Source organism: Hydrogenophaga bisanensis (genome assembly GCF_042665135.1).
In the GTDB taxonomy this organism is placed as follows: Bacteria; Pseudomonadota; Gammaproteobacteria; order Burkholderiales; family Burkholderiaceae_C; genus Hydrogenophaga; species Hydrogenophaga bisanensis.
The window spans coordinates 1-53,229 of record NZ_JBHTBX010000009.1 but is presented as its reverse complement, the minus strand read 5'-3'; the positions used below and the strand labels follow the sequence as shown (position 1 = coordinate 53,229).

The 53,229-nt window shown below is 66.1% G+C and carries 57 protein-coding genes (1 of these 57 only partly in view); 29 read left to right on the top strand and 28 right to left on the bottom strand.

What is annotated here, in order from left to right; genetic code table 11:
* Positions 1-843, top strand: partial view of a tripartite tricarboxylate transporter substrate binding protein gene (locus ACFQNJ_RS13850; RefSeq protein ID WP_374639301.1) — the 3' portion only. The gene continues 153 nt to the left of window position 1, outside the view; the window shows 843 of its 996 coding nt (coding positions 154-996); its start codon lies beyond the left edge, outside the window; the stop codon is at positions 841-843.
* Between the two features lie 69 nt (positions 844-912).
* On the top strand, positions 913-1,782 hold the full coding sequence (locus ACFQNJ_RS13845; protein ID WP_382258533.1) for an HDOD domain-containing protein: 870 nt from the start codon (positions 913-915) through the stop codon (positions 1,780-1,782).
* 6 nt (positions 1,783-1,788) lie between these two features.
* Here the strand turns inward: ACFQNJ_RS13845 and ACFQNJ_RS13840 are convergent, their stop codons facing one another.
* The 3 genes from ACFQNJ_RS13840 to ACFQNJ_RS13830 form a co-directional block, all read right to left on the bottom strand.
* Positions 1,789-2,688: a DMT family transporter gene (locus ACFQNJ_RS13840; protein WP_382258530.1), complete on the bottom strand. Its 900-nt coding sequence runs from the start codon at positions 2,686-2,688 to the stop codon at positions 1,789-1,791.
* A 4-nt stretch (positions 2,689-2,692) separates the two neighbouring features.
* The gene (locus ACFQNJ_RS13835) at positions 2,693-3,127 is read right to left on the bottom strand and encodes a MarR family winged helix-turn-helix transcriptional regulator (protein WP_382258527.1); all 435 of its coding nucleotides are present in this window, start codon (positions 3,125-3,127) and stop codon (positions 2,693-2,695) included.
* A 178-nt stretch (positions 3,128-3,305) separates the two neighbouring features.
* Positions 3,306-3,827, bottom strand: coding sequence for a flavin reductase family protein (locus tag ACFQNJ_RS13830; RefSeq protein WP_382258524.1), 522 nt, complete (start codon positions 3,825-3,827; stop codon positions 3,306-3,308).
* A gap of 76 nt (positions 3,828-3,903) precedes the next feature.
* Between ACFQNJ_RS13830 and ACFQNJ_RS13825 the strand changes: the two genes are divergently transcribed.
* The 4 genes from ACFQNJ_RS13825 to ACFQNJ_RS13810 all read left to right on the top strand — a co-directional run bounded on the left by ACFQNJ_RS13825 (position 3,904) and on the right by ACFQNJ_RS13810 (position 7,991).
* Positions 3,904-4,953 carry a 2,5-dihydroxypyridine 5,6-dioxygenase NicX family protein gene (locus tag ACFQNJ_RS13825; RefSeq protein WP_382258522.1) on the top strand — a complete coding sequence of 350 codons (1,050 nt, stop codon included), beginning with the start codon at positions 3,904-3,906 and terminating at the stop codon, positions 4,951-4,953.
* Entirely contained in the window at positions 4,950-5,765 is an 816-nt protein-coding gene (locus tag ACFQNJ_RS13820) for an alpha/beta fold hydrolase (RefSeq protein WP_382258519.1), read from the top strand. The genes ACFQNJ_RS13825 and ACFQNJ_RS13820 overlap by 4 nt, the downstream gene beginning before the upstream one ends.
* Before the next feature lie 35 nt (positions 5,766-5,800).
* Positions 5,801-7,072, top strand: a complete 1,272-nt coding sequence (locus ACFQNJ_RS13815; protein ID WP_382258516.1) for an acyl-CoA dehydrogenase family protein — start codon at positions 5,801-5,803, stop codon at positions 7,070-7,072.
* A gap of 76 nt (positions 7,073-7,148) precedes the next feature.
* Positions 7,149-7,991, top strand: coding sequence for a DUF2817 domain-containing protein (locus ACFQNJ_RS13810; protein ID WP_382258513.1), 843 nt, complete (start codon positions 7,149-7,151; stop codon positions 7,989-7,991).
* A 25-nt stretch (positions 7,992-8,016) separates the two neighbouring features.
* Here ACFQNJ_RS13810 and ACFQNJ_RS13805 read toward each other — a convergent pair whose 3' ends face one another.
* Positions 8,017-9,363 (bottom strand): D-amino acid dehydrogenase, encoded by a 1,347-nt coding sequence (locus ACFQNJ_RS13805; RefSeq protein WP_382258510.1) that lies wholly within the window; start codon positions 9,361-9,363, stop codon positions 8,017-8,019.
* Positions 9,364-9,483: 120 nt separating this feature from the next.
* Here ACFQNJ_RS13805 and ACFQNJ_RS13800 point away from each other — a divergent pair, with 120 nt between their 5' ends.
* Positions 9,484-10,404: a LysR family transcriptional regulator ArgP gene (locus ACFQNJ_RS13800; protein WP_382258507.1), complete on the top strand. Its 921-nt coding sequence runs from the start codon at positions 9,484-9,486 to the stop codon at positions 10,402-10,404.
* 48 nt (positions 10,405-10,452) lie between these two features.
* Here ACFQNJ_RS13800 and ACFQNJ_RS13795 read toward each other — a convergent pair whose 3' ends face one another.
* Together ACFQNJ_RS13795 and ACFQNJ_RS13790 are read right to left on the bottom strand one after the other, a co-directional pair.
* Complete coding sequence (locus ACFQNJ_RS13795; RefSeq protein ID WP_374639315.1) at positions 10,453-10,908, bottom strand: fasciclin domain-containing protein; 456 nt, start codon at positions 10,906-10,908, stop codon at positions 10,453-10,455.
* A 62-nt stretch (positions 10,909-10,970) separates the two neighbouring features.
* Positions 10,971-11,495 (bottom strand): fasciclin domain-containing protein, encoded by a 525-nt coding sequence (locus ACFQNJ_RS13790; protein WP_382258504.1) that lies wholly within the window; start codon positions 11,493-11,495, stop codon positions 10,971-10,973.
* 235 nt (positions 11,496-11,730) lie between these two features.
* On the opposite strand from ACFQNJ_RS13790, the gene ACFQNJ_RS13785 reads away from it, so the two are divergent.
* On the top strand, positions 11,731-12,372 hold the full coding sequence (locus tag ACFQNJ_RS13785) for a TetR/AcrR family transcriptional regulator (protein ID WP_382258501.1): 642 nt from the start codon (positions 11,731-11,733) through the stop codon (positions 12,370-12,372).
* Between the two features lie 82 nt (positions 12,373-12,454).
* Here ACFQNJ_RS13785 and ACFQNJ_RS13780 read toward each other — a convergent pair whose 3' ends face one another.
* The 4 genes from ACFQNJ_RS13780 to ACFQNJ_RS13765 are packed head-to-tail and all read right to left on the bottom strand — an operon-like array spanning position 12,455 to position 15,153.
* The gene (locus ACFQNJ_RS13780) at positions 12,455-12,877 is read right to left on the bottom strand and encodes a universal stress protein (RefSeq protein ID WP_374639318.1); all 423 of its coding nucleotides are present in this window, start codon (positions 12,875-12,877) and stop codon (positions 12,455-12,457) included.
* Positions 12,874-13,782: a metallophosphoesterase gene (locus ACFQNJ_RS13775; RefSeq protein ID WP_382258499.1), complete on the bottom strand. Its 909-nt coding sequence runs from the start codon at positions 13,780-13,782 to the stop codon at positions 12,874-12,876. Before ACFQNJ_RS13775 ends, ACFQNJ_RS13780 begins: the two co-directional genes overlap by 4 nt.
* A gap of 22 nt (positions 13,783-13,804) precedes the next feature.
* Positions 13,805-14,197 carry a universal stress protein gene (locus tag ACFQNJ_RS13770; protein ID WP_382258496.1) on the bottom strand — a complete coding sequence of 131 codons (393 nt, stop codon included), beginning with the start codon at positions 14,195-14,197 and terminating at the stop codon, positions 13,805-13,807.
* A complete protein-coding gene (locus ACFQNJ_RS13765) occupies positions 14,194-15,153 on the bottom strand; it encodes a LysR family transcriptional regulator (RefSeq protein ID WP_382258493.1) in 960 nt (319 codons plus the stop codon). The genes ACFQNJ_RS13770 and ACFQNJ_RS13765 overlap by 4 nt, the downstream gene beginning before the upstream one ends.
* A gap of 105 nt (positions 15,154-15,258) precedes the next feature.
* Between ACFQNJ_RS13765 and ACFQNJ_RS13760 the strand changes: the two genes are divergently transcribed.
* Entirely contained in the window at positions 15,259-15,798 is a 540-nt protein-coding gene (locus ACFQNJ_RS13760) for a hypothetical protein (protein ID WP_382258490.1), read from the top strand.
* Positions 15,799-15,924: 126 nt separating this feature from the next.
* Here the strand turns inward: ACFQNJ_RS13760 and ACFQNJ_RS13755 are convergent, their stop codons facing one another.
* The 3 genes from ACFQNJ_RS13755 to ACFQNJ_RS13745 all read right to left on the bottom strand — a co-directional run bounded on the left by ACFQNJ_RS13755 (position 15,925) and on the right by ACFQNJ_RS13745 (position 18,817).
* Positions 15,925-17,799 (bottom strand): phosphoenolpyruvate carboxykinase (GTP), encoded by a 1,875-nt coding sequence (locus ACFQNJ_RS13755; RefSeq protein ID WP_382258487.1) that lies wholly within the window; start codon positions 17,797-17,799, stop codon positions 15,925-15,927.
* Positions 17,800-18,163: 364 nt separating this feature from the next.
* On the bottom strand, positions 18,164-18,307 hold the full coding sequence (locus tag ACFQNJ_RS13750; RefSeq protein WP_374639324.1) for a hypothetical protein: 144 nt from the start codon (positions 18,305-18,307) through the stop codon (positions 18,164-18,166).
* Positions 18,308-18,391: 84 nt separating this feature from the next.
* A complete protein-coding gene (locus ACFQNJ_RS13745) occupies positions 18,392-18,817 on the bottom strand; it encodes a PaaI family thioesterase (RefSeq protein ID WP_374639325.1) in 426 nt (141 codons plus the stop codon).
* A 177-nt stretch (positions 18,818-18,994) separates the two neighbouring features.
* Between ACFQNJ_RS13745 and ACFQNJ_RS13740 the strand changes: the two genes are divergently transcribed.
* The gene (locus ACFQNJ_RS13740; protein ID WP_382258483.1) at positions 18,995-21,409 is read left to right on the top strand and encodes an ATP-binding protein; all 2,415 of its coding nucleotides are present in this window, start codon (positions 18,995-18,997) and stop codon (positions 21,407-21,409) included.
* Between the two features lie 32 nt (positions 21,410-21,441).
* Here the strand turns inward: ACFQNJ_RS13740 and ACFQNJ_RS13735 are convergent, their stop codons facing one another.
* From ACFQNJ_RS13735 to ACFQNJ_RS13720, 4 genes are all read right to left on the bottom strand, one after another.
* Positions 21,442-22,167, bottom strand: a complete 726-nt coding sequence (locus tag ACFQNJ_RS13735; RefSeq protein ID WP_374639327.1) for a glutamine amidotransferase — start codon at positions 22,165-22,167, stop codon at positions 21,442-21,444.
* A gap of 109 nt (positions 22,168-22,276) precedes the next feature.
* Complete coding sequence (locus ACFQNJ_RS13730; protein ID WP_374639328.1) at positions 22,277-22,621, bottom strand: hypothetical protein; 345 nt, start codon at positions 22,619-22,621, stop codon at positions 22,277-22,279.
* 183 nt (positions 22,622-22,804) lie between these two features.
* A complete protein-coding gene (gene recQ / locus ACFQNJ_RS13725) occupies positions 22,805-24,697 on the bottom strand; it encodes a DNA helicase RecQ (RefSeq protein ID WP_382258479.1) in 1,893 nt (630 codons plus the stop codon).
* A 9-nt stretch (positions 24,698-24,706) separates the two neighbouring features.
* Positions 24,707-25,126 (bottom strand): rhodanese-like domain-containing protein, encoded by a 420-nt coding sequence (locus tag ACFQNJ_RS13720; protein WP_374639330.1) that lies wholly within the window; start codon positions 25,124-25,126, stop codon positions 24,707-24,709.
* A gap of 81 nt (positions 25,127-25,207) precedes the next feature.
* On the opposite strand from ACFQNJ_RS13720, the gene ACFQNJ_RS13715 reads away from it, so the two are divergent.
* From ACFQNJ_RS13715 to ACFQNJ_RS13680, 8 genes are all read left to right on the top strand, one after another.
* Positions 25,208-26,269, top strand: a complete 1,062-nt coding sequence (locus tag ACFQNJ_RS13715) for a homocysteine S-methyltransferase family protein (protein ID WP_382258476.1) — start codon at positions 25,208-25,210, stop codon at positions 26,267-26,269.
* A gap of 827 nt (positions 26,270-27,096) precedes the next feature.
* Entirely contained in the window at positions 27,097-27,576 is a 480-nt protein-coding gene (locus ACFQNJ_RS13710) for a pyridoxamine 5'-phosphate oxidase family protein (RefSeq protein WP_382258473.1), read from the top strand.
* Between the two features lie 116 nt (positions 27,577-27,692).
* Positions 27,693-28,097, top strand: coding sequence for a nuclear transport factor 2 family protein (locus ACFQNJ_RS13705; protein ID WP_382258470.1), 405 nt, complete (start codon positions 27,693-27,695; stop codon positions 28,095-28,097).
* Positions 28,098-28,219: 122 nt separating this feature from the next.
* The gene (locus tag ACFQNJ_RS13700; protein ID WP_382258466.1) at positions 28,220-28,639 is read left to right on the top strand and encodes a DUF1330 domain-containing protein; all 420 of its coding nucleotides are present in this window, start codon (positions 28,220-28,222) and stop codon (positions 28,637-28,639) included.
* Between the two features lie 18 nt (positions 28,640-28,657).
* On the top strand, positions 28,658-29,284 hold the full coding sequence (locus ACFQNJ_RS13695; protein WP_382258463.1) for an HD domain-containing protein: 627 nt from the start codon (positions 28,658-28,660) through the stop codon (positions 29,282-29,284).
* A 56-nt stretch (positions 29,285-29,340) separates the two neighbouring features.
* A complete protein-coding gene (locus ACFQNJ_RS13690) occupies positions 29,341-30,138 on the top strand; it encodes an alpha/beta fold hydrolase (protein ID WP_382258460.1) in 798 nt (265 codons plus the stop codon).
* A gap of 1 nt (position 30,139) precedes the next feature.
* On the top strand, positions 30,140-31,279 hold the full coding sequence (locus ACFQNJ_RS13685) for an esterase-like activity of phytase family protein (protein ID WP_382258457.1): 1,140 nt from the start codon (positions 30,140-30,142) through the stop codon (positions 31,277-31,279).
* A gap of 259 nt (positions 31,280-31,538) precedes the next feature.
* Complete coding sequence (locus tag ACFQNJ_RS13680) at positions 31,539-32,489, top strand: TerC family protein (protein WP_374639342.1); 951 nt, start codon at positions 31,539-31,541, stop codon at positions 32,487-32,489.
* 14 nt (positions 32,490-32,503) lie between these two features.
* Here the strand turns inward: ACFQNJ_RS13680 and ACFQNJ_RS13675 are convergent, their stop codons facing one another.
* Both ACFQNJ_RS13675 and ACFQNJ_RS13670 read right to left on the bottom strand, forming a co-directional pair.
* On the bottom strand, positions 32,504-33,493 hold the full coding sequence (locus tag ACFQNJ_RS13675; RefSeq protein WP_382258454.1) for a 2-dehydropantoate 2-reductase: 990 nt from the start codon (positions 33,491-33,493) through the stop codon (positions 32,504-32,506).
* Positions 33,490-34,023 carry an Mpo1 family 2-hydroxy fatty acid dioxygenase gene (locus ACFQNJ_RS13670; RefSeq protein WP_382258451.1) on the bottom strand — a complete coding sequence of 178 codons (534 nt, stop codon included), beginning with the start codon at positions 34,021-34,023 and terminating at the stop codon, positions 33,490-33,492. The genes ACFQNJ_RS13675 and ACFQNJ_RS13670 overlap by 4 nt, the downstream gene beginning before the upstream one ends.
* A gap of 88 nt (positions 34,024-34,111) precedes the next feature.
* On the opposite strand from ACFQNJ_RS13670, the gene ACFQNJ_RS13665 reads away from it, so the two are divergent.
* On the top strand, positions 34,112-34,810 hold the full coding sequence (locus tag ACFQNJ_RS13665; protein ID WP_382258448.1) for a Crp/Fnr family transcriptional regulator: 699 nt from the start codon (positions 34,112-34,114) through the stop codon (positions 34,808-34,810).
* Here the strand turns inward: ACFQNJ_RS13665 and ACFQNJ_RS13660 are convergent, their stop codons facing one another.
* Entirely contained in the window at positions 34,811-35,428 is a 618-nt protein-coding gene (locus ACFQNJ_RS13660; protein ID WP_382258445.1) for a cyclic nucleotide-binding domain-containing protein, read from the bottom strand.
* Positions 35,429-35,526: 98 nt separating this feature from the next.
* Between ACFQNJ_RS13660 and ACFQNJ_RS13655 the strand changes: the two genes are divergently transcribed.
* The 6 genes from ACFQNJ_RS13655 to cynS all read left to right on the top strand — a co-directional run bounded on the left by ACFQNJ_RS13655 (position 35,527) and on the right by cynS (position 41,170).
* Positions 35,527-36,747, top strand: a complete 1,221-nt coding sequence (locus ACFQNJ_RS13655; protein ID WP_382258442.1) for a sensor histidine kinase — start codon at positions 35,527-35,529, stop codon at positions 36,745-36,747.
* A complete protein-coding gene (locus ACFQNJ_RS13650) occupies positions 36,744-37,400 on the top strand; it encodes a response regulator (RefSeq protein WP_382258439.1) in 657 nt (218 codons plus the stop codon). Before ACFQNJ_RS13655 ends, ACFQNJ_RS13650 begins: the two co-directional genes overlap by 4 nt.
* 129 nt (positions 37,401-37,529) lie before the next feature.
* On the top strand, positions 37,530-38,936 hold the full coding sequence (locus tag ACFQNJ_RS13645; RefSeq protein ID WP_382258436.1) for a CmpA/NrtA family ABC transporter substrate-binding protein: 1,407 nt from the start codon (positions 37,530-37,532) through the stop codon (positions 38,934-38,936).
* 4 nt (positions 38,937-38,940) lie between these two features.
* On the top strand, positions 38,941-39,807 hold the full coding sequence (gene ntrB, locus ACFQNJ_RS13640; RefSeq protein ID WP_382258433.1) for a nitrate ABC transporter permease: 867 nt from the start codon (positions 38,941-38,943) through the stop codon (positions 39,805-39,807).
* On the top strand, positions 39,797-40,675 hold the full coding sequence (locus tag ACFQNJ_RS13635) for an ABC transporter ATP-binding protein (protein ID WP_382258430.1): 879 nt from the start codon (positions 39,797-39,799) through the stop codon (positions 40,673-40,675). The genes ntrB and ACFQNJ_RS13635 overlap by 11 nt, the downstream gene beginning before the upstream one ends.
* A 51-nt stretch (positions 40,676-40,726) precedes the next feature.
* The gene (gene cynS / locus ACFQNJ_RS13630) at positions 40,727-41,170 is read left to right on the top strand and encodes a cyanase (RefSeq protein WP_374639355.1); all 444 of its coding nucleotides are present in this window, start codon (positions 40,727-40,729) and stop codon (positions 41,168-41,170) included.
* Positions 41,171-41,286: 116 nt separating this feature from the next.
* On the opposite strand, the gene ACFQNJ_RS13625 is transcribed toward cynS, so the two are convergent.
* Both ACFQNJ_RS13625 and ACFQNJ_RS13620 read right to left on the bottom strand, forming a co-directional pair.
* Positions 41,287-41,682, bottom strand: coding sequence for a type II toxin-antitoxin system VapC family toxin (locus ACFQNJ_RS13625; protein WP_382258427.1), 396 nt, complete (start codon positions 41,680-41,682; stop codon positions 41,287-41,289).
* Complete coding sequence (locus ACFQNJ_RS13620) at positions 41,682-41,894, bottom strand: AbrB/MazE/SpoVT family DNA-binding domain-containing protein (protein WP_374639357.1); 213 nt, start codon at positions 41,892-41,894, stop codon at positions 41,682-41,684. Before ACFQNJ_RS13620 ends, ACFQNJ_RS13625 begins: the two co-directional genes overlap by 1 nt.
* Before the next feature lie 90 nt (positions 41,895-41,984).
* Here ACFQNJ_RS13620 and ACFQNJ_RS13615 point away from each other — a divergent pair, with 90 nt between their 5' ends.
* Both ACFQNJ_RS13615 and ACFQNJ_RS13610 read left to right on the top strand, forming a co-directional pair.
* A complete protein-coding gene (locus ACFQNJ_RS13615; protein WP_382258424.1) occupies positions 41,985-43,025 on the top strand; it encodes an RNA methyltransferase in 1,041 nt (346 codons plus the stop codon).
* 126 nt (positions 43,026-43,151) lie between these two features.
* Positions 43,152-44,300, top strand: a complete 1,149-nt coding sequence (locus tag ACFQNJ_RS13610; protein ID WP_382258421.1) for a Fic family protein — start codon at positions 43,152-43,154, stop codon at positions 44,298-44,300.
* A gap of 25 nt (positions 44,301-44,325) precedes the next feature.
* On the opposite strand, the gene ACFQNJ_RS13605 is transcribed toward ACFQNJ_RS13610, so the two are convergent.
* The 5 genes from ACFQNJ_RS13605 to ACFQNJ_RS13585 form a co-directional block, all read right to left on the bottom strand.
* Positions 44,326-45,270, bottom strand: a complete 945-nt coding sequence (locus ACFQNJ_RS13605; protein WP_382258418.1) for an MBL fold metallo-hydrolase — start codon at positions 45,268-45,270, stop codon at positions 44,326-44,328.
* A 65-nt stretch (positions 45,271-45,335) separates the two neighbouring features.
* Complete coding sequence (locus ACFQNJ_RS13600) at positions 45,336-46,646, bottom strand: FAD-dependent oxidoreductase (RefSeq protein WP_382258415.1); 1,311 nt, start codon at positions 46,644-46,646, stop codon at positions 45,336-45,338.
* Positions 46,647-46,673: 27 nt separating this feature from the next.
* Entirely contained in the window at positions 46,674-47,810 is a 1,137-nt protein-coding gene (locus ACFQNJ_RS13595) for an acyl-CoA dehydrogenase family protein (protein ID WP_382258412.1), read from the bottom strand.
* Between the two features lie 23 nt (positions 47,811-47,833).
* Positions 47,834-48,391, bottom strand: coding sequence for an OsmC family protein (locus tag ACFQNJ_RS13590; RefSeq protein WP_382258409.1), 558 nt, complete (start codon positions 48,389-48,391; stop codon positions 47,834-47,836).
* Positions 48,392-48,429: 38 nt separating this feature from the next.
* Complete coding sequence (locus ACFQNJ_RS13585; protein ID WP_382258406.1) at positions 48,430-49,314, bottom strand: sulfurtransferase; 885 nt, start codon at positions 49,312-49,314, stop codon at positions 48,430-48,432.
* 561 nt (positions 49,315-49,875) lie between these two features.
* On the opposite strand from ACFQNJ_RS13585, the gene rsgA reads away from it, so the two are divergent.
* Together rsgA and ACFQNJ_RS13575 are read left to right on the top strand one after the other, a co-directional pair.
* On the top strand, positions 49,876-50,964 hold the full coding sequence (rsgA, locus tag ACFQNJ_RS13580) for a ribosome small subunit-dependent GTPase A (protein ID WP_382258403.1): 1,089 nt from the start codon (positions 49,876-49,878) through the stop codon (positions 50,962-50,964).
* Between the two features lie 311 nt (positions 50,965-51,275).
* Positions 51,276-52,226 (top strand): DNA adenine methylase, encoded by a 951-nt coding sequence (locus ACFQNJ_RS13575; RefSeq protein WP_382258400.1) that lies wholly within the window; start codon positions 51,276-51,278, stop codon positions 52,224-52,226.
* Between the two features lie 620 nt (positions 52,227-52,846).
* On the opposite strand, the gene ACFQNJ_RS13570 is transcribed toward ACFQNJ_RS13575, so the two are convergent.
* On the bottom strand, positions 52,847-53,229 hold a 383-nt coding region (locus tag ACFQNJ_RS13570), incomplete at its 5' end, for an integrase core domain-containing protein (protein WP_382258397.1).

The following is a 53,229-nucleotide window of genomic DNA, read 5'->3' as shown; positions in this document are numbered from 1 at the left end:
GGCAGCAGCGATGGCGTCATGCGCGCCTTTGCCGAGAGCGCCGGCAAGGTGCTGGGGACCACGGTGGTCGTGGAGAACAAGCCCGGTGCCGGGGGCACCATGGGCGCGGCGGCCATGGTCAACGCCCGGCCCGACGGCTACCTGCTGACCCAGCTGCCACTGGGCATCTACCGTCTGCCCCACATGCAGAAGATGAGTTTCGACCCGGTCGCCGACCTGACGCACATCGTCTGCCTGACGGGCTACACCTTCGGCATCGCGTGCACCGCCGACGCGCCATTCAAGACCATCCAGGAAATGGTGGCCTTCGCCAAAGCCAACCCGGGCAAGCTGGAGTACGGCCACACCGGCACCGGTACCACCCCGCACCTGGCCATTGAAGAGTTCAGCGGCAAGGCAGGCATCCAGCTCAATCCGATTCCCTTCAAGGGCTCGGCCGAAATCATGCAGGCCATCCTGGGCGGCCACATCCGCGTCATGAGCGGCACCACCGAGTTTGCGCCCCATGTCCAGAGCGGCAAGCTGCGCCTGCTGGCCACGCTGGGTAGCCAGCGCAACAAGGCCTTCCCGAATGTGCCCACCCTCAAGGAAAGCGGCTGGGACACGATCGTCGAGTCACCGTTTGGCATCGGGGGGCCCAAGGGTATGGACCCGGCCGTGGTCAAGGTGCTGCACGACGCCTTCCGCAAGACCCTCGAAGACCCGAAGGTGCAGGAGACGCTGGACAAGTTCTACATGCCCAGCATCTACATGAGCACGGCGGACTACACCGCCTATGCCGAGCGCACCTTCAAGGCCGAGAAAGCCACGATCGAACGGCTGGGGCTGGCCAAAAAATCCTGATTGACCGGACAAACGCACAGGTTCCCCCCCGTCTGCCCGGCTACGATGCGGGGATCAGGAACCTGTGCCGTGAACACCACCCCATTTGACGACGAGCTTCGCGTCGCTCGTCGCAGCCCCGCGCTGCGCGACATCATCATCCCGCCATGCCCGGACCTGCTGGTGCAGTTGCAGGCGGCCACCGAACAGGGCGACCCGGATCCGGGTGTGCTGGACCGCATCGCTTCGGCCGACGTGGCGATGTCGGCCGCGCTGATCCGGCTGGCCAACAGTCCCCTGCATGGCCTGCACGCGCCAGTCTCCACCGTGGGGCAGGCCCTGACGGTGCTTGGCCTGGATCCGTCGGTGCAGCTGCTGACGGGCTTTCTCACGCGCAACGCCTTGCGCACGCATTCGCCGCTGCTGGCGCATTTCTGGGACACCTCCACCCGTCGAGCGCTGGCCTGCGAGCACATCGCCCGTCAGCTCTACACCATGGATCCTGGCCTGGGCTACAGCTTCGGCCTGTTCTGCCACGTGGGCATCCCGGTGATGATGCAGGGTGTGCGCGGCTACGCCAGCACCCTGACCGAGGCCCTGGCGCGCAAGGATCGCAGTTTCGTGGCCACCGAGAACGCCAACCACCGCACCGACCATGCGGTGGTGGGCGCGATCGTGGCGCGTACCTGGCACCTGCCCCTGGCGGTGGCGCAGGCCACCCGCCTGCACCACGATTTCAGCTGTCTGGACGATGCCCGCATCGATCCCACCGTGCGCCATCTGGTGGCCATGGCCCTGGTGGCCGACCACCTGCTGCACCAGCATGAAGAGCCGTCGGCGCTCAAGGAGTGGGAGCGGCATGGCCAGCAATGTCTGGCCCACCTGCAGGTGGGGGAGGCCGAGGTCGACCACTGGGTGGACCAGCTGCACCCGGTGTTCGAGGCGCACGCGCTGGGTTGAGCGCGTTCAGGTGCGGCGGCTGACCAGCACAATCCCCGCCGCCACCCCCACCAGCGCCAGCACCAGCTGCAGTGTCAGTGGCTCGCCCAGCAGCAGCACGCCGAAGACCAGCGCGAACAGCGGGGTCAGGAAGGTGAAGGTGGACATCTGCGTGGCCGGATAGTGGCGCAGCATCCACATCCAGGTCAGGTAGCTGGCGAAAGCGCCCACCGCCGTCTGCAGAAAGACCGATCCCCAGGCCATGGCCGAATAGTCGAACGACCAGGTCTCGCCCAGCGCCAGCGACAGCAGCGGCGTCACCACGGCCGTGACGCCCAGCTGGTAGAACAGCGACTTCTCGGCGCTGACACTGGCCACCTTGGTGGTGCGGATGGCCAGGGTCGTCAGACCCCAGAGCAGGCCGGCCGCCAGCCCCATGGCGTCGCCCTTCCACTGGCCCGGCATGGAACTGTGCAGAAAGGCTTCACTGAAGGCCACCGCCACGGCTGTGAAGGCCATGCCCAGGCCGATCCACTGGATGCGCCGCAGCTTCTCGGCCGTGATGAAACGCGGCAGCAGCAAGGCCACCCAGAACGGGCTGGTGTAGAGGAATACGGTCAGACGCGAAGCGCTGGTGTGTTGCAGCCCCAGGTAGATCAGGCAGAACTCGCCCGCGAACAGCAGCCCCACCAGCAGCCCGCCGCGCAGGGTCCCGTCACGTCCGAACAGCGGGACACCACGCACCTGGCACCACAGCCACAGCAGCAGCGTGGCGCCCGCCATCCGCACAGAGGCCTGCCACAGCGGCGGGATCTCGCGGCTGGCGAACTTGATCAGGATCTGCTGGAAGCCCCAGAAGGCGCAGCAGGCCACCAGCAGGGTGATGGCCAAGGTGTCGAGATGATCTTTGCGTTGGACAGGGGACATGGGGTCAGGAAGAAGCGGCCAGTCGCCGCAGCTGTTCTTTGAGGCGGCGGATGGCCGAGGCATCGAGCCCCGCCAGCATGCGGGTCTCGTGGGCGCGCGCCTGTTCGATGAGTGGGTGGATTTTGCGCTGTCCGGCGGCCGTGATGCTGACCAGTGTGCGACGCTGGTCTTGCGGATCATCGACCAGGCGGACCCAGCCGTCGGCGGCCAGACGCTGCAGCAATTTGGTGACGGTCGGTTGCTGGCTCAGCACCTCGCGCGCCAGGGCGCCCACGGCCATGGGGGGTTGATCGCTCAAGGTGGCGAGCACCCGCCATTCCAGAGAACCGAGACCGGCGGCCTTCACGGTGGCCTCGAAGTCCTTGAACAGGGCGTGGTTGGCCTGACCCAGCAGGTAGCCCAGGTAATCGTCGACGAACCGTTCTTTGCGCGGGCTCATGGTTTTGCCGCCGGGCCGCCCCAAGGCAAAACGCACCCCCTCGGGGGGCAGCGACCCGCGCCAGCGGCGGAGCGCAGGGGCAGAGATGTTGCCGCCGGGCCGCCCCAAGGCAAAACGCACCCCCTCGGGGGGCAGCGACCCGCGCAGCGGCGGAGCGTGGGGGTCCTGCTCTTCATGGTCAGAGCGGGTGCTCGGTGTAGAACCGGCCGCCGTGGAAGAGCAGCGGCGAGCCGTCGTCGCGGTGGCGGCAGCGCTCGACCTCACCCACGAAGATCACATGGTCGCCCTCGGCGTACTGGCTGCGGTTGAAGCACTCGAAGGTCGCGACGCACCCATCCAGCAAGGGCGCACCACTGACCCCGTCGGTGAACGTCACGCCCGCCCAGCGATCGATGTCGCGGGCGGCAAAGCGCTCGGCCAGGGCCTGCTGGTCGGCCGCCAGCACATTGATGGCGTAGTGCAGGCCGTTGGCAAACGCGCTCATCGAGCCGGCGAGACGGGAAAGGCTCCAGAGCACCAGCGGCGGATCGAGCGAGACCGAGTTGAACGAGTTGGCCGTCAGACCCACCAGCTCGCCCTGTGCCGTGCGCGCCGTCACGATGGTCACGCCGGTGGCGAACATGCCCAGCGACGCGCGGAACTCGCGCGGCGAGAAGTCGGGGGGGCGGGCCGAGTGTCCGGCCGAACGGGCGGGTGACATGTGCGCTAATTTATATGAAAATTCATGAATGTGGCATGACCGGGGTGGTCGGCCGTCAGACTCTCGAGGAGACCACATGCTGCAGGAGCGGATCGAACCCGCGTGGATCGACGCCTTTGAGACCGTACTGCGCCGCTGCGCCCTTCAGCCGGGCGATCAGGTGGCCATTCTCGGCGAAACGCAAAGCCGGCCCGTGCTCATGGAGATGGCTCGTCTGGTCGCCACCCGGCTGGGCGGGCGCTGCTTCACGCTGACGCTGCCCTCGGTGCTCGGCCGTGGCGAGCCGCTGACGCGATCCACCGGGGCCTGTCCGGCCATCCAGAACAGCGCGCCCGTGATCGCCGCCCTGGCGGCCTCAGCGCTGATCATCGACTGCACCGTCGAGGGGTTGATGCACGCGCCCGAGCTACCGGCCATCATCCAGGGCAACGGCTTGACCCAGCCGCGCATCCTGTACGTCAGCAATGAGCACCCGGAGGCCCTGTGTCGCCTGCTGCCGGACGAGCAGACCGAGCAGCAGGTCAAAGTCCACCTCAAGCGCCTGCGTGCGGCCCGGACCATGCGCGTATCGTCGGTGGCCGGTACCGACTTGCGCATCGACCTTCAGGGCGCGGTGGGTGGTGGCAACTGGGGCTACACCAGCCGCCCGGGCACGCTCACCCACTGGCCCGGCGGTCTGGTGCTGGCCTTTCCCGCCGCAGGCAGCGTCAATGGCACCCTGGTGCTGGCCGAGGGCGACGTGAACCTGACCTTCAAGCGCTACATCGACAAGGCCGTGACGCTGACGATCGAGAACGACTATGTCACCCGCATCGACGGCACGGGCGTGGACGCTGACCTGCTGCGCTCGCACTTCGAGGCCTGGGGCGAGCGAGAGGCCTATGCGGTCAGCCACGTGGGCTGGGGGCTCAATGCCGCAGCCCGCTGGGACAGCATGGCGTTCTACGACAAGCGCGACTTCAACGGGACCGAGTTGCGCGCCTTTGCCGGCAACTTCCTCTACAGCACCGGCGCCAACGAGACGGCCGGGCGATATACCCGCGGTCACTTCGACTGGCCGATGCGCCACTGCACCGTTGCGCTCGACGATGCGGTCGTCGTCGACGCGGGAAAGGTGGTCGTTTGAACAGCCTGCCTACCTTCACCACCCTGGGCAACGGTCCCACCGTGCTGATGCTGCATGGCATCGGCGGCGGTCACCTGGCCTTTGCCCCCCAGGTGGAAACGCTGGCCGAGGTGGGCTACCGCGCCGTGGCCTGGGACATGCCGGGCTACGGACGCAGTGCGCCCATCGAGCCCTACACCTTCAAAGGACTCGCGCAGGCGTGCGTGAACCTGATCGATGCCCTGCAGTGCGACAGCGTCGTGCTGCTGGGACACAGCATGGGGGGCATGGTGGCGCAGGAGGTCGTGGCCCGTCGTCCCGACAAGGTCAGCCGCCTGATTCTGTGCGGCACCTCGGCGGCCTTTGGCAAGCGCACTGACGGGGCCAGCGCCGAGGCCTGGGCACGCCAGTTCATCGGGCAGCGCACCGCGCCGCTGGATGCGGGCCAGACCATGGCCGATATGGCGGCGCAGCTGGTGCCGCAGATGGTCGGCCCGGGTTCGCTGCCCGAGGGGGTGCGTCTGGCCGAGCACTGCATGGGCGGCGTGCCTGCCGCCACCTACCGGCGTGCCCTGGAGTGCCTGGTCAGCTTCGATCGGCAGGCCGATCTGGCCCACATCCGCGTGCCCACGCTGCTGGTCGGTGGCGAGTTCGACCGCGTGGCGGCACCGTCGGTCATGAAGCGCATGGCGGCCGAGATCCCGCTGGGCCGTTACGTGGAAATGCCGGGCATCGGTCACCTCATGAACCTGGAGGCTCCCGATGAATTCGACCGGCTGCTGCTGGACTTCCTGCGGGAGCCGCCACCAAGGCCAGCCATCGACCTTCACTGACCCCGAACACCAAATAACACCCGAGGAGACACCGCATGACCACCCGTCCCGTCAACCCGCTCACCGGCCTGGACTTCACCCCCGCCGTCGGTGACATGGCGTTCACGCCGCTGCAGCGGCAGCTGCTGGCCAAGGCCCATGCGCTGGGCCGCGACCGGTTCGCGCCGCGCGCGGCCCAATGGGACCGTGAGGCCAGCTTTCCGTTCGCCAACTACGACGACCTGCGCGAGGCCGGCTTCCTCAAACTGTGTGTGCCCGCCGGACACGGCGGCCTCGGCGCCGACTTCCCCACCTACATGATGGTGGCGGCCGAGATCGGCCGTTTCTGTGGCGCCACCGCGCTGACCTGGAACATGCACATCTGCAGCACCATGTGGACCGGCGTACTGGCCGACGGCATTCCCATGGACGAGACCCAGCGCGCCGAGCACGCCGCGCGCCGGCAGCTGCATTTCCGTCGCATCGTGCAGGACGGTGCGCTGTATGCGCAGCCCTTCTCCGAAGGCACGGCGGCGGCGGCTGGTCGCGCGCCCTTCGGCACCACGGCCCGCAAGGTCGACGGGGGCTGGCTGATCAATGGCCGCAAGATCTGGGCGAGCCTGTCGGGCGCGGCCGACTACTACGGGGTGCTCTGCACCGAGGAGGTGGAAGGCAAGGACCCCGATCCACGCGACACCCTGTACATCAGCGTGCCGGCCACGTCCGAGGGATTTTCGATCAGCGGTGAATGGGATCCGCTGGGCATGCGCGGTACCGTTAGCCGGAACCTGGCCTTCAAGGATGTGTTCGTCAGCGATGACGAACAGCTCATGCCGCGCGGCATCTACTTCAAGGGTGCGCAGACCTGGCCAGCCATGTTTTTCACGCTCTCGCCCACCTACCTGGGCGTAGCCAATGCCGCCTACGACTTCACCGTGCAATACCTGCGTGGCGAGGTGCCGGGCGAACCGCCGGTCAAGCGCCGCCAGTTCGCCACCAAGCAGATCGCGGTGGCCCAGATGCGCATCCAGCTCGAAGCGATGAAGAGCCTGTTCACCCGTGCCATCGCCGAAGCCCGGCCCAACCCGTCCAAGGACGAGCGCATGCGCCTGTACGCGGCCCACTACAGCATCATGGAAGGCGCCAACGACATCGCGCGTCTGGCCATCCGCACCTGTGGCGGCCAGAGCATGCTCAGGCACCTGCCGCTGGAGCGCCTGTACCGCGACAGCCGCTGCGGGGCGCTGATGCTGCCCTGGACGGCCGAGCTGGTAATGGACCGCATGGGGCGTGAAACCCTTTACGAAACTGGCGAGAAAGACATCTGACCGGGACGGGTCTTCCTACAATGGCGGAATGAAGTTTCCGTCCGCCTTTGCGAGGCTGGCTGTGGCGTGCCTTGTGATGAGCCCGTCAGCGCACGCCAACATCCCGGCGTCCACCCCGCAGACCGATCCCTGTGTGGAGTTCGTCGCCCGCCTGCCCAATGTGCGCGCGCCTCTGTGCGCCCAGGCCGAGCTGGTGCCGACGGCAGGCCGCAGTGTGCAGGGCCGCACCATTTACGCGCGCGACGTGGTGGCGGCCGAGCCCCGGGTGCGTGTGCTCGTGGTGGCGGGCATGCACGGAGATGAACTCTCCTCGTCCGCGGTGGCCCTGCACTGGATCCAGCGGGCGCTGGAGATCCCGGCCGATGCGCACTGGCGCTTCATTCCGGCGCTCAACCCGGACGGCCTGATGATGCGTCCGGCCAAACGGGTGAATGCGAGGGGGGTGGACCTCAACCGCAACTTCCCCACACCCAACTGGGCGCGCGACGCCAAGGTCTACTGGGAAAAGCGCACCCGCAAGGATCCGCGCCGCTGGCCCGGGCCGCACCCGCTGTCCGAGCCCGAGTCGAAGTACTTCCACGACGAGATGGAGCGCTTCCAGCCCGACCTCATCGTCAGCATCCACGCTCCCTACGGCGTGCTGGATTTCGACGGCCCGGTCACACCCCCGGAGCGCCTGGGCCGGCTGTACCTGGATCAGGTGGGTATTTTTCCGGGCAGCCTGGGCAACTACGGCGGCGTGCACAAGGGCATGCCGGTGGTGACCATCGAACTGCCCAGCGCCATCCGCACGCCGCTGGACGCCGAGATGCGCCAGATGTGGCTGGACCTGCTGCGCTGGATGGGCGAGCGCGTGGTGCCGCCCAGCCAGGCCGAGCCCGTGATGCCTGTTCGGACCGGGCCGCGCAAGACCAGTTAGTGGACCTGGTGGTCCGGCCCCGTGCTCAGGCGCGGGCCGGTGTGCGCAGTCCTGTGCCCGCGTTGCCCTTGGCCGATCGGGGATCGATCCCGCAGAAGCCGAAGTTCATCGCCGGCACTTCGCCGTTGATCAGCTCGGCCATGGCCTTGCCCGATCCGGCGCCGTGGGTCCAGCCCAGTGTGCCGTGTCCGGCGTTGATCCACAGCTTGCCGACCTTGGTGCGGCCGATCAGCGGGATGTTGGTGGGCGTGGCCGGGCGCAGGCCGCACCAGAACTGCGGGTCACCGCCCTGTTCGGGGGTGCGGGTGTCGCAGACGCCCGGGAACACCTGCTCGATGCGCTTGACCAGCATCTGTGCCCGGGTGCGGGCCAGCGGCGTGTCCAGGGACAGGTCAAAGCCGCCGAGCTCGATGGTGCCGGCCACGCGCAACTGGTCGCCCAGGCGCGAGATGGCGACCTTGAGCTGGTCGTCGAGCATGCTCACCTGGGGGGCCAGCTCGGGCTTGAGGATCTTCAGTGTGGCGCTGTAACCCTTGCCCGGGTAGATGGGCACCGACACACCGACCTGGCGCATGAGCGCCGTCGTGTACGAGCCGGCCGCCACCACATAGGCGTCGGCCTGCAGGCGCCGCTGCTGGCCGGTCTGGCGGTCGCGCACCAGCACACCGCTGATGTCGGCGCCGCTGCGCTCCAGTCGCTCGATGTCATGACCCATCAGGGACTGCATGCCCCGGGCCTCGCAACGGCGTGCCAGCTCCTGGGTGAACACGCGGCAGTCGCCCGATTCGTCGCTTTCGGTGTAGGTGCCACCCACGATGCGGTCACCGAACTGGCGCAGGGCCGGCTCGATGCGCAGCAGCTCTTCGCGATCCACCACGCGGCGGTTGACGCCGTGGCGGCGCATCAGCTCGGCCGCCGCGCCCGCATCCGCGAACGACTTCTCGTCGGTGTAGTAGTGGGCGATGCCCTTGGTCAGGCGGTGGTACTGCAGGCCGGTCTCGGCCACCACCTCCTTGAGGGCCGCGTGGCTGTAGCTGCCCAGGGCCACCAGCTGCGCCACGTTGCGCTCGAAGGCGGCGTCGTTGCACTGCGCCAGAAACTGCAGACCCCAGGCCCACTGGGCCGGGTCGAGCTGCGGGCGGAATTTGAGCGGGCCCTCGGGGTCGAACAGCCATTTGAGCGCCTTCAGTGGCGCCTCGCGGTTGGCCCAGGGTTCGCAATAGCTCACCGAAATCTGCGCTGCGTTGCCGAAGCTGGTTTCCAGCGCCGCATCGTCCTGGCGGTCGACCAGCGTCACCTCATGACCACGCTGCAGCAGTTGCCAGGCCGTGTTCACGCCAATCACACCCGCACCCAAGATCACCACACGCATGTTCCGCTCCTGCGACGACAGACAAGAAAAATCCAGTGGAGCGGAGTATGGAAAAAACCCGGTAATCAGTGAAGTGAAATTAAACTAAAATCAGATTCATCAGAATCACTAATAAAAGACATGAGCACCTTTGACCCTGATGCCCTCGAATGCCTGGCCGCCATCATCGAAGAAGGCGGCTTCGAGCGCGCGGCCCAGCGCCTGTCGATCACGCAGTCGGCGGTGTCACAGCGCCTGCGGGCGCTGGAGGCGCAGGTGGGTACGGTGCTGATCGTGCGCAGCCGTCCCCTCAAGCCCACGCAGGCCGGGCAGCTCATGCTCAAGCACGCCAAGATGATGCGCCTGCTGCGGGCCGACCTGGAGCGTGACCTGCGGGAGCTGGCGCCCAGTTCCACCGGCGGGGGGCGAGAAGAAGAGCGCATTTCGGTGGCCATCAATGCCGACAGCATTGCCACCTGGGCACTGCCGGCGCTCAATCCCCTGGCGCAGGGGGGGTTGCCCATCGAGATCATTGCCGACGACCAGGAGTTCACCCACGAGTGGCTGCGCGAAGGGCAGGTGCTCGGCTGCGTGACCTCGCTCGGCCAGGCGCTGCGGGGCTGCCGCATGGAGCCGCTGGGCACCATGGACTATGTGGCGGTGGCCTCGGCCGCCTATGCCGCCGAGCATTGTCCCAAAGGCCTCAATGCCCACAACTTCCACCGGATGCCTTTCGTGGCCTTCAACCGCAAGGACCATCTGCAGCACGAGTTCGTGGCCCGCGCCTTCGGGCTATCGCGCGTCATGCTCAAGCAGCTCTTCGTGCCGTCCAGCGAGGGCCAGATCCGTGCCGTGCGCGCCGGCTGGGGTGCCAGCGTGGTGCCCGAGCTGGGCGTGCGCGAACTGATCGCCAGCGGGGAGCTGGTCAACCTGGCCCCGCGCCACCGCCTGGGGGTCGCGCTCTACTGGCACTGCTGGAACCTGAGTTCCGATGTGCTGGAAGCCCTGACCACGGCGCTGCGCGAGGCGGCTGGTCACAGTTTGCAGCCGGTCAGGGCGTGAAAAAGCCCCCGGGCGGGGGCTTCGAAACTTGAAGAAGTTCGCGAGGGTTTACTTGGGGATCACCACGCTGTCGATCACGTGGATCACGCCGTTGTCGGCCACGATGTCGGTCTTGACCACGTTGGCGGCATCCACCTTGACGCCCCCGGTGGTGCTCACGGTCAGTTCGCTGCCCTGCACGGTCTTGACCTTGCCGGCCTTGACGTCGGCGGCCATCACCTTGCCCGGGACCACGTGGTAGGTCAGCACGGCGGTCAGCTTCGCCTTGTCGGCCAGCAGGGCGTCCAGGTCGGCCTTGGGTACCTTGGCAAAGGCGGCGTCGGTGGGCGCGAACACCGTGAAGGGGCCCTTGCCCTTGAGGGTGTCGACCAGGCCGGCGGCCTGCAGCGCGGTGGCCAGGGTCTTGAAGTCGCCGGCGGCGACCGCGGTGTCGACGATGTCCTTGGCGTGGGCGGCGCCCAGGGCGCCGAAAGCGATGAGGGAGGCGATGAGGGTCTTTTTCATGATGGTTCCTGTGCTTGGTTGGGGTTGGAAGGAAAACAGAGAAAACAATGGCCGCCGCGTGCTCAGGCCGGCGGCAGGATGACCTTGTCGATGGCGTGGATCACGCCATTGCTGGCCATCACGTCGGTGACCAGAAGGCGGGCGGTGCGACCGCGCGCATCGGTGATGCCCAGGTCGGCGCCGACGGTGAAGCTGGCGCCCTGCACCGTGGTCACGGTCGCGGGCTTGGGCAGCGCCACCACGTCGGCGGCCAGCACCTTGCCGCCCAGCACGTGGTAGGTCAGGACGGCCGTCAGCAAGGCCTTGTTGGCCAGCAGGGCTTCCTTGGTCGTACCCAGTTCGGCCAGCAGCGCTGCGAAAGCGTCGTTGGTGGGCGCAAACACGGTGAACGGGCCCGCGCCGTTGAGGGTGTCGACCAGGCCTGCCGCGGCCACGGCCTCGACCAGGATGCTGAAGCGGGAATCGTCGGAGGCGACCTGCACGATCGTGCCGGGTCCGTGATCCTCGTCGTCGTCGCTGCAACCGGCCATGGCCAGAGCGGCCAGTCCTGCCGAGCCCAGCAACAGGCTGCGTCTTGCAATCTTCATGGGAAGTCCTTTGCGAAAAGTGAAAAGGAGAAAACATCCAGATCGGAAGACAGCCGTCCTGCGAGTCGACCGGGTGGGGCAGGGCCCTCTGGTCAGTCACAAGCATTCTGTCTGGTTAAATATTATTCTTAAAAGGCCAAATTGCGACTGATCAGTATGTAACACGACCTTTCAGTGGGGTTATCAACCTGATCGTTGGTTTCCGGCACAATGCGAGTCTGGAGAATCACAAGCCATGGTCAGTACCACCACCGCCGCCCCTGTTCCTGCCGTGCCGCCCAAGCGCAGCTTCCGCGAGAAGATGCACTTGGCCCGGGAAGACGCGATCATTTCGGCCGTCAACCGGCTCCTGGCCGAGAAGGGCTTTGAATCGATGACGGTGGACGAGGTGGCCGCCGAAGTGGGCATCGCCAAGGCCAGCCTCTACAAACACTTTCCCAGCAAGGAAGACCTGGCGGCGGCGGCCATGGTGCGGGTCATGGACCGGGCCCGTGCCTTTCTGGACAGCCTGGACGTCACCCGTGCCCCGCTGGACCTGCTGCGCGAAGTGGCCCGATGGACCATGTCGGTGCAGCTGGCGGGCGAAATGCCCTCGTTGCCCAGCGAGAACTCCACCTTGCGTGCGGTCCTGACCACCAACAAGGCCTATGTGGACGGTCTCATGGACGTGAGTGACCGGCTGGGCGAGTGGATCACCCAGGCCCAGGCGCAGGGCGGCATCAACCCGGCCTTGCCGCCGATCGCGGTGCTGTACACGCTCTATGCCCGAGCCTGTGACCCGGTGCTGGGCTTCCTCAAGGGAACCGGACAGTTCAATGACGAGCAGATCATCGACATGGTGCTGAGCACCTGCTTCGACGGCCTGTGCACCCGCTGACCTTGTCTGCCAAGATCCAAAGACAAAGGGCCGCGGATGCGGCCCTTTGTCTTTGGCGGGGAATGCCGGGAAGGTGGCGGAATCAGCGCACCAGCAGCACCGGCACCTTGCAATGGGCCAGCACCTGGGTGGCCACCGAGCCCATCACCAGATTGCCCAGGGCGCTGTGTCCGTGGGAGCCCATCATCACCAGGTCGTAGCCACCGGCATTGGCCTGCTTGGCGATCAGCTCGCCGGGGCCACCGGTCTTGTGAACCACCTTGGCCTCGATGCCATGGCGCTTGAGGAACTTGACCACCGGTGCGGTCACCTTCTCGGCTTCCTCGGCGTAGTAGGCATTGGCCACGTCAGCGCCCACGGCCGCACGGGCCCGCGGAGGCAGCGGCGTCTGCACGGTGAACAGGGTGAACTCGTTGTCGGCGTGAAAGACCTCCAGGTGGGTGGTCAGGTAGGCCAGCATCTTCTTGGTGTACGAGCTGCCGTCCACTGCGAGCAGAATCTTCATGGTGTATCTCCTGAGGGGTGGTCCAACCTTGCAGTGTACGCCCTGTCCGCGGCTGCCTGGCTGCGGTTTTCCACATCGATCGTCAGCGTGGGCCTGAAGGTGGCCTGCTCGCCCTTGTCCGCGTAGCCCAGCGGATTGGCCACGATGCGGCAGCGACCGACCTGCAGATCCAGCGGGCAGTGCAGGTGCCCGTGCAGCCAGAGGTCGGCGTGGGCCAGCAACCCGTCCAGCGCATTGCAGAAGCCGGCCGTGCCCGGTGTGAGTCCATAGCGGGGGTCGGCGCTGAGCAGGGTGGGCGCAAAGTGCGTGATCACCACCGTGGGTCCGTCGAAAGGCTGCTGCAGCGCCCCGCGCAGCCAGTCCTGACACGCCAGCCCCAGATCCCGCATCGCCTCGGCATCGAACAACCGGCCCAGCCGTCGACCGTCCATCTTGCGCAGGTAGAAGTTGGCGGCACGGTAGGCCTTCTCGCGCTGGCGCAGGCGGTGGGTCAGGGGATCGGTGCCGCGTGCATTGGCATGGTCCACCAGCGCGTCGTAGTCGCTCCACAAGGTGGTCCCGACAAAGCGGATGCCGTCGATCACGGCGCTCTCCCGCTCCAGCCATTGAATGCCCAGGCGCTCGCAGGTCTGGCGCAGGGCGGCGTGCCCCGCGTCCAGATCGATGGCGTCGTATTCGTGGTTGCCCGGCACATAGAGCACGGGCACCGGCCAGGCGCCGTAGGCCGCCAGGGGCGAGAAGCGCCGCAATCCCCAGTCGGGCTCGGGCATGACCGAGCCATCGCGCCGCCGCTGGTAGGAGCCAATGTCGCCCGCCAGCACCAGCAGGTCCGCGTCCGGCGCGGGCTCGGGGCGGAAGTCCGGGTTGGCCTCAAGATGCAGGTCGCTGAGCAGCTGGATGCGCATGGGGCAATTGTCGATGCCTGGGTCAGCGGATCACCAGCACCGGCACATGGGAACGTGCCAGCACTTCCCGGGTCACCGACCCGAGCACCATGGAAGTCAGGGGTGAGTGGCCCCGGCAGCCCATGACGATCAGGTTGGCCTGCAGGTCCACCGCGGCGTCGATCAGCGTGACGGCGGGGGGGCCGCGCCGCATCAGCGTGCGGCAAGCGAAACCCTGGTTGAGCAGAAAGGCTGCTGGCGCGTCCAGCACATCGTCTTCGGGCGCCACCGGTGAACCGAACCCGGTGTCCGGCCGGGCGTGCAACAGCACGTAGTCGTGCTCGGGGCGGAACAGCAGCTCGTTGGACGCGATGTAGGTGACCATCCGGTGGCTGTAGTGGCTGCCGTCGATGGCCAGAAGCAGGGTCATGGTCATGGCGAGTCGAACCCCTGAGCCGATGCCCGGACGACGGCTTCCCTCAGCCAGCGGTGGGCGGGGTTGTGCATGGCCTGCCGGTGCCACAGCGCGTCGACATGCACCGCCGGTACAGGCATCGGAAACTCCGAGATGGCCAGTTCGTGCTCCATGCCGGTGGCGCCCACGAAGTGCCGGGGCAGCACGGTCAGCAGGTCGGTGGTCGACACCACCCGCCCGGCCGTGAAGAACTGGTTGACGGTCAGCACCACCCGCCGCTGGCGGGAGAGGGCCGCCAGCGCCTCGTCGACAAAGCCGAAGGGTCGCCCCGAAAAGCTCACCAGCATGTGCCGCGCGGCACAGTAGCTGTCGAGGTCCAGCGGCTTGCCGACCAGCGGGTGGCCGCGCCGCATCACCACCACGTACTCGCCGTCGTACAGGCGCTGGAAGTGGAAGCGCGGGCTGGTCTCCTGCAGGTGCACAGCCGTCAGTTCGGCCACCACCCCCGGAAAATGGCCGATGGCCAGATCGGCGCTCCCCGATTCCAGCAGGTCGCGCGGGTCCCGTGTGGTCAGGGGCAGCACGCGCAGGTTCACGCCCGGCGCCTCGTGCTCGAAGATGTGGACCAGCCCCGGCACGATCTTGGCAGCGGTGGCGTCGGCCATGGCGACGATGAAGGCGTTGTGGGCCTGTGCCGGGTCGAAACCACCGGGCGCCAGGGTCTCGCGCAGTTGCTGCAGGGCATCGCGCACCTTGGGCCAGATGGCCAGGGCCAGCGGGGTGGGCTCCACCCCATAGCCGCTGCGGCGCACCAGGTCGTCGCCCAGCGCCTCGCGCAGGCGACGCAACGCATTGCTGACGGCCGGCTGCGTCATGGCCAGGTTGTTGGCCGCCCGCGTGAGGTTGCGCTCGGCCATGACCTCGTCGAACACGCGAAGCAGGTTCAGGTCCAGGGTGGAGAAGTTGCGGAGATTCATCTTTTTCGTGAATGAATTCCATCATAAAAATAAATTGGCGTGACATCAGGGCTTACCCTAATATCCCGCTGTCCACAAGACTTTTCCTTTCCGAAGGAGTCCGCCATGAGCACCATCTTCACACCTTCTCCCCGTTCCCTCGGTCTGGGCAGCGCCGCTGCCGAGGCCGGCACCTACCGTCCCCGCCGCAGCCTGGACGGCGCACGCAGCCTGGCCACCATGCTGCTGGCCGCTGTCGTGGCGGCACTGGTCGTGATCGCTGACCGCCTGATCAGCACCTGGGCCGATGGCCACCTGCTGCTGGCCTGGGTCATCCTCTGGGCGGTGGTGTTTGCCGGCACCGCGCTGTTCGCCGGGACCGCACGTCAGCTGGCCAGCCGCGCCGTGATGGCGCTGGACGGCTGGTCCAAGTCCGTGGCCGACAAGCGCGCCGAGGCTCGTCTCTGGGAGATTGCCAAGGCAGATCCGCGCATGATGGCCGAGCTGGCAAGCGCCCGTCAGCGCGACGAGGGCAACTTCGATGACGCCCTGGCACCCATGGGCCTCCAGGTGAAGGCCGCCGAGCCGGTGGCCAAAGGCTGGGACGCCTACATCGAGCAGATGGCTCGCAGCCGCACCCGCAACATGCACCTGTACTACATCTGAGTGCCAGGCGCCCACGCGCCTGCCCAGCAAAAAAGCCACCGGGTTCCGGTGGCTTTTTTTTCACCCGGGATCGATCACCCGGGGGCAGTCAGGGGCTGGCAGGTCGTGCCGTGCCCCTTCATTTCATCAGGCCAGCTCGGCCAGGCGCTTTTCCAGCGATGCCTTGGTCTGCAGCAGCTGCGGCGGCAGGTGGTAGGCCAGCTGCTCGAAGTGCGTGCCGTGCAGCTTGAGCTCTTCCTGCCACGCGGCCTTGTCGATGCTGGTGACCGTGTTGAACTGCTCGGCGCTGAACTCCAGTCCGGTCCAGTTGATCTCGCCGTAGGTGGGTGCCACGCCGAACAGGGTTTCCTGGCCCTGGGTCTGACCTTCGATGCGGTCGATCATCCACTTGAGCACGCGCATGTTCTCGCCAAAGCCGGGCCAGACGAACTTGCCTTCGGCGTTCTTGCGGAACCAGTTGACGCAGAAGATCGGGGGCAGGGTGTGGCCCATCTCTTCGAGCTTGTGCTCCATGTCCAGCCAGTGCTGGAAGTAGTCGCTCATGTTGTAGCCGCAGAAGGGCAGCATGGCGAACGGGTCGCGGCGCACGACGCCCTGAGCGCCAAAGGCGGCAGCGGTGGTTTCCGAACCCATGGTGGCGGCCATGTAGACGCCTTCGGTCCAGTCGCGGGCCTGGGTCACCAGCGGCACGGTGGTGCTGCGGCGGCCGCCGAAGATGAACGCGTCGATGGCCACGCCGTTGGCGTCGTCCCACTGGGCGTCCAGCGCCGGGTTGTTGGTGGCGGCCACGGTGAAGCGGGCGTTCGGGTGGGCGGCCTTGGCACCGGTCTCCTTGGCGATCTCGGGCGTCCAGTCCTTGCCCTGCCAGTCGATCAGGTGGGCCGGCTTGCTGCCGCTGTCCTGCTCCATGCCTTCCCACCACACGTCGCCGTCGTCGGTCAGGGCCACGTTGGTGAAGATCACGTTCTTGTCCAGGCTGGCCATGCAATTGGGGTTGGACAGCGTGTTGGTGCCCGGGGCCACACCAAAGTAGCCCGCTTCGGGGTTAATGGCGTAGAGCTTGCCGTCGGCGTGGGGTTTGATCCAGGCGATGTCGTCACCGATGGTGGTGACCTTCCAGCCCTCGAAGCCCTTGGGCGGCACCAGCATGGAGAAGTTGGTCTTGCCGCAGGCGCTGGGGAAGGCGGCGGCGACGTGGTACTTCTTGCCCTGGGGGTTGGTCACGCCCAGGATCAGCATGTGCTCGGCCAGCCAGCCCTGATCGCGGCCCATGGTGGAGGCGATGCGCAGCGCGAAGCACTTCTTGCCCAGCAGGGCGTTGCCGCCGTAACCCGAGCCGTAGGACCAGATCTCGCGCGTCTCGGGGAAATGCACGATGTACTTGGTCGTCGGGTTGCAGGGCCAGGAGGTCTTGTCTTTCTCGCCGGCGGCCAGGGGGGCGCCCACGGTGTGCATGCAGGGAACGAAATCGCCTTCGGTGCCCAGCACGTCATACACGGCCTTGCCCATGCGGGTCATGAGCTTCTGGTTGACGGCCACATAGGCGCTGTCGGTCAGCTCGATACCGATGTGGGCGATGTGCGAGCCCAGCGGGCCCATGCTGAAGGGCACCACGTACATGGTGCGGCCCTTCATGCAGCCGTCGAACAGCGGGTTGAGGGTGGCGCGCATCTCGGCCGGGGCCATCCAGTTGTTGGTCGGGCCGGCGTCTTCCTTCTTCTCGGAGCAGATGAAGGTGCGGTCTTCCACGCGGGCCACGTCGGACGGATCGGTCCAGGCCAGGTAGCTGCCCGGGCGTTTGGCGGGGTTGAGCTTGCGGAAGGTGCCGGCGTCGACCAGCTCCTGGCAGAGGCGGTCGTACTCTTCCTGGCTGCCATCGCACCAGTAGACGTTGTCGGGCTTGCACAGCGCGACCATGTCGGCCACCCAGGCCACCAGCTTGGCGTGTTTCACATAGGCGGGGACGTTGAGGTTCAGGCCCTGCATCACGGGAGAGTTCATCGGAAAGACTCCAGAGGTTTGAAAACGGCGGGCACAGAAGACACCGAAAGCCGCCTCCACGGTGCGGTGGGAAGGCGGCTTCTTGGGGTCCCCTGGCTGAATCGGGGCGGTCGGCGCTCGGGGCTGCCACGCGTTTGGCGGATGCAGCGCGACAGGTCAAAGACGGGCGGGTACTGCCCGGCTGTCGATCCTCGTGTCGGCCATACCGCAATTTTAAGAAAGCACCGGGTCAGTTACCGGCAAGTTACATGCAAAACCCGCATAACCTGATGCGGTATGTGACTGTCTGGACAAACAGTGCGCGTCAAAACAAAAGGGCCGGTTGCGTGCGCAACCGGCCCTTTGAGGCGACGTTGTCCGCGAATCAGGCCATGAAGACGGCGATGAAGGCCAGCAGGAAGATCAGCACACCACCGGCGATGGGCAGCACGATGGGCATCAGCGGTGTGATGGACTCCACCACGTCCTGCGGCTGGTCGCTGTGGCTGTCGTTGGGCGTGTGGGCCATGGAATGTCTCTCCGTGAATTTGACAAATATCAACGGGATTTTAGGCCAGAAGCGCCAGGGACGGCCAGTCGGGTCATCCCGGCCTCAGAGGAGGGCGTAGGTGGTGCTGGCGCGACAGACACTTTTGCCGTCGTTGGCACCGCGGATGTCGATCTCGCCAAAGACCAGGCTCTTGCCCGCCCGCAGCACCGTGGCGGTCACCAGGGCATCCTGCCCGGACAGCGGCTTGAGAAAGCTGGTGTTGAGCTGCACCGTGGTCATGGGCCGGCGGTTGCCCAGCTGGGTGACGATGGCCATCACCATGGCGGTGTCGGCCGCGGCCATCAGCGCCTGGCCGCAGACCATGCCGCCCACGCGGGAGAGCGATGCGTTGACCGGCAGCCGCAGCGTGGCCTCTCCGTTCCCCATGGACTCGACTTGCAGGCCCAGGTCCTGGACCCAGGGGGCGAACCAGTCGCGCAGGGCCTCACGCAGGGTGTCCAGGGTTACGGGGGTGGCGGCGTCGGTCATGGCGGCATTGTCCGGGATGCACAAGGCCCGATCTGTCGTGGAAAACCCCCGCACATCGCTCGGCTCCTCTGGTCGACGCTCTTCCATGATTCACCAAGCTGGGGTATGGTCCGCGAACGAAGTGCTTTCGCGGTGGCCGTACCCCGGTCGTCGCTCTGTCTCTTCAGGAGGTCCCGCATGGGCAAACGCTTGCTGTCGACCGATGAGGCTCCGGCCAGGGCCGGGGTTGCCTCGCGCCTGGCGCCAGAGTCGCGGGATGCTCGGGGGCCACAGTCGGCCGACCTTCGCGTCTTCGTGCCGCCAGGGCTGCGCCAGTCGCCCGTGCTGGACCTGATGTGCTCGCACTTCGTCCTCACGCTGGCGTCCCGCCAGGGGCCACGCTTCAATGTGAGGCGAGACCTCAACACCCTGCTGGCCCTGGCCGGACGGCATCTGGTCTGGCCGCTGACCGTGCTTTCGCGTCTGCGCGAATTCCTGGGCCGCCGCTGCAAGGACAATGAGCTGTGGGCGGGTCATGAGCGCCTGTCCACCGCCGCCTTCATGGAGCGCTACGGCATCTGGCGCGGCCCCTATGAGGAAGGCACGCTGTTCTTCTATCTGGACGAGTACGCCAAGGAGTCCCCGCGCGACCTGCTGTCGGTGCTGGCGGCCACCGGTGACTGGCTCGGCCATGCCCTCAAGAAACAGTCCACCCTGGTGGAGAAGAACATCGATGCACTGGCCGGTCTGCTGCAGCTCAACCGGGCCGAGCGTGCCCTGCTGCTGTACGGCACCCTGGCCCGCTACCAGCGTGACCTGCGATCCATCCTGGTCGAGTTCAAGGTGAACAACGCGCCGGAAGCCTATGCGGCGATTGCCGAGGTGGCCGGCGTCAAGGCCAGCGAGGTGGGCGAGGCGCTGCGGGCTGGCTCCCGGCTGGAGCGCATCGGCATGGTGGAGAACCTGATCTCCGAGCACAACATCACCGATCTGGCCGACCTGATGAAGGTCAGCGAACGGCTGCCCCCGGTGCTCATGCGCGAGTACCGCAGCCAGAGCGAGCTGATGGCGGTGTTCACCCGGCCGGCGGCGCGTTCGCGCCTGGGTGCGGCCGATTTCGAGTATGTGGGCGACGAGGTGCGCCTGCTTTGCGGTCTGCTGCGCGAGGCGGTGGCGCGCAAGGAGCCGGGCGTGAACGTGCTGCTGTACGGCCCGCCGGGCACGGGCAAGACCGAGCTGGCGCGCGTGGTGGCGGCAGCCGCAGGCCTGGAGCTGTTTGAGGTGGAATACGCCGACCGCGACGGCAACGCCCTGTCCGGTCGCGACCGCTACCGGTCGCTGCAGATTGCCCAGGTGTTCCTCAAGGGCACGGCGCATTCGGCCCTGCTCTTCGACGAGGTGGAGGATGTGTTTCCGCCCATCAGCAGCGAGGCGGCCCAGCTCATGGCGCGGGCCGAACAGGTGGCGGCGCCGCACAGCCACAGCGTCAGCGGCAAGGCCTGGGTCAACCAGATCCTGGAGTCCAACGCGGTGCCCACCATCTGGGTGACCAACCGCATCGAGCAGATCGACCCCGCTTTCCGGCGCCGCTTCGCCTACCACCTGGAACTCAAGAGCCCGCCACCCGGTGCGCGCGAGCAGCTGGTGCGCAAGGCACTGGAGGGCGTGCCGGTGACCGATGCGCTGATCGGCCGCCTGACGGCGCGCAAGGGGCTGACACCCGCGCAGATCCGCACCGCGGTGCGCTTTGCGCAGCTGGCGGGTGTGCCCGCCCGGGCCACTGGCAAACGGGGGCCGAAGACCGCGGCGCCACTGGACGACCTGATCGACCGGCAGCTGCGCCACGCTGACCAGGCCCTGGGCCGCGCGGCCGATGCGCCGGCGCGGGTGTCCCCGACCCAGTACAGCCTGGACATGCTCAACGTGAGTTCGCGCTATGAGGTCTCGCGCATCATCGCGGCGCTGCGCGCGCGCGGTCACGGCACGCTGTGCTTCCATGGTCCGCCCGGCACCGGCAAGACGGCGCTGGCCGAGCACATCGCCAGCGCGCTGGACCGCCCGCTGATGATCCGCCGCGCCAGCGATCTGGTCAGCAAGTTCGTCGGCGAGACCGAGCAGCACATGGCCGCCATGTTCCGGGAGGCCGAGACCGAGAAGGCGGTGCTGCTGCTGGACGAAGCCGACAGTTTCCTGCAGGACCGCCGACACGCCCAGCGTACCTACGAGGTGACCGAGGTCAACGAGATGCTGCAGGGCATGGAGCGCTATGCGGGCATCTTCATCTGCACCACCAACCTGATGGACAGCATCGACCAGGCGGCGCTGCGGCGCTTCACCTTCAAGATCCAGTTCCGGCCCTTGATGCGGGAGCAGCGTGAACGCATGTTCGTGGTCGAGGCGCTGGGTGGCCGTTCAGAGGCGCTGACGACGGATATGGTCCAGCGCCTGGCGCGGCTGGAACAGCTGTGCCCCGGTGACTTTGCCGCGGTCAAGCGCCAGGTCGACATCCTGGGTGAAACGCTGGATCCAGCGGACTTTCTGGCCCAGCTGGAGGCCGAGCACCGGATCAAGCCCGAGGTGCGCGAGGCCCGGGGCATCGGCTTCACCCACTGAGGTGTGGTCCCGCGATCGCGGGACGGGAGACTTCAGGACAGCGCCAGTTGCGCGAAACGAGGCAGCACCGAGGCCGCTTCGGGCGTGGGCTGCAGGCTGGCGCTGATGTGTGCCGCATCAACGCCCTCGCGGGCCAAGGTGGGGCCGAGCCCATCGAGGTAGGCGCGCAGGGCCTCGTGCGAGAACTCCGGGTGGAACTGCACGCCCCAGGCGCGGTCACCGACGCGGTAGGCGTGATGCGGTTCGTGCGCGTTGCCGGCCAGCAGCACGGCCCCTGGCGGCAGGGTGTGAACCGATTGCCAGTGCACCGCCTGGGCGGCAAAGCGCGAGGGCAGATGGCCCAGCAGCGGATCGTCGTGGGCGCTCGCATGCAGGGCGACGTCCACCGTGCCGATTTCGACCCCATCGGGGTGATGACCGACCTGGGCACCCAGGGCATGGGCCAGCAGCTGGTGCCCATAGCAGATGCCCAGCACGGGCGTGCCGGCTTCCACCGCCTGGCGCAGCCAGGGCACCAGGGCCTCGCTCCAGGCCTCGCGGTCGCTGACCATGCTGTGCGAGCCGGTGATCACCACCCCGGCCAGCGTGTCCGGTGGCGCGGGAAGATGGCCCTCCCGCGCGTGGTGGGTAATCACCTCGGTGGCGCCGCCCTGGCGCAAACCGGCGCCAATCCAGTCTTCGAAATCGCCCAGCCGGGCGCGGATGTGGTCGTGGGTGGAACCCGTCTTGAGAATCAGCAGGGGACGCGCAGCAGTCATGCTTCGATTTTAGGAACGAACGCCAGCCCGGTGGGCGGCCCCAAGAAAAAGGCCCGTCGCCAGGACGGGCCCAAACAGGAGACTACCTGAGGAGGAACCAACCAAACAATCAGTGCAGCAGGGCCATCGGGCCGGTGGGCAACTCTTCCGCGTCGTAGTCCGGGTGGTTGTCGACGAAGAAGCGCAGCTTCTGGTCCAGACGGGCCACCCGCTCATGGGCCACGCGTTCGCAGTGGTGGCGCGAGATCAGGTTGAACACCTTGCCGCGCAGGAACCACAGATCCTTGGGGCTCATGCAACCGGCCAGCGCAGCCTGGATGCGGCCGCGCACCGGATCGTCGATGTCCGCGATCGCGTCATCGAACTCTTCCACCAGAAAGTCCAGCTCCAGGACCTGGGTGTCCTCGAAACTGGCTTTGCGGGATTTGCCGAACCAGGGGAACTTGAACAACATGACCGAATGACTCCCTAATGACGTCTGCACGAAGGGCGGGAATGCATGCCCGCTTGACTTCGACCATCGTCAGGATGCCCGAATGCCTTAAGTAGGAAAGCGGCGAAAAAAGGGGGAAACCGATGGACGGTTGACTTGCGATAGGGCTTGTCAAACGAAGGTCGGCAGGTGACCGGTGGTGCCTCAGGAAAAAGCACTCACGATGCGCAGCACCTCGGCGCCGTAGGCGTCGCGCTTCTTCTGGCCGATGCCGGCGATGCCCTCCAGATCGGCCAGGCTGGCGGGCATCGCGGCGGCGATGCCGCGCAGGGTCGCGTCATGGAAGATCACGAAGGCAGGCAGGTTGTGTTCGCGCGCGATCTCGGCGCGCCAGGCCTTGAGCGCGTCCAGGCACTCGCGACCGGCCAGGGTCAGCGGCGCGCCGTCGGGCGCGGTGGCCTCACGCGGGGCGCGCCGGCTGCGGGTGGTGCTGCCCTTGGCGGTGGCCTCGCGCAGCCAGACCTGACTCTCGCCCCGCAGGATGGGGCGGGCCGCCTCGGCCAGGTGCAGCGTGTTGTAGGGCGCGTCGTCCACCCGGATGGCCTCGCGTGCGATCAGGTGGCGCAGCAGCGCCCGCCACTGCGATTCGTTGAGGTCCGCGCCGATACCGAAGGTGCTGAGCTGGTCATGCCCGTACTGCGCCACCTTGTCGGTGCGCTTGCCGCGCAGGATGTCCATGATGTGCCCGGCCCCGAAGGCGCTGCCGCTGGACTGCTGCACGCGGTAGATGCAGGACAGCAGCTTGCGGGCGGATTCGGTGGCGTCCTGCAGCGCGGGCGGGTTCAGGCAGTTGTCGCAATTGCCGCAGGGCTCGCTGTGTTCACCGAAGTAGGAGAGCAGCCGCACCCGCCGGCAGTCGCTCGCCTCGGCCAGGCCGAGCAGGGCGTCGAGCTTGCCGCGCAGCACCTGCTTGAACTCGTCGCCGGCCGGGCTTTCGTCGATCATCCGGCGCTGGTTGACCACGTCCTGCAGGCCATAGGCCATCCAGGCGTTGGCGGCCTCACCATCGCGGCCGGCGCGGCCGGTTTCCTGGTAATAGCCCTCGATGTTCTTGGGCATGTCCAGGTGGGCCACAAAGCGCACGTCGGGCTTGTCGATGCCCATGCCGAAGGCAATGGTGGCCACCATGATCAGCCCGTCCTCGCGCAGAAAGCGGTCCTGATGGTGCTGGCGCACGGCCGACTCCAACCCCGCGTGGTAGGGCAGAGCGTTCAGGCCATGGGCCACCAGCTGAGCGGCAATGTCCTCCACCCGCTTGCGTGACTGGCAGTAGACGATGCCGGCGTCGTGGCCATGGGCGTGCGTGTGCTCGTCGCGGATGAAGCGCAGCAGCTGCTCGGTGCCGTCCTTGCGCTCGACGATGGTGTAGCGGATGTTGGGTCGGTCGAAGCTGCTGACAAAGCGCTGCGCGTCCTGCAGCTGCAGGTGGTTGACGATGTCCTCCCGCGTCAGGCCATCGGCGGTGGCGGTCAGCGCGATGCGGGGCACACCGGGGTAGCGCCCGGCCAGCTGCGCCAGCTCGCGGTACTCGGGCCGGAAATCGTGTCCCCACTGGCTCACGCAGTGCGCCTCGTCGATGGCAAACAGCGCCAGCTGCCCGCGCTCGTGCAGCGCGTCCAGCTGGGCCAGGAAGCGCGGCGTGTTCAGCCGCTCGGGCGCCACGTACAGCAGGGTCAGGCTGCCCTGGCGCAGGCGGCGCTCCACGTCCTGCGCCTCGTCGGACGACAGGCTGGAGTTCAGGAAGGCCGCGTCGACACCGGCCTCCAGCAGCGCGCCGACCTGGTCGTGCATGAGGGCGATCAGGGGCGAGACCACGATGGTCACACCCATGCCTTCGCGCTGGCGCACGATGGCGGGAATCTGGTAGCACAGGCTCTTGCCGCCACCCGTGGGCATCAGCACCAGGGCGTCGCCGCCTTCGCTGACGTGGATGACGATGGCCGCCTGCGGCCCGCGGAAGGCGTCGTAGCCGAAGACCTCCTGCAGCACGCCGGCGCAGGCTTCCAGCACCTCGCCTTCGGCCGAGATGTCAATCATGGCCGGCGGTCACATCTGTTCCCAGGGCAGCCCGTCGTGGCGCCAGCCGTTGAGCGTGCTGCGCTTGAACTGATCGTTCAGGTCACCCTCGAAGCCGTGCAGCACATGGGCCACCTCGGCGAACCCTGCCTGCTCGAGTGCCTGGCCGGCGTCCAGCGTGCGCTTGCCGCTGCGGCAGATCAGCAGCACCGGCCGGTCCTTGCCACCGGCTTCCTTTTCCACGGCCGCGGCAAAGCGCGCCGGGTCGGGCGTGAGGTCAGGGTATTCGTACCAGGGAATGTTCTCGACCCCGGGCGGGCGGCCCACATACAGCGACTCGATCTCCATGCGCACGTCCACGAACAGGGGCGGTTCCTGCCCGGCGGCGGTGCGTCGTTCGGTCTCGGCCTGCAGCCAGGCCCAGGCTTCTTGGGGAGACAGGTGCTTCATGGCCCCTATTGTCGGTGATCGGGGCCGGGGCTTGCGCGGGGGCTGCCACCCTGGGGCAGGGCGCTTTCCTACAATCACGGGATGAACACGCCCGCCTACACCCGCGCCCAGTCGCTGCCCGAGATCCTCCAGCACCGCATCGCCATCCTGGACGGTGCCATGGGCACCATGATCCAGCGCTTCAAGCTGGACGAGGCGCAGTACCGCGGCGAGCGCTTCAAGGACTTCCACAAGGACGTCAAGGGCAACAACGAACTGCTGAGCCTGACGCGCCCGGACGTGATTCGCGACATCCACGAAGGCTACCTGGCCGCTGGGGCCGACATCATCGAGACCAACACCTTCGGCGCGACGACCATTGCGCAGGAAGACTACGACATGGCCGACCTGGCCTACGAGATGAACGTGGCCTCGGCCCGCATCGCCCGCCAGGCCTGCGACAAGTACAGCACGCCCGACAAGCCCCGCTTCGTGGCCGGCGCCCTGGGTCCCACGCCCAAGACCGCCAGCATCAGCCCCGATGTGAACGACGCCGGCGCACGCAACGTGACCTTCGAGCAGTTGCGCGCGGCCTACCTGGAGCAGATCAGGGGCCTCGTCGAAGGCGGTGCCGACCTGCTGCTGGTGGAAACCATCTTCGACACCCTCAATGCCAAGGCGGCGCTGTTCGCCATTGACGAGTTCTTCGAGGAAAGCGGCGAGCGCCTGCCGGTGATCATCAGCGGCACCGTGACCGACGCGTCCGGCCGCATCCTCAGCGGCCAGACCGTGACCGCCTTCTGGGCCAGCGTGCGCCACATCCAGCCGCTGGCCGTGGGCCTGAACTGCGCGCTGGGCGCCACGCTGATGCGCCCCTACATCCAGGAACTGGCCAAGGTGGCGGGCGACACCTTCATCAGCTGCTACCCCAACGCCGGCCTGCCCAACCCCATGAGCGACACCGGTTTTGACGAAACGCCCGACGTGACCAGCCGCCTGCTCAGGGAGTTTGCCGACGAGGGCCTGGTCAACATCGTGGGCGGCTGCTGCGGCACCACGCCCCAGCACATCGGCGCCATCCACGACGCCGTGGCCACCCGCGCCCCGCGCAGCCTGGGCCGCCAGCCGTTCTATCGCGACGAAGCTGAAGCGTCAGCGGCCTGAGTCACTCGGCGGGTAGTGCGCACCCGCGAATTGCAGACATTGACAGGGTGACTGCCCAGGCCCAGGCGCAGGCGTGCCTGTGGCACATTGCATTGATTGCTATCGTGGCCGGGCGATGGTGCTGTCCGGTTGCGGCTTTTCACGGATTTTGTTGCCGACCGAAGGTGTGGCGGTCTCTTCAAGTCCTTGTCACATCAACGTTTTGGGGAGAAGGTGTTGACCGTGACCTTCGGTAGCGATCATGTTATCCGGCACACTGGTGCCGTAGATATCTAGTTGGGTGTCACAGGCCTCGACTGCATGAAGAACGACCGTCTCAGGTCTCCCGTTAAGTCCGACTATGTCAGCGCGATCGGTCTGGCTGCCTACACATTTGCGACGTGCGAATGGCAAGTTGTTTGGTGCAGTGAGAAGATCCGACCAGGCTCTCTGAACAAACTAGTCGGAGACGAGAGGACTGCCGGACGAATTGCGAAGTTCTTTCTCGATCTCACCCGAAATATGCCGAAATCACCGGAGCGAGAAGAGCTCCGGTCTGCTGCTGCGGAGTTCGCCCGCTTGGTCGAAATCAGGAATGCAATCTTGCATGGCAAGCCATGCACAGGCCCCAATAGAGATGCACGCCTAAGCTCTGGTGCCGTGCTCGAAATCGGTTACCTAGAGGATGCTGCGGACGCATTCACGGCTTGTGGCATTGAACTCAATCGTCTCTTTAACGGTTTCCTTGCTACCTACGTCCCACAATGATGCCCAACCAATCATTCCAGCGGACGCCTGACGGCGCCGCTGAATTCAGGCGCTAGGCGCCGAAAACCGGATAGTCCGCTATGAACATCCTGTCTGCCGAGGTTCTTGATGCAGCAAGCCGAAGCGTGCTGTGCTGGCTTGCGACCGTGAGCCCGGACGGACAGCCGAATGTCTCGCCCAAGGAGATCTGGGCGCCTTTCGACTCGGCTCACTTGGTTGTTGCGAACATCGCTTCGCCGACGACGGTCAGGAACGTCAGGCAGTCGCGACAGGTCTGCTTGAGCTTCATCGACGTCTTTGTCCAAAAGGGCTTCAAGATTCTTGGTGAGGCCGAGAATGTTGACCGAGGGCAATTGTCGTTCCAACGTTGGGCTGCCCCGCTTCTGTCGAAGGCGGAGCCTAGGTTCAAGATTCACAGCGTGGTCGTGATCCGTGCCAACTCGGTAGAGCCGATCGTCGCACCGAGCTACTGGCTGTATCCCGCAGAGACGACCGAAGAGTCGCAGATCGCTGCCGCGCGCCGTACGTATGGACTCGCTCTGAGAACTAACGATGACTAGCATGTCGCATTTGGACTCCCTCTCCAACGGCAAACGCCTGACCGACTGAGGAGCCCAGCGGACAGCGCAACTGCAGTCGCTTTTCTAAGGAGCACGGAATTAACATCGATACCTTCATGGCTGGCTACCAGGCCGCCTGGCAAGCGCGTGACCCGGCGATGTTCGCGGCCCTGTTTCATGAAGACGGCCGGTACCACAACACGCCCTTTCAGGTGCAGACGGGCCGGGCGCAGCTGGCCGAGTACTGGCGGCGGGTGCAGTTGCAGGAAGACGTGCGGGTCACCTACGAGGTGCTGGCCGATCACGGGGACACGGGCATGGCGCACTGGCACGTGACCTACCAGGTCGCCTCGGAGGAGCTGTTCCAGATCTGGGCGCGCTCCACCGGTACAGGCCTGCCGCCCCGGCAGCCCGGTGACCCTTTGCCGCGCATGGTGCTCGATGGGGTGCTGCAAGCTCGGTTCGCGCAGGGCCTGTGTACAGAGGCGCGCATCTGGTGGCACAGCATGCCGCAGGCCTGAAGGATCTCGGCCATCGCCTGTCCCTTGGCAGACATCGTGCGCTCACACAGCCGCGTAGATTCAGCCGATGCCCGACCGGAGGGTTCCGGTTTCGGGTTTCACCGAAAGGAGTGCCAGCCACCATGTCATCGTCGACCCATGTGCTTTCAGATCGCCAGCTTCAGGTGCTGGACACCCTGCCGCCCGACCAGCCGGTGGTCATGCTCAACCTGCTGCGCTTCCACGACCAGGCAGCGTATGCCGACACCGACCAGGCCGAGCCCTGCAGTGGTCGCGAGGCCTACAAGCGCTATTCGCAGACCTCGCTGCAGACGATTGCCGCGGTGGGTGGCCGGGTGATCTTTGGCGGCAAGGCGCACGAGGCGCTGATTGCGCCGCAGGGTGAAGGGTGGCATCAGGCCTTTCTGGTGCAGTACCCGTCGCCGGCGGCGTTTCGCGCCATGATGGCGATGCCGCAGTACCAGGCCTGTGTGCATCACCGCACGGCGGCTCTGGCCGACTCGCGGTTGATTCCCCTCTCGGCTTTTCAGGCACTGTCCTGAATCTCAATGGATGGACCGATGGATGAGATGCACGTGCTCGCGACCTCCTGGGAGACCGCCTGGCGCGATCTGGGTCTGCCGATGCCAGACGCCGGTGTGCACCAGCGCCTGCTGACGGCCTACGCCGAGCCGCAGCGGCACTACCACACGCTGCAGCATCTGGGCGAATGCCTGACGCACTTTCAGGCTGTTCGGCATCTGGCCGCGCATCCGGGCGAAGTGGCTCTGGCGCTGTCGTTTCATGACGCGGTCTATGACCCCAAGGGCAAGGACAACGAGGCGTTGAGCGCGCGCTGGGCCGACGAGGTGCTGGCGCAGGCCGGTGCCACCCAGCCCCGTCGTGATCGGGTGCGTGCCTTGATCATGGCCACCTGCCATCAGGCCAACCCGACCGAGGCGGACGCGCAGTTGCTGGTGGACATCGACCTGGCCATCCTCGGGTCAGCGCCCGCGCGGTTTGACGAGTACGACCAGCAGGTTCGCCAGGAATACCGCTGGGTGCCCGGCTTCCTGTACCGCCGCAAGCGCCGCGAGGTGCTCCGGTCCTTTCTGGACCGTCGGCACATCTACAGCACCGAGCGCTTCAGGCAGAGTCATGAAGCGCAGGCCCGCTTGAATCTGACCAGGGCGGTGTCAGGGCGTTGAAACGGCTTTGTCATGCCGTGATGCATGATGCAAACATGCAGGGAGGAACAACGAGCATGAGCGGTTTCAATCACCAGAGCGGCGATTGGGTCGCGGTCGGCGACGCACGGCTGTACGTGGAGCAGGCGGGCGATCCCCACGGCCAGCCTTTGCTGCTGCTGCACGGGGGGCTCGGGAGCCTGGTCGACTTCAATCCCATCCTGGAGCGCCTGCCGTCGAACCTGCGGCTGATCGGGATGGACCTGCGCGGCCATGGCGCCTCGACGCTGGGCACCGCACCGCTGACCTACCGCCGCTATCAGGACGATGTGCTGGCGGTGCTGGACCATCTGGGCATTGCCCGTTGCGCCACCCTGGGTTTCAGTGATGGCGGCATCGTGGGCTACCGGATCGCCGCGCAGGCGCCCGAGCGGGTGCAGGCCCTGATCACGGTGGGGGCCCAGTGGACGCTGGTGCCGGACAGCCCGGTGGCCGGCATGCTGGCGGGCCTGACGCCGCAGTTGTGGGAAGAGATGTTCCCCGGTTCACGGGCGGTCTACGAGGCGCTCAACCCGGCACCTGACTTTGACGCCCTGGTCCAGGCGGTGGTGGGACTGTGGACCGACGCCGGGCCGGACGGATACCCTGGCCTCGCCGTGGCGGAGATTGCTGCACCGACGCTGATCGTGCGCGGTGATGCCGATCCGCTGCTCTCGCTGGAGGAGGCGGTGGCCCTGCAGACGCAGATTGCGGGGGCGCACCTGTTCAATGTGCCTTTTGCCGGCCATGAGGTGCATGTGGATGCGCCGGATCTGTTGATGCCGGCGGTGCAACAGTTTTTGCGCCAGCCCGGCAAGCGGGTGCTGGAGGCATGACATGCGTGGTTGGTTGAAGCTCCTCACCCTGGTGCAGACCATGGTGACTGCGGGCACCCTGTGCGCCAGCGCGGCGGCGGCCGAGGTGACCTTGCGCCTGATCGGGGCCCATGCCGTGCCATCGGGCACCCTGCACGATGGTGTCGAGTTTGGCGGCATTTCCGGCATCGACCGACTGGCCGATGGCCGTTTTGTGGCCATCTCGGACGATCGCGGCGGCGAGCGGGGTGCGCCCCGCTTCTACCGCATGGCGCTGGATGTGGATGCCCGGGGCGTTCATGGCGTACGCATCCTCGGCCACACGTTCATGCAGCGTCCCGAGGGTCAGGGGTTTGCCGCCGACCAGCGCACGGTGGACCCGGAGGACATCCGGGTGGGGCCCAACGGCCACCTCTACTGGAGCAGTGAAGGCATCTGGAGCCTGATCCCGTCGCGGCGCCAGCAGCCTTTTGTGCGCGAGATGCGCCCGGACGGCAGCCATGTGCGCGAATTCAGCCTGCCACCCGCCTACCGGCTGGTGGACAACGCCACCACCGGCGGGCGGGACAACAAGCTGCTCGAAGCCCTGGCCCTGAGCCCGGACGGCGCCACCCTGTATGTGGCCAACGAGGACGCCCTGATCCAGGATGGGCCGGTGGCGACACAGGACCGGGGCAGCCGGTTGCGCGTCACGGCGCTGGACACCGCCAGCGGCAGCGTCACCGGCCAGTACGCCTACGATCTGCCACCGATCCCGGCGATGGGGCTGTCGCGCATCCCCGCCAGTTCTGACAACGGCCTCACCGCCCTGCTGGGCTGGTCGGACAACAGCTTCATCGCCGTCGAGCGCGCCTACGTGCCCGGGGCTGGCAACACCATCCGCCTGGTCCACACCAGCATCCGGCCAGGTCTCACCACCGACGTGCAGACGGTGGAACGTCTGGCAGACGCGGCCGTGGTCCCCATGACCCGCGAGCTGTTGCTGGAGCTGCCACCGGTCTTCCAGGGGGTGTACATGGACAACATCGAGGGCATCAGCTGGGGGCCAACGCTGGACAACGGTCACCGGACGCTGGTGCTGGTGGCAGACAACAACTTCTCGCAGCGGCAGCGCAACCTGTTCATCGTGTTCGAGGTGCATGTACCACCGGCAACGCACTGAACATGGGTGTTGGTCGCTGACCTTCAGAAAAAACCGGAAGATCTTTCTGATTGTGGGGACAGGGGTGCGCCCCCACAATCGCCTTTCCCATCAAGGGGAGTAGTCAACGCGTCGCCGCCCCGCCGGTGATGTCGTCGGGGCTTCCGTCAGTACGCCACCGTCGGGTGGCCGGATCCCCAGGCCTAGCGCCCCGCCAGGCCCTGGCAAGACCTTGGAGGGTGTTCGTCCGTCAACACCATTCCATCAAAAGGTTCTGTTCATGGAAACCATCGCTCCCGCATGGCTGTGGGCCACGTTTGTGGCCTTCGTGCTCGTGGCCCTGTTCGTCGACTTCGTTGTCCTCAAGAAGCAGGGTGCGCACGAGGTGGGCGTCAAGGAAGCCCTCAACTGGTCCATCGCCTGGGTGGCGGTGAGCTTTCTGTTCAACGGCCTGCTGTGGTGGGCCATCAAGGACACCACCGGCTCCACGCAGATCGCCAACGAGAAATCGCTGGAGTTCCTGACCGGCTATCTCATCGAGAAGAGCCTGGCGGTGGACAACATCTTCGTCTTCCTGCTGATCTTCACCTACTTCGCGGTGCCGCCGGCCTTCCAGAAGCGGGTGCTGATGATCGGCATCCTGGGCGCCATCGTGCTGCGCACCATCATGATCCTGGTGGGTGCCTGGTTGCTGGAGCAGTTCCACTGGATCCTGTATGTCTTCGGCGCCTTCCTGATCCTGACCGGCGTGAAGATGTGGTGGGCCGCCGGCAAGGAAGAGAGCCTGGACGACAACCCGGCCCTGAAGCTGCTGCGCAAGCTGATGCCGGTGAGCAAGCACTACGACGGCGAGAAGTTCTTCACCATCGAGAATGGCAAGAAGATCGCCACGCCCCTGCTGATGGTGATCGCCATGGTGGGCCTGACCGACGTGATCTTCGCGGTGGACTCGATCCCGGCCATCTTCGCCATCACCAAGGATCCGTTCATCGTGCTGACCAGCAACGTGTTCGCCATCCTTGGTCTGCGCGCCATGTTCTTCCTGCTGCAGGCCGCGGCCAGCCGCTTCCACCTGCTCAACTACGGTCTGGCGGTGATCCTGGTGTTCATCGGTACCAAGATGATGCTGATCGACATCTTCAAGATCCCGGTGGCGGTGTCGCTGGGCGTGGTGCTCGGCATCCTGGCCATCACCATGATCTGGAGCGCCAAGACCGCGCCGAACACCTGATCATCCGAGCGCTTTCAGTGGCTTGATGGTGGCGATGTGGGGGCACCTTCCAGCGCCCGCACATGGGCCACCATGTTCATGTTCAGCGGGGCGGTGCGCCCCAGTCGGCTGGCCAGGCGGACGATTTCGCCACTGAGGGCGTCGATCTCGGTGGGGCGCCCGGCGGCCAGGTCGTCCGCCATGCTCGATCGCGCCTTCGGGTCGATCTTGAGCATGCGGCTGGCCACCAGCCGGAACAGCGGGGTGGGCAGGCGCAGTACCGCGATCAGCACGTCCCAGGGCAACGGGGTGAGCCGGGCCGGTTCGGTGCCGTCCAGCCGAATCAGGTCCAGCGCTTCGCGCATGAGGTCGGCCAACTGCCGGCGGTGCTTGCTGCTGAGCAACTGCGCGCGCAGCGGCAGGCCCGACAGGGCGTTGACCGGGTTGTTGAGGTTCAGCAGCAGCTTGCCCAGCTGCACCGGCCGCAGGTCGGCGTGCAGGTCCAGGGGCAGGGCGGCGCTCTCGAACAGGTCGGTCAGGGCTTGCAGGCAGGCATGGTTCTGGGCGGCCAGGCGGCCGTCGGTGCCCCGGTGGAAGTGGCCCGGTCCCAGTTCGGTAATGTTGAAGGGGACCATGCCGGCCAGCCAGGTCAGCGTCGGGGCCACACCGGCCGCCTTCACGGCATTGTTCAGGCCGTTCTGCAGGCTCAGCACCGGGGTGCCCGCCGGCAGCTCGCGCGCCAGCTCCCGTGCTGCGTCTTCGGTGGCGCCGCTCTTGACGCACAACAGCACCAGGTCAGGTTGCGCATCGGAGGGCACCTGCAGGTGCAGGCGCAGGACCGATGGCGACAGGTGCTGGTCGCGGCCATCCCGGTCGGTCAGGCGCAGGCCACGGGCATGCAGGTCGCCGATCACCCGGGGGCGCCCGACGAAATGCACCGTGGCGCCGGCCAGCTGCAGGCAGCCACCGACATGGCAGCCGACACTGCCGGCACCCATCACCAGCACATGGGGGACGGCCGTCATGCGCCCTGCGTCCGTCGCGGGGTCTGGCGGGCCACGGGACCGGCCTCGCGGTGGATCTGCTCCTGCAGTGGCCGCCCGCCACCCAGCATGAACCAGACTTCCGCGACCACGAACATCGGGCCGACCAGCAGGCCGCGGATGTCGTCGACAAAGGCGGGCTTGCGGCCTTCCCAGAAGTGGCCGACGAACTGGAAGATCCAGCCCACCACGAAACTCCCCGGCCCGGCCAGCAGCCAGGTCGTGAGGGGGGCCTGACCGAACGGGTGGGCCAGGGCGACGAGGATGCCGGTGGCGGCGATGCTGGACAGGGTGACGGTGGACACCCCCTGCCGGAGGTACCACAGGGCCACGAGCGCCCAGACCACCTGATGGACACCCACCGAGATGCCGCCGACGGGCATCTGCAGGCGCGCCAGCAGCACGCCGATGGCGAAGGCGATCAGGGGAATGCCCACGTAGTGCGTGGCGATGTTGCGCGGATCGCGGTGGTAACGTGCGTACTGGACCAGCAGGCTGGTGGACGGTGTCATGGCTGTCTCCGGGTAGTTATGGGCCGCTAGGATGCCGGCAACAGGACGCATCGTCTGTCAGAATCCCGACAAAGTCGAGTCAATCTTCATGGGCCCTTCGGACGCGCAACTTCCTGTGCCGGCAGCGCTGCTGGCAGCCCTGCAGACCGACGACTGGTTTGCCGGCTGTCCCGCTGCCTTCCAGCAGGCCCTGCGGGAGATGGGGCATCTGCGACGCCTGGCCCCCGGAGAACCCTTGTTTGCCCGGGGCGGGCAGGCCGACGGCCTGTGCTGCGTCACCGCCGGGGCCCTGCGGGTCGGCGCCCATGACATCGAGGGCCAGGCGGCCGTGCTGGCCTATCTGGAGCCGTACCAGTGGTTCGGCGAGATTTCCATGATCGATGGTCTGCCCCGCACCCATGACGCGGTGGCCGAGGTGGCCAGCCAGGTGCTGGTGGTGCCGCGCGAAGGCTTGCTGTCGTGGCTGGAGCGGGAGCCCGGGCACTGGCGCGACATTGCCCGGCTGGCCTGCCGCAAGCTGCGGGTGAGTTTCGTGGTGCTCGAGGAACTGGCCCAGCTGCCGCTGGAGGAGCGCGTGTTGCGCCGCCTGCGCCTGCAGGCCATGGGTTATGGGAGTCGCGACACGGCACGGCGTCGGGTGCGGGTGGCGCAGGAGACCCTGGCCCACATGCTGGGCGTCAGCCGCCAGTCGGTCAACCGCGCGCTCAAGCAGCTGGAAGCGCGCGGTGCCCTGCGTCTGCACTATGGCGAGATCGAGTTGCTCGACCCGATCCGGGGGGCTGGTTGATCAGCGTGGGCGCGTGTCCGGCGTGGGCATCAGGGCGTCGATCTCCTCCTGCATCGACTGCACCAGCTGGCTGTAGATGCGCAGCTTGTGGCCGCTGTCGCGCAGGCGTTCGGCCAGCCGCTGGGCCACGGCGGTCATGAGCTTGGCGGCGGTGGCCGGCTCTTCCAGGATCAGCGCTTCCAGCGCGTCGCGCGTGAGGACGGCGCACTTGACGTCGCTGCTGGCCACGCAGGAAGCAGAGCGTGCTCCGCCGTCGACCAGGGACATTTCGCCGATGAGGCTGCCGGGTCCGAGGACGGTCAGCGTGACCGGCTCGGTGCGCCGCGCCGCAATGGTCTCGACCGTGATTTCGCCATCCAGCACCAGGACCATGAAGCCGGTGTCGGTCGTCTCGCCCTGACGGATGATGGTGGTGCCCGCCGGGTAGCGGTGGGGTTGCATGAAGCCCACCACCGTCATGGCCTCGGCCTCGCCCAGCTGCATCAGGGCGGTGGGCGCGCGCAGCAGGTGAGCCGCTGCATGCGCGCTTTCGGAGCGGTCCACGGCCGCATGGCGCTGCGCCGCCGTGCGGTTCTGCGGGGCATGGCGGTTGCCGATGAACTTGTCGAACAGGGACATGGGGGGTGAGAGCGGTATCCCTTGATTGTGCCTTTCGACGGCGGTTTTGGCGCTGAGGATTTGCACGCGTGTGGCACATGGCTTGCTAACACCCGAACATGAGCCTGAATTTGCCGGCCGCGCTGGACCGCGGCGAACCCCTGACCGCGCCCGCCTGGCGCGAGACGCTGGGGCTGCTGCTGGCGTCCACCGGTGAAGGGGTGTACGGGGTGGACCTGGACGGGCGCTGCGTGTTCATCAACCCGGCGGGTGCGCGGCTGATCGGGTATGAGCCGGCGGAACTGATCGGCTGCAACATGCACGATCTGACCCACCATGCGCGCGCTGACGGCAGCCCGTATCCGGAGGCCGAGTGTCCGATCTTCAACGCCTTTCGCCGTGGTGTGCCTTGCCGCATCGACAGCGAGGTGTTCTGGCGGCGGGACGGTACGGCCATGGCGGTCGAGTACTCGAGCCATCCGATCATCGATGGCGGGCAGGTGCGGGGGGCGGTGGTGACCTTTGTCGACATCACCGAGCGCCGCCGGGCTGCCGACGCCCTGCACCGGGCCAAGGACGAACTCGAGCAGCGGGTGAGGGAGCGCACTGCCGAGCTGGAAACCGCGCTGCACCAGCTGCGCGAGCTGGCCGCCCGCGCCGAGATGGTGCGCGAGGAGGAGCGCACCCGCATCGCCCGCGAGGTGCACGACGAACTGGGCAGCCTGCTGGTGGCCATGAAGATGGACGTCAACTGGCTGGACAGGCGCTTGTCCGAGCAGGCCGCCCGCACCCCGCAGGAGGCCGACGACATGCGCAGCCGCATGCGCTGCAAGTGCCAGAACATGAGTCGCCTGATCGAAACGGCGGTGGACAACGTGGGCAGGATCATCACCGACTTGCGTCCCAGCATCCTGGACCACCAGGGCCTGTGGGCTGCCCTGGAGTGGCAGGCCCAGGAGTTCGCCGCGTCTGCCGAGCTGGCACTGGATTGGTGCATGACGGTGGATGAGGGGCTGGCGCTGCCCGAGCCGATGGCCATGGCCGTGTTCCGCATCTTCCAGGAGATGCTCAGCAACGTGGGACGCCATGCCCGTGCTGCGCACTTGCGCATTGACATCGGCCGCCAGGGCGACGAGCTGCAGATGACCGTGGAGGACGACGGTGTGGGCGCGCCGCCGCAGGCCTTCGAGGCGGCCGATGCCTACGGCATCATGGGCATGCGGGAGCGGGCGCGCCACTTCGGCGGCCGCCTGGACATCGTCAGCACACCGGGCGAAGGCACCCGCATGCGGCTGCGCGTGCAGTTGCCGGTGCCATCGCCCGAAGGAAGCGTCGCATGACGGCGATTCGTGTCCTCATCGGGGATGACCACCGCATCGTGCGCGAGGGACTCAAGCAGGTGCTGGCCGATGCGCCCGAGGTGCAGGTGGTGGCCGAGGCGCCGGACGGCGAGCAGGTGCTGGCCCAGGTGGAGGCCCTGGGCGGTCGCCACGGGCTGGAGCTGGTGTTGCTGGACGTGGCCATGCCCGGGCGGGACGGCATCGACGTGCTGCAGCGCCTGCGCAAGGCCCATCCGACCCTGCCGGTGCTCATGCTCAGCACCTATCCCGAGCGCCAGTACGCGGTGCGGTGCATCCGCATGGGGGCGGCGGGCTATCTGCACAAGAGTGCCGATCCGGACGACATGCTCGCCGCGGTGCGCAAGGTCGCGTCCGGGGGGATGTACGTGACACCCGCCACCGCCGAAGCGCTGGCGTCGGCGGTGGGCCGGAGCGACACGCGCGCCGGGCCGGAGGCCTTGTCGCACCGTGAGCATCAGGTCTACCGGCTGCTCACGCAGGGCCTGACCGTGACCGAAATTGGTGCACAGCTAGGACTGGCGCCCAACACCGTGAGCACCTACCGCGCCCGCATCCTGGAGAAAACCGGCACCAAGAACGATGTGGAGCTGGCGATCTACGCTGAGCGGCACGCCAGACCCGCCGCTTTGTAGGGCCAGCCCTACACGGTGTGGTCATTCCGTCGGTGATTTGCCGGTCGATGTCTGAACTGGCCCACAGCTGGCCCATACCTGGCCCGTTGCTTGCAATGAACACCTCGTCATCAACCAACGAGGTGTGCCATGTCCGAGTTCTTCGATCCCTACAACGCCGACCGTCCCCTGATGATGAAGTGCAGTTGCGGTCGCGACCACACCGTGGCCGATCACCATGCCGAGGTGGCGGCCGATGAGGCGGCGCGCGTGCTGCGCCAGCGCAGCGAGAGCGCCGAGTTCGAGGCTTACAGCAACGAGTTCATCGAAGCGACGCTGGTCAAGGCCATCTTCCCGCACGACGAGCAGCGCCGCCGCTTCCTGCGGGCGGTGGGCAAGAACACGGCCATGGCCGCGATCGCCAGCGTACTGCCGGTGGCCAGCCTGCAGGCGATGGCCCAGGAAAAGCGCACGCTGGAGAAGACCGACCTGAAGATCGGCTTCATCCCGATCACCTGTGCCACGCCGCTGATCATGGCCCACCCGCTGGGCTTCTACAAGAAGGAAGGTCTGAATGTCGAGGTGACCAAGACGGCGGGCTGGGCGCTGATCCGCGACAAGGTGATCAACAAGGAATACGACGCTTCGCACTTCCTCTCGCCCATGCCGCTGGCCATGAGCCTGGGGCTGGGATCCACGGCGGTGCCCACCAACGTGGCGACGATCCAGAACATCAACGGTCAGGCGATCACGATGTCGGTGCGCCACAAGGACAACCGCGATCCGAAGAACTGGAAGGGCTTCAAGTTCGGCATCCCGTTCGAATATTCGATGCACAACTTCCTGCTGCGCTACTTCCTGGCCGAGCACGGCCTGAACCCCGACACCGATGTGCAACTGCGGGTCATCGCGCCACCCGAGATGGTGGCCAACCTGCGCGCCGGCAACATCGACGGCTTCCTGGGTCCGGACCCGTTCAACCAGCGCGCGGTCTATGAAGAGGTGGGCTACATCCACACCCTGACCAAGGACCTGTGGAATGGTCACCCCTGCTGCGCCTTTGGCACCACGGCGGAGTTCATCCAGAAGAACCCGAACACCTTCGCGGCGCTGTACCGATCGGTCCTGACCGCTGCGGCCATGGCGCGCCAGCCCAAAAACCGCGAACTGATCGCCAAGGTAATTGCCCCGGCGCAGTACCTCAACCAGCCCGAGGTGGTGCTGCAGCAGGTGCTGACGGGCAAGTTTGCCGATGGCATGGGCAAGATCCAGAACGTGCCTGACCGCGCGGACTTCGACCCCATGCCCTGGCAGAGCATGGCGGTGTGGATGCTGACCCAGATGCAGCGCTGGGGCTACATCAAGGGCGACGTGAACTACCAGCAGATCGCCGAAAAGGTGTTTCTGATCACCGATGCCCGCAAGCACATGAAGGACCTGGGCCAGGAGTTCAAGGCCGGTCCCGCTTATGCCAAACACACCATCATGGGCAAGGAGTTCGATCCGGCCAAGGCCGCGGCCTATGCCAAGAGCTTTGCCATCAGCAAGGCGGGGTGATGCCATGAAGACCATGGGCAATCTGAACCTGCGCGCGGCGATCGTCTCGCTGCTGCTGCTGGTGTGCGTGATCGGTATCTGGCAGGTCGCCACGTCGACCGGCGGCACGGCGGCGGCCACGGCCTCGCTCAGCGCCGAGGAGATCGAGTACCTCAAGATGATGGGCAAGGACCCCGGGGCCACCAAGAGCGGTGGCTTTCCGGGACCGCTGGAGGTGGCCCGCACCAGCTGGGGCCATCTGTCGGACCCGTTCTATGACAAGGGCCCGAACGACAAGGGCATCGGCATCCAGCTGGCGCACTCGCTGGCCCGGGTGGGGCTGGGCTTCTTCCTGGCCATGCTGGTGGCGATCCCGCTGGGCTTCGTGATCGGCATGTCGCCGCTGATGCAGAAGGCCTTCAATCCCTTCGTGCAGCTGCTCAAGCCCATCAGTCCGCTGGCCTGGATGCCGCTGGCGCTTTACACCCTCAAGGACTCGGACGTCAGCGGCATCTTCGTGATCTTCATCTGCTCGATCTGGCCGATGCTGATCAACACCGCCTTCGGCGTGGCCTCGGTCAAGCGTGACTGGCTCAATGTGGCCGCCACGCTGGAAGTCAATCCGCTGCGCAAGGCCTTTCAGGTGATCCTGCCGGCGGCGGCCCCGACCATCCTGACCGGCATGCGCATCAGCATGGGCATCGCCTGGCTGGTGATCGTGGCGGCCGAGATGCTGGTGGGCGGCACCGGCATCGGCTACTTCGTGTGGAACGAGTGGAACAACCTCTCCATCACCAACGTGATCTTTGCCATCGGGATGATCGGCGTGGTGGGCATGCTGCTCGACCTGATGTTTGCCCAGCTGCAGAAGGTGGTGACCTATGTGGAGTGACGAGTCCCTGCGCGAGAGCGCGTCCCGCGTGGCCCCGGCGGCCACGCCTCCCAACCAGAAGGTGTCACCAATGTCCTCCGGATTCCTGAAGGTCGAACGGCTGGCCAAGGCCTACCAGGCGGCGCGGCCGGTGTTTGCCGACGTGTCTTTCGAGATGTCGCGTGGCGAGTTCGTCTGCATCATCGGTCACAGCGGTTGCGGCAAAACCACCATCCTGAACGTATTGGCCGGTCTGGACACGGCCAGCAGCGGCAACGTGTTCATGGACGGCCGCGAAGTGGCCGGCCCCAGCCTGGAGCGCGGCGTGGTGTTCCAGGGGCATGCCCTGATGCCCTGGCTGACGGTGCGCCAGAACATCGCGTTTGCCGTCAAGTCGCGCTGGCCCGACTGGGGCAAGGAAGAGGTCAAGGCCCAGGTCGAAAAGTACGTGGCCATGGTGGGCCTGTCCCATGCGATCGACAAGAAGCCCAGCGAGCTGTCTGGCGGCATGAAGCAGCGCGTGGGCATTGCCCGGGCCTTCTCGATCCAGCCCAAGATGCTGCTGCTCGATGAGCCTTTCGGTGCGCTGGATGCGCTCACGCGCGGCACGATCCAGGACGAGCTGATGGGCATCGTGCGCCAGACCCAGCAGACCGTGTTCATGATCACGCACGACGTGGACGAGGCCATCCTGCTGGCCGATCGCATCCTGCTCATGAGCAATGGCAGCGACACCGACAGCGGCTACCGGCCGGGCGGCCTGGTCGAGATGGTCAGCAACCCGCTGCCGCGGGAGCGCACGCGCGCCCAGCTGCACCACCTGGACGGCTACTACGAGCTGCGCAACCACATCGTGGATTTCCTGGTCTCCCGGGCGAAGGCCCACTGACCCTTCTTCTTCGTTCCGTTTGTTTCATCACCATTCCCAAGAGGCAACACCATGACCCGACTCGCCGTCACCGAGAAGATCATTTCCACCAAAGTCAGCAAGGGCCTGAGCTGGGCCGATGTGGCCAAGAAGGTGGGCCAGTCCAAGGAATGGACGACGGCTCTCTGCCTGGGCCAGATGACAGCCACCCCCGCCCAGGCCAAGGTGCTGGGCAAGATCTTCGGCCTGAGCGCCGAGGAGCAGAAGTGGCTGATGGTCGTCCCCTACAAGGGCTCTCTGCCCACCAGCGTGCCGACCGACCCGCTGATCTACCGTTTCTACGAGCTGGTCAGTGTGTATGGCACCACTTTCAAGGAACTGATCCACGAGGAGTTCGGTGACGGCATCATGAGCGCGATCGACTTCAAGATGGATCTGCAGCGCCAGCCCGACCCGAACGGCGACCGGGTGAACATCGTGATGTCGGGCAAGTTCCTGCCGTATAAACAGTATTGACCCCCCTGCGCCGCTGACGCGGCTTCCCCCCTGCTGCGCGGGGGGACGCCCCCTGTGGCCGCGCGAAGCCCGTTCCACGGGTGCCCTGGCTTGAAGGCACGTGCATCGTGTTGGTGTCAGCCGGCTGCGCTCTTGGGCAACAGCACCACGCCTGGCAAGTCTTTGAAGTGCGCATCGCAGGTCAGCAGTTCGGCGCCGTGTTTCACTGCCGTGGCGTAGACGATGGCGTCTGCGGTGGCGAGCTTGTGCTGGCGGTGCATGTCGGCTGCGAGCAGGGACGTTGCCGTGTCCAGCGGCTCCACCCGGCATTTCAGTGTGTAGGCGATCACCTGATCGGCTTGCGCTTCGCCCAGTTCGCGCCACAGCCACTTGGACAGCTCCAGCTGAACGATGGTGGGCACGATGCACAGGGACTTCTCGGGAATCTCCTTGGCGAGCCTTCTGCCGACCGCTGAACCCACCAGCCAGTCGATCCAGGCCGAGGTATCGACCACGCGCAAGGGCGCGACCATCAGAAGCGGTCCTTGCGGTCGCGGTAGTTTTCCCTGCGCGCGCCTTTGGCAATGCCGGCCAGTTCTTCCAGCTCGGGCACCGGCATCATCAGAACGCCTTTGTCCTTTGGGATGAACACGAATTCCTGTCCGGCTTCCCAATGCAGTTCCTCGCGGACGGACTTGGGAATGGAGACCTGGAACTTGCTGGAGAGGGTGGCGGTGGCAGGCACGTTCTGGCTCAGTTCTGATCGATGACGATTTGGTAAGAATATCGCAAAACTTCGCTGGAAGGAAGTCGACCCTTGCGGGACAATCCCGACATGCGCATCGAAACCCTGCGCCAGCGCCTGCGTGCGCTGGGCGCCAATCCCCGCCATGAGCAGCGCGTGCTGCGTCTCTGGAGCCAGGCCCTGCCGCAGACCGCGGGCAAGCGCCAGGTCGAGCATTTCCTGCCCGCGCCCCTGGTGGCCGAGCTGCCCGCCATCACCGAAGAACTGGCGGCATTGGCCCGGCTGGAATCCGAGCACCCCGGTGAGGACGGCTCGGCGCGCCTGCTGGTGCGTCTGGGCGATGGGCAGCTGGTCGAGAGCGTGCTGCTGCCGCGCGATGGCCTGTGTGTGTCCACCCAGGTGGGCTGCGCGGTGGGCTGCACCTTCTGCATGACCGGCACCACCGGTCTGATCCGCCAGGTCGGCAGTGCCGAGATCGTGGCGCAGGTGGCGCTGGCCCGCACGAAGCGGCCGGTCAAGAAGGTGGTGTTCATGGGCATGGGCGAGCCGGCCCACAACCTGGACAACGTCATGGAGGCCATCGAGCTGCTGGGCACGGCCGGCAACATCGGCCACAAGAACCTGGTGTTCTCCACCGTGGGCGACCCGCGCGTGTTCGAGACCTTGCCGCGCGGCCCGGTCAAACCGGCGCTGGCGCTGTCGCTGCACACCACCCGGGCCGATCTGCGCGAGCAGCTGCTGCCGCGCGCGCCCCGCCTGACGCCCGAGGAACTGGTCGAGGCGGGCGAGACCTACGCCCGCGCCACCGGCTACCCGATCCAGTACCAGTGGACGTTGCTCGACGGCGTCAACGACAGCGACGACGAGATCGAGGGCATCGTGCGCCTGCTCTCCGGCAGGTACGCCATCCTGAACATGATCCCCTTCAACACGGTCGAGGGCATGCCGTATGTGCGGCCGAGCTGGGAGAAGGCCGCCGACATCGCGCGGCGCCTGCACCGGCGCGGCATCCTGACCAAGCTGCGCCAGTCGGCCGGGCAGGACGTGGATGGCGGTTGCGGGCAGTTGCGGGCACGTGCGCAGAAGCCCGAGCGGCCGGTGCGGCGGGTGATTCCGGTCTCGGTGGTTTGACTCGTCGCGAGCGGCCCCCTGTTCAGGCCGGGCAACAGACAAGCACCTTAAAGCCGTCTTTCATCGAATTGCCAGATATTAAACATTTCTTTAATATCGAGCGCTATTTTGAAAGAAAGCTTTCACATGTCGCGCGTCACCGGCTCCTACGTCACGCTCACCACGCTGGGTGAACCGGTCAGGGCGTTTGTGCCATACCCGTTGCCACCGAGTGCGCCGGAGCTGGCAGACAGCGCCTGGATGGAGCGCAACCGCAGCGCCGAGCTGGCACTGGCGCGCCTGTCGGCGGTGGCAGGGCTGGTCCCGTCTGTGGACTGGTTGCTCTACAGCGCCATTCGCAAGGAGGCCCTGATGACCTCCCAGATCGAGGGCGCGCAGGCCACGCTGACCGACCTGTTCGACCAGGAAGCCGGGCTGGCGGTGAGCAATACCGACGATGTGGAGGAAGTCACCAACTACCTGCGTGCCTTCCGGCTGGTGCAGAGCCAGTTGCGAGACCCGGCGGGTTTGCCGATCAGCGTGCGCCTGTTGTGCGATGCGCATCGCCTGCTGCTCGATGGTGTGCGGGGTAACGGCAAGCAACCGGGTGAATTGCGCCGTTCGCAGAACTGGATCGGCGGTTCGCGCCCGGGCAATGCCGTCTTCGTGCCGCCACCGGCCGAGCAGGTGCCTGCTTTGCTGGCCGATCTGGAGCGCTTCATTCACGCGCCGGCAGGTGATCTTCCGCCCTTGGTCAAGGTGGCGCTGGTGCACGCGCAGTTTGAAACCATTCACCCGTATCTGGACGGTAACGGCCGCATGGGGCGCCTGCTGATTGGCACCCTGCTGGAGCACTGGGGCATGTTGCCCGAGCCGCTGATGTATCTCAGCGGCTACCTCAAGCAGCACCAGAGTGCCTACTACCGTCACCTGTCGGACATTCGCACCACGGGTGACTGGGAGTCATGGGTCGGGTTCTTTCTGGACGGCGTTCAGGCATCGGCAGCGCAGGCCGAGCAGGACATCGTGGCGCTGGCCAGCCTGGTGGCTGCCGATCGCCGGCGCCTGCTGCAACACCCCAAGGCCGGTCCGGCCAGCTACCGCCTGTTCGAGATGCTGCCCACCATGCCCCGCTTTTCGGTGGAGCGGGTGCGCGCAGCGCTGGGCACGAGCTTTCCAACCGCCAGCGCCGCTGTCAGGGTGCTGGAGGAACTGGGCATCGTCACCGAAATGACCGGGCAGAAAAAGAACCGCAGCTTCAGTTACGCCGCGTATGTGGCTCGGCTCAGTCGCTGATGGCTCTTGATCTCCGGCAGAAGCCTTACTCCCGCTCCAGCTCCAGATAGGTGCGGCTGGCGTTGCCCGGGTGCAGCTCGGCGGCGTTGAGCAGGCCCATCCACGGCTTGGCATCAAAGGCCTTGATGGCCGCGCTGATGTCCTGGCCCGCATCCACCGCCTGCTTCATGTGCGTGCGCAGGGTTTTCAGGTAGTCGCGCGTCTGCGCCTGGGCCAGGGGCAGGTCGCACACCTGGCCGTGGCCGGGCACGATGCGCGCAGGCTGCAGGGCCTCCAGCGCGGCAAAGTTCTCCAGCCAGCGGCCGGTGTGGCTGACCGGGATCACGCCCAGCATGCGGTCCACATAGACCACATCGCCGCTGAACACCACGCGCTGCTGCGGCACCCACACCATCACATCGCCGGGCGTGTGCGCACCGCCACGGTGGATGACCTGCACCGAGGTCCCGCCCAGGTTCAGCGTCTCGTCGTTGCCAGACAGCCAGCGCGTGGGCAGGGTGGGCACGGTGCCGTCGAGCTTTTCCTTCAGCTCGGGTTTGAGGGCCGCGATGTGGTCGCCACCCCGCTTCTGCAAATCGGCCTTGGCGTTGGCGTGAGCGATCACCTCCGCCCCTTGCCCGATGAAGTAAGCATTGCCCAGCCAGCGGTGGTCCTGTCCACCGGTGTTGATCACCCACTTCACCGGCTGCTTGGTCACCTGCTTGACCGATTCGTGGATCTTGCGGGCACCTTGAAAGCTCGCGCCGCTGTCGATCAGCAGCGCGCCGTCCGCCGTGACCACCAGACCGATGTTGGCGTTCAGCCCCTCGTTCTCGTAGGTGCGGCCCGACTTTTCGCCGATGAAGGCATACAGGCCAGGGGCGACAGCCTCGAAGCGGACCTCGATGGCGTGGACGAACGAGGAGAGGGTTAGCAGCAGGGCGGCCATCGTTGCGGCCCGAGCGCGGCGGGCTCTGATCTTCAGGGGCATGTCTGTCTCCGGGGATGTCGGTATCCCCCCGGAGTATGCACCCGTTGCTCCGTTCCGCCCAGCGTTCAGCCCGCCAGCGTCATCGGGCAGGACGTGGTCTTCACCCGCACGGTGGCGGGTTTGTGTTCGTAGGGCACCGGGCAATCGTCCAGGCCTGCGCCCCCGCGCCGCGCCACCAGCTTGGCCGCGATGGTGGCGGCCTGGCGCCCGATGGGTTCGATGTAGCGGCTGGCCTGGCCGTGGATGGTGATGCAGTCGCCCAAGGCATGGATGCGCGGGTGGCTGGTGGCCAGGGTGACCGGGTCAACCGCGATGCCCTGGTTCCATGTCAGGCCCGCGCTGCTGGCCAACCGGTTGGGGGTGGTCAGCCCGGTGGCCGCGATTACCTGGTCCACCTGCAGCACCTCGCTGTTGCTCAGGTGCAGACGCTTGTGGCTGCCCGCATCTTCCACCGTCTCGACAGTTTCCACGCCCACACCGCCGATGAAGCGGATGGGCAGATCCTTCCACGCCTGCAGCGCGGTCTGCCCGGCGCCTTGTGCCTGCCAGCGTGCCAGCGGCTCGGGTTGCGGGTCGATCAGGCTGACGCGGCAACCGGCCAGCGCCAGGTCGTTGGCCAGCTCACTGCCGATCAGGCCCGCGCCCACGATGGCCACATGGGGCGACACGCCTTCGGGCCACACACCGGTCTCTGGCAGACCCAGGCTTTCCCGCAGCCGGCGGTAGGCGTCCAGGTGGTTGATGCGCCAGCACAGCTCCGCCGGCAGGCTGGGGGGCAGCGCCACCTGTGCCCCATGCGCCAGCACCAGCTCCGAGAAGGGCAGGGTGCCGCGCGTGGTGCTCAGCGTCAGGGTACGCGGGCAGATGCGGGTGGCCTGCGTCTGGGCCATCAGACGCAGGCCCAGGCGCTCGGCCGCCTGCGCACCGGTCTCGCGCACCAGGCTGCCCAGGGCCAGTTGCTTGGCCAATGCCACCGACAGCAGCGGCTTGTCGTACACGTCGGCCGCGCAGCCGCTGACCAGGGTGATGGGCAGCGCAGCGTCCAGCGCGCGCAGTGCCTCGGCCATGGCCCAGCCGGCGCGCCCGCCACCGACGATCACCACCCCGGGCACTGCCTTGCCAGCCACGCGGGGCGCAGCTGCTGCCGCGCGAGGGGCCGAACCACCTGCAGGTCGAACGGGTGGCGTGTAGGGAGAAAAGTCGGCCTTGGTCACCCGGCACAGCGGGCACTCCCAGTCGTCGGGAATGTCCTCGTACCGGGTGCCTGGTGCCAGCCCGCTGTCCGGGTCGCCTTTGGCCTCGTCGTAGATCCAGCCGCAGGCGTTGCAGATGTACTGGCGGTACGGGATGGCGGGTTCGGCAGCGGGGCTGGACATGGGCGGCTCCAGGGCAGTCTCAGGGTGTCAGGCGGGCAGGGTGTCGGCACACAGGGCCGCCACTTCCTTGCGCAGGTGCTTGATGGCGGGCGTGACGATGGCCACGAACTGCGCCTCGCGCACGCGGCGCTGCACGTCCGAGCTCATCAGGTAGCCGCGCGCGCCCTGGTGCATCAGCGCCGAGTTGGCCGCGCGCAGGCACAGCTCGCCACCGGCCAGGCGGGCGCTCAGCACATCCAGAAAGTACGCGTCCGACGTGTCGTAGGGCGTCTCGGCCAGGCGGGCCACGGTGGCCAGCAGGTCATCGAACTCGGCCTGCAGCTGGTCGGGCCGGTCGTCCAGAAACTGGTTCACATGGCCCAGCTGGTCTTCCACCTTCCACATGCTGTCGATGGCGCCCTGGATGATGCCGGCCGCAATGCCACACTGCAGCAGCACAAAGGCGCCGCGGATACGCCGGATGTAGGGCTTGCACGGGTCGGCCACGATGTCTTCGGCGCCGATCACCAGGTCCTTGCACTGCACGGCGTAGGTGCCTGTGCCCTCCATGCCCGAGAACTTGGGGCAGGCCTTGAGCGTGACACCCGGTGCATCACAGCGCAGCATGAACATCACCTCGCGGCCCGGCTCGCCCTCCACTGTGGCCACTGCGCCAAAGTAATGGTCGGCCGCCAGGTTGCTCACCCATGGCAGCGTGCCGTTGATGCGGTAGCCGCCGTCCACCGGCGTGGCCTTGAGCAGCAGGTTCTCGATCTGCGCAAAGCTCTTCATCGGGTTGGACAGCCCGGTGCCCCCCAGCGTGGCGCCGCTGAGGTGGCGCTGCAGCCGATCGCCATGCAGTGCTTCGTTGTCCGAGGCGTCCATGTACAGCGCCGCCGCCGCCTGGGTCCACATCATGAAGGCGGTGGCGCCGCACACCTTGCCGGCCTCGGCCATGGCCGCAATCGCGTCCATGTAGTTGCCTGGCCGTCCGGGCTGGTCAATGTGCGCGCTCATCGCACCCACCGCGCCCAGCGCATGCAACAGGTCGGCCGGGTAGGCACCTTCGTCGATGGCCTGTGCGCGCTCGGCCAGCGGGCCCTGGGCGATGGCGCGCACGGCGGCCAGCAGGTCTTCGGTGCGGGTGGCGGCGGCCACGTCGGTGGGCATGTCGATGGCGTTCATGATGGGACTCCTCCTGTCGGGCTTCAGGCCATGGAAATGTCGAAAGGAATCGGATTGCGGATGGTGTTGGCCACCGGCGAATAGAAGTTGGCGTGCTGCACGATCTCTTCCAGCACCTCGCGCGGCGCGTCGCCTTCCACCAGCACCTTCACCCGCACCGCCTGAAAGCCCATCTGCGGTGGTGTCATCTCCAGCGCGCCACCGGCGCCCCAGGCGGCGGGGTTGCCGATGTCGCCTTCCAGAAACACCTCCAGCTTGCTCAGCTTCACGCCCTTCCAGGTGGCCACCGCTGTCACGCCCACGGCAATGCAGCCGCCCAGGCCCGAGAGCACGATCTCGCCCGGCGCGGGCGCGGTGTCCTGGCCGAACAGATGCAGAGGCTCGTCCACCACCACGGTGTGCTTCTCGCCCACGTGCGAGATCGAGCGGTACTGCCCCTCCATCACGGTGTGGACCTTGTTGGTGCCGCGGCGGGCCGGGTTGGCCTTGCCGCCGGCAGCGAACTCGGCCAGGCCCTGCGCATCGATGGGGCGCAGGTAGGCTTTGACGGTGGTGACGGGGTCGAGGGTGTCGGTGGTCATGGAAACTCCAGGTTTGAAATGAGAAGAGGTCAGGGAGATCAGGCGGCCAGCGGCAGGGGCGCAGGCGCCACCAGGGTGGGCAGGCCGGATTCGATCGGCAGGCTCGGGTCGCGCGACCACTCGTTCCACGAGCCGAAGTACATGCGCACATCGGTAAAGCCTGCCTGCTTGAGCGCCAGGAAGGTGTTGGACGCGCGCGCGCCCTTGAAGCAGTACAGGTAGACGGTGTCGGTGGGCGCAATGCCGGCGGTGGCGCACTCGGCCTTCACCTCGTCGGGCGACTTGAACACCGGCCCGGTGGGCGACGGCTTCATGAAGCGGTACCACTCGATCCACTTGGCCCCTGGCAGGCGCCCCTTGCGCGGCGCAAAGTCCTTGCCATAGGGGCTGGAACTTTCGCCAATCCACTCGTCCACATCGCGCACGTCCAGCAGCACGGTGCCGGTGCCCAGCGCTGCCTGCACATCGGCCTGCGTCAGCATCACGTCGGCCAGGGGCAGATCAGGGAAGGTGGCGGGGGTGGGCGTGGCGGCCTCGGTGGAGACGGGCAGGCCCGCGGCCTTCCAGGCCGAGAAGCCGCCATTGAGCACCTTGACCTTGGGGTAGCCCAGCCAGGTCAGCAGGTAGTAGCCCCGGCACGACTGGCCGTAGCCGCTGTTCATGGCGTCCTCGTAGAAGACGGCGGTCTCGGCGCCCGACAGGCCGGCATCGCCCAGCGCCTTGGCAAAGGTGGCCTTGAGCTCCTGCAGGCCCTCGGGCGTGGAGGTGGCCAGAAAAGTAAAGATCTCGCGCAGGTTGACCGCGCCGGGCACATGGCCCGCTGCGTAGGTGTCCGCGTCGCGGGTGTCGATGACGACCACGGGGCCGGCGGCCTGCAGCGCGGCCAGCTGGTCCGGAGAAATCAGGGTGGCTTCAATGCTCATGGGGACCTCTGAATCAGGGCAAAGGCAAGATCGCCTGAGCCCTTCATCGCAACCGCCGTGCCAGGGTGGTGGGCGGTTAAGTCGGTGAGCGGAAGTGGTTGATTTGCTTGGATTTTTGCCGGCTGCTGGGGTCTGTGAGGCGGTTGTGTCAGATCACGTCGGCTGACATTGGGTTAACACAATGTCGACACTTTGGCGGACGGCCGATGTGTGCAGTCTGCAGTTGCCGACGTTGGCAATCGGCCAAAGAGCGGGCGAGGTCGGCCTTGTTGGCATCGGAGCCCTTCGTGGTCCGTACTTCATGCCGTGGGCTGTCCCCCTGGGTCGTCCGGTCCGAGGTGTTTGTTCATCGCTCTCCTCGCCGGTACAATTTTGCTGCTCAGCCAGATTCGGCTGGCGTCACTTTTTAGAGGCTGGATGTTGGAGATTGCAGTAGTCCGATAACCTGATCCTGGCACTTGCTGGGCATCCTGGTTATCGCGATCACAAACGATTGGCAGGTCGTTGCTAGACGGTCTGCTGGTTTTTGTTCGTCCGGATTACTGAGCATTGATTTCCAACATGAACACCTCCAAGCTGAAGCAACAGCTTCCCGATACGCGTGCCTGTCATGGCCGCAACTCTCCCCCTGACACTGGCGATGACGCCAAAGAGGCCATCGCCAGAGTAACTGCCGTCGATCGAGGGCAGTACGTCATCACAAATGCGCAGGGCGAAGTACCCGCGAAGCTCACGGGCAGGAACCTCTACATCAGCGAATCGCCTGTTGACCTGCCCTGCGTTGGCGATTGGGTCCGCGTCAGCTATCACGACGCCGGTGCCCATGCGAGCATTCTTGAAGTGCTGCCCCGAACATCGTTTCTTCGACGGAAAAGGCCCGGCAGTGGCATCGGTTTCCAGATGATCGCCGCCAATATCGATGTGGCCTTCATTGTTCAGTCTTGTCACTTTGACTTCAATGTGCGAAGACTCGAGCGCTACCTGGTGATGACGAGCGAAGGGCACATAGAGCCCATCGTGCTGCTCACCAAGATCGATCTGATCCGTCCGGAGGCGCTGGAGCAGCTGATCTCGACGATTCGCGGTGCGGGCATCGGCGCCCGGGTCATCCCGATCAGCAATGTCAGTGGAAGTGGCATCGATCAGCTGCGCGCGCTGATCGAGTCCGGCAAGACCTACTGCCTGCTGGGATCATCAGGGGTGGGCAAGACGACGTTGGTCAATCGCTTGACCGGCCATGCCAGCCGGGCAACCAATGCCGTCAGCCACTCCGGGGAAGGCCGCCACACCACCACCCGGCGGCAACTCGTTGCACTCGAAGGCGGTGGTTTTCTGGTGGACATGCCGGGCATGCGGGAGTTGGGCGTCCTCGGCGTCAGCGAGGGGATCGATGACAGCTTTGCCGACTTGCAGGCGCGTTCATTGAACTGCCACTTCAGCAACTGCACGCATGCCAGCGAACCAGGTTGCGCCATTCGAGACGCCATTGCCAGGAATGAAGTGGATGCGGCTCAGTTTCAGAGCTATCTGAAGCTGAAGAAGGAGTCTGAATATCTCGAGATGACCCATCACGAAAAACGCCAGAAGGACCGGAACTTCGGCAAGCTTGTGCGCTCGGTGATGAAGTCCAAGCGGCGCCAGGATGAGTGAGCCCAATGGCTGAGGGTCAGTTGCCGAATGGCAGCTCCCAGCCTAGACCTGCCTTCCCATTAAAGACGGGCAGGTCTGCAGCGGTTGCCGCCAATCGCTGACGAAGCTTCAATGTCGACTGTGGGAGCAAGAGGGGCACCTGCGCTCTCTCACCCGGGTCTAGGCGAGCAAGTCGGTTCAGATGATTAACAGGCTGCTAGGCGTGAACCCGGTTCGATGTCAACTACGAGTAGACTCCGCCCGTCTTCGACGCTTGCTGACGCTTGATCGGCTAAGTACTGGGAATCCAGATTCAAAGAGAATAGCCACCCATGGGTGCAGAACCACAAACTCGCGAGACTGCCTGGGGCAAGTTCACTACTCCCCTTCGATACCCTGGCGGCAAGGGTCGCCTGGGTCCCTGGATCGCAGAGATCATGCGCCACAACCGTATTTCCGGGGGATGGTACATCGAACCATATGCTGGCGGTGCTGGCGCAGCGCTCTTCCTGTTGACTCAGGGATATGTTGATCACATCGTCATCAATGATGCAGACCCGATCGTGTACGCCTTCTGGAAAGCGGCCACGGAACGTAACGCCGAACTGCTGGCCAAGATTCAGAAGACGCCCGTTACGATGGAAACGTGGCGGCGCCAACGCGAGGTTATCGCTGCTCCTGAGAAACACAATTTGGTCGAGGTGGCATTTGCTACATTCTTCCTGAATCGGACGAATCGCTCGGGAATCCTTTCCGCAGGGGTCATCGGCGGTAAGGCGCAGACTGGCGACTATAAGCTCGACGCGCGCTACAACGTTGCGGACCTGATGTATCGCATCAAGACAATCGGGGCGTACAAAAGTCGCATGACCGTTCTCGGCATTGATGCGCTTGATCTTTTGACCGATGTGGCTCCTGGCTTTCCCAGAGAGTGCTTGGTCTATCTGGATCCACCGTACTACGTAAAGGGAAGTCTTTTGTATCGCAACCACTACGTCCATGAGGACCATGCAGCAATCGCAGAGTGTGTTGCGGATGCAGCCTACCCACTAATCGTCACGTATGACGACTGCTACGAGGTTCGCCAGCTTTACAGCTCGTTCGAATCAACGAACTTCGAACTGCACTACTCAACGCACTCAGCGAGACCGCTCACCAGCGAGATCCTGTTCTATCGGAACATCGAGTTGCCGTCTGCGCCGGCAATGACTCGTGCCACTCACTTGGCCCAGCACGCGCGAACGAAAGGCGCGATAGCCTCCCAAAAAACATTGAGCGCCTGATAGCTGGGGATATGCGTCTCGCGGTGCATCCACTTCTGCAGCGTCTCGATGTGCAGCAATTCGCTGCTGCTGATACCCGGATCGGCTAGACGGCAGACGATGTCACATTCAGACGCATCAAGTAGACCGGCCGATTTCATGTGCTTGGCGCTCTGAAATACGCTCTTACCGAGAGTTTTGCTTGGCAGCGAATGAAGTGACACGTAGTGGGCATCGCTTAGCTCGATTAGATGGCGTAGCAGCATTCCGACAGCCAAAGGGGTGGCATTGGAACCGCGCACCTTGAGCTTGCGGATCTCGGCAACAATGGTAGCCGCTTTGGCTTCTGACGCAGGGATAGAGATGCCGGGAGAATACCTACCGAACAGCCGGTCGCGCTCGCTTGCCGGAATTGTGGGCGTAGGTGCCGCACGCGGAGTCGATGGGCCGGATGGGTCCGGGGCAGACGAACCGCTAGGTGCTGGGTTGGGCGCCGGAAGCGGCGATGTCGGCCCACTGCTAGGGGCGCCTATGGGTGAGCTCGGACTGGGCGCCTCGTCCGAACTAGTCGGTGCCGGTCCAGGCGCCTCAATCAATCCCTGGAGTTGACCCGCTTTCGTGGACGGGTACTGGTTTGATAGTCAAACCGTTTCGGGTGTTGTCTCGGCATGCACACGGGCATCCTCGACGACATCAAACAGGGCTTCGTTACTCCTTTCAAAGTTCAGGGGTGAGAGGTAGCCCAGGCCGCTGTGGCGGCGCCTGGGGTTGTACCAGCCTTCAATCCAGGTGAAGACAGCCATGCGTGCCTGCGCCTTGCTCTGGAAGGTGCTGCGCTCGATGAGTTCGCCTTCCAGGCTGGCAAAGAAGCTCTCGGCCATCGCGTTGTCGTAGGCATCGCCCACCGTTCCCATGGAAGGCCTGACCTGCATCTGCTGGCAGCGCTCGCCAAAGGCAAGGCTGGTGTACTGACTGCCCTGGTCGCTGTGATGAATGACATCCTTGGGCTTGCGCTGCTCCAGCG

Excerpts from the sequence above, each read along its gene's own strand:
- ACFQNJ_RS13840 (WP_382258530.1), bottom strand. The coding sequence starts at position 2,688 with ATGTCCCCTGTCCAACGCAAAGATCATCTCGACACCTTGGCCATCACC.
- ACFQNJ_RS13835 (WP_382258527.1), bottom strand. The coding sequence starts at position 3,127 with ATGAGCCCGCGCAAAGAACGGTTCGTCGACGATTACCTGGGCTACCTG.
- ACFQNJ_RS13830 (WP_382258524.1), bottom strand. The coding sequence starts at position 3,827 with ATGTCACCCGCCCGTTCGGCCGGACACTCGGCCCGCCCCCCCGACTTC.
- ACFQNJ_RS13825 (WP_382258522.1), top strand. The coding sequence starts at position 3,904 with ATGCTGCAGGAGCGGATCGAACCCGCGTGGATCGACGCCTTTGAGACC.
- ACFQNJ_RS13815 (WP_382258516.1), top strand. The coding sequence starts at position 5,801 with ATGACCACCCGTCCCGTCAACCCGCTCACCGGCCTGGACTTCACCCCC.
- ACFQNJ_RS13810 (WP_382258513.1), top strand. The coding sequence starts at position 7,149 with ATGAGCCCGTCAGCGCACGCCAACATCCCGGCGTCCACCCCGCAGACC.
- ACFQNJ_RS13805 (WP_382258510.1), bottom strand. The coding sequence starts at position 9,363 with ATGCGTGTGGTGATCTTGGGTGCGGGTGTGATTGGCGTGAACACGGCC.
- ACFQNJ_RS13800 (WP_382258507.1), top strand. The coding sequence starts at position 9,484 with ATGAGCACCTTTGACCCTGATGCCCTCGAATGCCTGGCCGCCATCATC.
- ACFQNJ_RS13795 (WP_374639315.1), bottom strand. The coding sequence starts at position 10,908 with ATGAAAAAGACCCTCATCGCCTCCCTCATCGCTTTCGGCGCCCTGGGC.
- ACFQNJ_RS13790 (WP_382258504.1), bottom strand. The coding sequence starts at position 11,495 with ATGAAGATTGCAAGACGCAGCCTGTTGCTGGGCTCGGCAGGACTGGCC.
- ACFQNJ_RS13785 (WP_382258501.1), top strand. The coding sequence starts at position 11,731 with ATGGTCAGTACCACCACCGCCGCCCCTGTTCCTGCCGTGCCGCCCAAG.
- ACFQNJ_RS13780 (WP_374639318.1), bottom strand. The coding sequence starts at position 12,877 with ATGAAGATTCTGCTCGCAGTGGACGGCAGCTCGTACACCAAGAAGATG.
- ACFQNJ_RS13775 (WP_382258499.1), bottom strand. The coding sequence starts at position 13,782 with ATGCGCATCCAGCTGCTCAGCGACCTGCATCTTGAGGCCAACCCGGAC.
- ACFQNJ_RS13770 (WP_382258496.1), bottom strand. The coding sequence starts at position 14,197 with ATGACCATGACCCTGCTTCTGGCCATCGACGGCAGCCACTACAGCCAC.
- ACFQNJ_RS13765 (WP_382258493.1), bottom strand. The coding sequence starts at position 15,153 with ATGAATCTCCGCAACTTCTCCACCCTGGACCTGAACCTGCTTCGCGTG.
- ACFQNJ_RS13760 (WP_382258490.1), top strand. The coding sequence starts at position 15,259 with ATGAGCACCATCTTCACACCTTCTCCCCGTTCCCTCGGTCTGGGCAGC.
- ACFQNJ_RS13755 (WP_382258487.1), bottom strand. The coding sequence starts at position 17,799 with ATGAACTCTCCCGTGATGCAGGGCCTGAACCTCAACGTCCCCGCCTAT.
- ACFQNJ_RS13750 (WP_374639324.1), bottom strand. The coding sequence starts at position 18,307 with ATGGCCCACACGCCCAACGACAGCCACAGCGACCAGCCGCAGGACGTG.
- ACFQNJ_RS13745 (WP_374639325.1), bottom strand. The coding sequence starts at position 18,817 with ATGACCGACGCCGCCACCCCCGTAACCCTGGACACCCTGCGTGAGGCC.
- ACFQNJ_RS13740 (WP_382258483.1), top strand. The coding sequence starts at position 18,995 with ATGGGCAAACGCTTGCTGTCGACCGATGAGGCTCCGGCCAGGGCCGGG.
- ACFQNJ_RS13735 (WP_374639327.1), bottom strand. The coding sequence starts at position 22,167 with ATGACTGCTGCGCGTCCCCTGCTGATTCTCAAGACGGGTTCCACCCAC.
- ACFQNJ_RS13730 (WP_374639328.1), bottom strand. The coding sequence starts at position 22,621 with ATGTTGTTCAAGTTCCCCTGGTTCGGCAAATCCCGCAAAGCCAGTTTC.
- recQ (WP_382258479.1), bottom strand. The coding sequence starts at position 24,697 with ATGATTGACATCTCGGCCGAAGGCGAGGTGCTGGAAGCCTGCGCCGGC.
- ACFQNJ_RS13720 (WP_374639330.1), bottom strand. The coding sequence starts at position 25,126 with ATGAAGCACCTGTCTCCCCAAGAAGCCTGGGCCTGGCTGCAGGCCGAG.
- ACFQNJ_RS13715 (WP_382258476.1), top strand. The coding sequence starts at position 25,208 with ATGAACACGCCCGCCTACACCCGCGCCCAGTCGCTGCCCGAGATCCTC.
- ACFQNJ_RS13710 (WP_382258473.1), top strand. The coding sequence starts at position 27,097 with ATGAACATCCTGTCTGCCGAGGTTCTTGATGCAGCAAGCCGAAGCGTG.
- ACFQNJ_RS13705 (WP_382258470.1), top strand. The coding sequence starts at position 27,693 with ATGGCTGGCTACCAGGCCGCCTGGCAAGCGCGTGACCCGGCGATGTTC.
- ACFQNJ_RS13700 (WP_382258466.1), top strand. The coding sequence starts at position 28,220 with ATGTCATCGTCGACCCATGTGCTTTCAGATCGCCAGCTTCAGGTGCTG.
- ACFQNJ_RS13695 (WP_382258463.1), top strand. The coding sequence starts at position 28,658 with ATGGATGAGATGCACGTGCTCGCGACCTCCTGGGAGACCGCCTGGCGC.
- ACFQNJ_RS13690 (WP_382258460.1), top strand. The coding sequence starts at position 29,341 with ATGAGCGGTTTCAATCACCAGAGCGGCGATTGGGTCGCGGTCGGCGAC.
- ACFQNJ_RS13685 (WP_382258457.1), top strand. The coding sequence starts at position 30,140 with ATGCGTGGTTGGTTGAAGCTCCTCACCCTGGTGCAGACCATGGTGACT.
- ACFQNJ_RS13680 (WP_374639342.1), top strand. The coding sequence starts at position 31,539 with ATGGAAACCATCGCTCCCGCATGGCTGTGGGCCACGTTTGTGGCCTTC.
- ACFQNJ_RS13675 (WP_382258454.1), bottom strand. The coding sequence starts at position 33,493 with ATGACGGCCGTCCCCCATGTGCTGGTGATGGGTGCCGGCAGTGTCGGC.
- ACFQNJ_RS13670 (WP_382258451.1), bottom strand. The coding sequence starts at position 34,023 with ATGACACCGTCCACCAGCCTGCTGGTCCAGTACGCACGTTACCACCGC.
- ACFQNJ_RS13665 (WP_382258448.1), top strand. The coding sequence starts at position 34,112 with ATGGGCCCTTCGGACGCGCAACTTCCTGTGCCGGCAGCGCTGCTGGCA.
- ACFQNJ_RS13660 (WP_382258445.1), bottom strand. The coding sequence starts at position 35,428 with ATGTCCCTGTTCGACAAGTTCATCGGCAACCGCCATGCCCCGCAGAAC.
- ACFQNJ_RS13655 (WP_382258442.1), top strand. The coding sequence starts at position 35,527 with ATGAGCCTGAATTTGCCGGCCGCGCTGGACCGCGGCGAACCCCTGACC.
- ACFQNJ_RS13650 (WP_382258439.1), top strand. The coding sequence starts at position 36,744 with ATGACGGCGATTCGTGTCCTCATCGGGGATGACCACCGCATCGTGCGC.
- ACFQNJ_RS13645 (WP_382258436.1), top strand. The coding sequence starts at position 37,530 with ATGTCCGAGTTCTTCGATCCCTACAACGCCGACCGTCCCCTGATGATG.
- ntrB (WP_382258433.1), top strand. The coding sequence starts at position 38,941 with ATGAAGACCATGGGCAATCTGAACCTGCGCGCGGCGATCGTCTCGCTG.
- ACFQNJ_RS13635 (WP_382258430.1), top strand. The coding sequence starts at position 39,797 with ATGTGGAGTGACGAGTCCCTGCGCGAGAGCGCGTCCCGCGTGGCCCCG.
- cynS (WP_374639355.1), top strand. The coding sequence starts at position 40,727 with ATGACCCGACTCGCCGTCACCGAGAAGATCATTTCCACCAAAGTCAGC.
- ACFQNJ_RS13625 (WP_382258427.1), bottom strand. The coding sequence starts at position 41,682 with ATGGTCGCGCCCTTGCGCGTGGTCGATACCTCGGCCTGGATCGACTGG.
- ACFQNJ_RS13615 (WP_382258424.1), top strand. The coding sequence starts at position 41,985 with ATGCGCATCGAAACCCTGCGCCAGCGCCTGCGTGCGCTGGGCGCCAAT.
- ACFQNJ_RS13610 (WP_382258421.1), top strand. The coding sequence starts at position 43,152 with ATGTCGCGCGTCACCGGCTCCTACGTCACGCTCACCACGCTGGGTGAA.
- ACFQNJ_RS13605 (WP_382258418.1), bottom strand. The coding sequence starts at position 45,270 with ATGCCCCTGAAGATCAGAGCCCGCCGCGCTCGGGCCGCAACGATGGCC.
- ACFQNJ_RS13600 (WP_382258415.1), bottom strand. The coding sequence starts at position 46,646 with ATGTCCAGCCCCGCTGCCGAACCCGCCATCCCGTACCGCCAGTACATC.
- ACFQNJ_RS13595 (WP_382258412.1), bottom strand. The coding sequence starts at position 47,810 with ATGAACGCCATCGACATGCCCACCGACGTGGCCGCCGCCACCCGCACC.
- ACFQNJ_RS13590 (WP_382258409.1), bottom strand. The coding sequence starts at position 48,391 with ATGACCACCGACACCCTCGACCCCGTCACCACCGTCAAAGCCTACCTG.
- ACFQNJ_RS13585 (WP_382258406.1), bottom strand. The coding sequence starts at position 49,314 with ATGAGCATTGAAGCCACCCTGATTTCTCCGGACCAGCTGGCCGCGCTG.
- rsgA (WP_382258403.1), top strand. The coding sequence starts at position 49,876 with ATGAACACCTCCAAGCTGAAGCAACAGCTTCCCGATACGCGTGCCTGT.
- ACFQNJ_RS13575 (WP_382258400.1), top strand. The coding sequence starts at position 51,276 with ATGGGTGCAGAACCACAAACTCGCGAGACTGCCTGGGGCAAGTTCACT.